This is a genomic window from Facklamia sp. P13069 (assembly GCF_050409405.1).
Taxonomy (GTDB): domain Bacteria; phylum Bacillota; class Bacilli; order Lactobacillales; family Aerococcaceae; genus Facklamia.
Map to the genome: position 1 here is coordinate 1 of NZ_JBNUPN010000014.1, position 51,271 is coordinate 51,271.

Genomic DNA, 51,271 nt, shown 5'->3' on the forward strand with positions numbered 1-51,271 from the left:
ACGAATGCCTTTCGAATCAAACTTAAGACAATGCATGGGCACATATTTGATATCGATTTGTACCTTTTCGCCTGGATAAGTTACTTGGGTCGGTTTCCATCTAGACTTGGGATATTTTTTCTTAGCATCCGCTACGCTCTTATTCCAACCCTGCTCACGAATCTGTTTGCACATACTATCATAACTACGTGAATAACCTTCACGCTGACATTGAACATAAACTTCCGCGAGCCCTTCATGACCATAGCGTTGATATTTTGCTTTAATTATTTGTAGTTCGTTATCGGTATGCTGATTAGGGTGTGAGTGAGGACGTCGTGATTGATTTCTTATACTCTCCCAACTTCCGTCATATCGATCACGCCAACGTTTTACATTTTGTCGAGACGTATGATAACGCCGAGCTGCTGCTGCATTATTATCATGTTCGATGGCATACTCTACAATTCTTTTTCTTAATCGCATTTCTTCTGTTATAATATTTTTCATGGGAGCTTCCTTTCGCTAAGTTGTTTGTATATCTTTAGTGTAACAGAAGCTCCCTATTTTTATTTGTTTTATGTCACATATGTATTATCGTCTAACATTTTCTCACACTGCTTCAAATTTATTTTGCTTTCGATCAACAGTCATTTGCCTTCGTGGTATAATCATTTCAAAGGAAGTGAAATTTATGAAAGCTCAAGAAAGACGCCAAGCCATTTTAGCATTCTTAAAAGAACAAAGCGAAGCGATAACGGCCAATGAGTTAGCTAGTCGTTATCAAGTCAGTCGTCAGGTAATTGTTGGAGATATTGCTTTATTACGGGCCCATCATAAAGTAGAAATTTTAGCCACTAATCAGGGATATTTAATTCCTTCTTCCCCGATTAACAATACTGCTACTAAGGGGTATACGGGGGTGATTGTTTGTCGTCATGATGATAGTCAAATGCGGCTAGAGTTAGAAACAATATTAGCCTATCAGGGTAAAGTGCTTGATGTGCAAATAGAGCATCCGGTTTATGGTTTATTGTCTGCTGCCCTTCATATTCATTCGCAAGCTGATCTTGAAGCCTTTCTAGAACGTATGGCAACTTATGAAGGTGAAATGTTAGCATCCTTAACGGATGGTATTCATTCACATACCATACAGGTGCCTAGTCTAAAAGAATTTAAGCTAATCGAAAATGCTTTGTCACAAGAAAAAATCCTCTATGTATAGACAGGTGTCTTGACACCATTATAGATTGTTGTTAAACTGCTTTTATAGTAAATTTTTTGGAGGTTCTTATGTCTCAAACTACTCGCTTATCTAAAACACGCCAATTGACGTTCGCTAGCTTACTCACAGCAATTGGTATTATCATACCAATGGTTATGCCACTTAAAATTGTGATTCCTCCTGCTTCTTATACTTTGGCTAGTCATGTGGCAATTTTTATGGCCATGTTTATTTCGCCTTTTACAGCTGTTTTAGTAAGTTTAGGTACTAGTCTGGGATTTCAATTAGCTGGCTTTCCTATGATTATTGTTGCAAGAGCTGCTTCGCACGTTGTATTTGCTTTTGTTGGCGCTAAAATGCTTCAACAAAAACCGCAATGGTTAGCAACAAGTCGCAATAAATGGACGTTTTCTTTCATCATCAACTTAATTCATGCGGTTGCTGAAGTATTCGTCGTCTATGTGATCACCCAAGCTGGTTTTAGCCAAGCCAGTGAAAACTTCTTATATGTTTTAATTGTTCTAGTGGGTGGAGGAACTCTTATCCACGGCATGGTTGATTATTTCTTAAGTGATTATTTCGCTAAACAATTAGCAACACGAGCTAAAATTCCTGTCTATCCAATGGTATAGTAAATTCTATATACTAAAAGGCAAGTGGAAACACTTTGCCTTTTATTTTTTTCCTATGATACAATCAAAACAAATGCCTAGCGAGGAGGAAAATGATGAATCGCCCTGATGTTATTGTTATTGGTGGAGGCACTAGCGGAATGATGGCAGCAATCCACGCTGGCATGAATGGCGCGCGTGTGCTGTTACTTGAAAAAAATTATAAATTAGGACGCAAATTAATTCTTACCGGAGGTGGCCGCTGTAATGTCACCAATCGTTCACCTCGTGAAGTATTCATTGACCATATTCCAGGTAATGGTAAGTTTCTTTATTCTGTATTAGAACAATTTGATTCACAAGATATAATCGATTTTTTTCAAACACGAGGTGTTCGCTTAAAAGAAGAAGATCATGGGCGGATGTTTCCCATTTCGGACTCTGCGCGCACCATTCGCGACTGTTTAATTAATGAGATGAAACATTATGCCATTGAAGTAATTGCTGGTGAACCTGTTGAAGAAGTTCTGTATAATCAAGAAACAGCTTCTGTTAGAGGTGTTCAAACCAGCAAAGCGACATATACTGCCAAAGCTGTCATCTTAGCCTCAGGCGGCAAGGCCTATCCTCGCACCGGTTCGACAGGAGATGGCTATCGATGGGCCAAAGACGCTGGTCACAGTTTGACGGATTTTTATGCCACTGAAGTCCCCTTATTATCCAACGATTCCTTTGTTCAAGACAAGTCATTACAAGGTATTTCATTGAGGGACGTTAATGTCAAAGTACTAGATAAAAAAGGGAAAACAATTGTTTCCCATCAAATGGATATGATTTTTACCCACTTTGGTTATTCAGGACCAGCTATTTTAAGATGCTCCGGCCATGTCAATTTATACCTTAAAGAAAGCCAAGAAAAAATTGCGAATCTAACCATTGATCTTATCCCATATATTTCATATGAAGAGCTCAAGAAACTGGCAGAAGAACAAAGAGAAAAGCAAGTTGATAACATTCTGCGCCAATGGTTACCTGACAAACTAAATGGCTTGATTCAAAAACAAGTAGGAATCCAAGAAAAGTCAGCTTATAAGCAAGTCAACCATTCTATTCAAGAAGCGCTGTGGAAACGAGTCAAAGCTTTTCCACTCACTGTTTATGGCAGTCAACCACTTGAAAAAGGTTTTGTAACGGGTGGAGGGGTTAACTTAAAAGAAATCACCCCTCAAACCATGGCGTCTAAATTAATGAAAGGCCTCTATTTCTGTGGTGAAATCATTGACATTAATGGTTATACAGGTGGCTATAACATTACAGCTGCTTTTGCAACAGGTGCTGTTTCTGGACAACACGCAGCTTGGTTCAGTCTTTCTTCGTAAAGAGTTTATATTTTTCATTGCAATAAAAAACATCGCAGCCAAGGCTTGCGATGTTTTTGTCTTTATCTTTTTTTATTCAGCACTTGTTTCTTCAGTACTCTCAGCGTCGCTATCCTTATCTTTATCTTCTAATTCAAAAGCTTTCGGATTCGATACAATTAACACGCCATTTACAACCATTGATTCAGCTGGTAAATCGTTCCATTGTCTCAATTGGTCAATACTTACTTCATACTTGTCTGCTAAAACTTCGAGTGTCTCGCCAGGAGCTACTTGATGGTAGTCTACCCATGGATTAGTGACAGCAATTTCTTCACCAATATAGACCACGTTGTCAAGTAAACCGTTCCATCCACGAAGCGCTTCAACCGAAACTTCGAATTGATTCGCTATACTTTCTAAGGAATCTTCTTCAGTCACCTTATAAATACTCGGTGCCTTTTCAGGATGGGAAAGGGTTAATTCTGTTCCTTGCTCAATTTCTTTACCTTCTTCTAATTCGCTCCATTCAATAATTTGAGCTTCTGTTACTGGGTAAACCTCTAATAAGTCTTGAATTCTTTCGTCTTCCATTAAAGTATGCTTAATTGGATAAATTTCTTCTAATGGGCGAGCTTGTTTAAAGACTGTAATCGCTTGGCTTGGATCCTTCAAGTAAAGAATATCTCCTACTTCAATCGCATCATTTAAGAGGCCGTTCCATTGGCGTAAATCATTTTCATTAATGTCATTAGCCTTTGCAATATCAGCCAATTTTTCCCCTTCAGTCACTTCATGAGTCGGCAAGTCAATACTTTCAGGATCTAGCGCCTTGGTTCTCGGATCAGTGAGTTTATCTTCATCTTTTTGTAAAGTTTTAGGTTTGCGAATATTCACTTCGCGCGGCTCCTTTTTAAGAGTCTTTGGTTTTTCATTATTAATACCTAGCCCATCGCTTTGTGGTTGAGAATCACTGGATGTATCTGGCGTGGTGGTTAATTGATTACCTGTTGAGTTATTAGAAGTTGTGTTAGTTTGACTTGGTACATAATTGGAGCCTGAGCTTGGTAAATAAATCACTTCACCAGGGTAGATCATGGTATCTGTTCGACCATTAAAAGCCATCAGTTGACGGCCAGTCATACCATAGGCTTGAGCAATAGTATCAAAGTTGTCCCCCGCCACAACCGTGTAAGCATTGGATGAGTAAGACGGTTGACTTGGACGGTTGGGATTTGTAAGATCAGTTGATCCGTTAGATGTTACTGCTAGTTTATCTCCCGGATAGATTAAATCTGAAACTAAGCCGTTCCATGCCACTAACTGATTAACAGTCACACCATATCTTAAAGCAATGGTATAAAGGCTATCACCTTTATTAACAACATACGAACCTTGATTGTTGGATCCTTGATTAGCCCCCCCAGGTGTTACAGAAGTAGTTCCTCCATCAGCTACTGCTAATAAGTCCCCTACATCAATAAAGTCGGAGGACAGCCCGTTCATAGCCTTTAACTGACTAACCGTTAAGCCGTAGGCATTAGCAATTTTATAAAGACTGTCGCCTTTTTGAACCACATAAGTGGCTGGATCTTCTTTCACTACCGGTGGCTGACTTGGTTGATCTGTTGTATTTGAACCATTTAAAGCTAAACGATCACCTACATCTATATAGTTACCTGTGAGACCATTAAAAGATCGTAATTGATCGACGGATAAACCGAATTTATTTGCAATGGAATAGAGGGTATCCCCTTTTTTTACGACATAATAACCTGCCTCCTCTTGATTACTACTTTTGTCTCCTCCATCCATACTCACAATCAATTGAGCACCTATATCGATAGTTGTACTTGATAAGCCATTTAAAGCCATTAAGTCTTGTTCAGACAAACCATATTTACGAGCTATGCTATAAATCGTATCGCCTTTTTCGACCACATGGGTGGTATTGGCTGATGCTTGAGTCAAGCCCATTAAAGTGATAACAGACAAGCAAATAGCCGATTTATTGATCAGCTGTTGAATTGTTTTCTTCATCTATGAGAACCCCCTTTTTTAATAGTTTTGTTTAGTAACTATAGTATAACATGACCCAATAAGCAGGCAAAGTTATTCTAGCGGAAATCATTTTAGATTCATACTTTTGTCATTAATTATTAACACGACAGTAAGATTATCTATTCAATTTATTATTTTTTTATATGAATCCTTATGCTATATAAAATTTTATATAAGTGGCTATTTTGGTTCGCCTTTCTATTGAAATAAGAATTACTATATGGTATTTTCAACTTGTTTGATAAATATTTTTTGGTGGTGATATTCTTGTCGTTAAATTTTAAGATAAGTATTAAAGTTGCTCCGTGTCATCGTCATTATTTTGCATTTCTTCATCAAGCGCTAAGCAAAGCTCATTACCTCCCATCTCATTATTCAATTATCCCCATACTCTTATGCGACTTAAGTTCAGCCCATATCAATGTTAATACTCTAATCATTGATAGCAACGGAGATTTTTGGTACTCCAACCAATCCTTAGAACAAATTTCACACAATATACTCCAAGACCAACACCTCTTCATACCTTTTAATAGTTGTTTAGATAGCCTTCTTTGGCTCAATTTACGCTATTGCTCCTATTTTAATACACTCGAAGATCATACTAATCGACAAACGGTTATCAAATACGGCTTCTTCTACTATCAATTAAATACTGACCGTAACTTATCTTTTATCTATCCCTTATCCATTCGATACCAAGCTTTATCTTTTAATAGCAATCGCCCTCATAACCCTCCTTCTATCTACTCTTTTAATCGCTTTGTAGATTTCAGCCTATAAATAGGCATAAACTTTTTAGTTAGAAAATAAAAAAACTTGATTGTCGCTACTAAACGACAATCAAGTTTTTTAAAAGAGTCCAAAGAATCTTTTTTTCTTTTTTCTTATTGATTTTGAGTGTTTAGCTTCTAACTTATGAATGGGATCTCCGTTAAAGATATCCCGAGCATTTTGTAAGAAGTAGTCGACCTTTGCCTGACCAAAATCTTGTTCTAGTTGATTAAATGCAGCCTTCATATTAAATGGTCGAAAATCCACATGGTGGACGTCAGAAGCAATAACATGTGCTAAATTAAGTTCAATCATTTCTCTTGCTGTTTTTTGAAGTTTTTCACCATATAAGCCCACATAAGAAGAAGAAGTGATTTGTGATAAACATCCCATCTGAATTAAGTCATATAAATCCTCATAATTTTCAGCTAATTGATGATTTCTTTCTGGATGCGCAATTAAAGGTGTTATTCCCATATCAATTAACTGCAATAACATTTTAGGCGCAAATTCTGGGACTTTAGCAGTTGGAAATTCAATCAAATAATATTTGTCCGATCCATCTAGAGATAATAAATCACCATTATAATAATCTTCCATAAATTGCTTGGTTAAGCGTATTTCTTGACCGGGATACACTTTAACTTGTAGGCCAGCTCTTTCGTAATCAGCAGATAATTTGTCCGTAAATTTTATAACATCCTCTTTATGATTAATAAATTGACCATTACGATGGTGGGGGGTTAAAACAATATGTTGGACCCCTTCTTCTTGACCCATTTTAGCTAGGTAAATAGAATCTTCTAGCGTTTGCGCCCCATCGTCTACTCCGGGTATGAGATGTGAATGTAAATCAACAATCATTTTTATTACTCATCCTTGCTATCTTTTTCGGAATCATGACCGTAACCATAACCATAATATGAATAATAGCCTGATCCTTCTTCACGCGGAACACCATTCATAACATATCCTAAAATATTCGCATTGACATTATCTAAGATTTCTTTCGCTTGGCGTACTTCCTCACGACGAACATAGCCATAACGTAATACCATCAAAATACCATCCACACGTGTTGCTAAAATTTGTGGATCAGCCACAGCAGTAATAGGTGGCGTATCATAGATTATCAAATCAAAATATTGATTCAACTCATGCATAATGGATGTCATACGAGCTGAACCGAGTAATTCTGAAGGGTTCGGCGGAATAGGTCCACACGGCAATAAGTAAAGACCTGTTTCGGGATTATGTTGAACTACCTGATTAAATTTGACCTCAGGATTGGCAATTAAGGTTGACAGTCCTTCTTTATTATCGATTCTAAAAGTTCGATGAAGGGTTGGCTTACGCATATCCGCATCAACAATCAAAACCTTTTTCTCTGTTTGAGCCATAACAACCGCTAAGTTTGCTGAAACGGTCGACTTGCCTTCAGCCGGAATACAAGAAGAAATTAGTAAACTCTTAAGCTTCCGATCGACTTGAGCAAATTCAATATTCGTACGGATGGCACGGAATTGCTCCGCATTAATAGATTGAGGAGATGTATAAGTAATTAAAGAGGTTCCAAATTCTTGATCTTTTAATAATTTACTTTCTTTTTTCTTTCGAGTATTAAACATGCTAAACCTTCTTTCTAGTCCGTTTTTGTGATTTACTACTTGCTATACGAGAACTTTTCACTTCTTTACTTGAAAGTTGATAAATATGTCCTAAATCATTCATTCCTAGACTTGCCATAAATTCATCATCTTTGACGGTTGTGTCAGAAATTTCGGATAATAAAATAATTAAGATGGCAATCGCCAGACCCATTAGGGCCCCAATAATTGAATAAATTGGCAAACTAGGAGAAACTCGGTTTGGGTTAAAGGAAGCTGGAGAAAGAATAAAAATGTTGGTATCTTCTCCCCCATAAATATCGCTGACTGTTTCTTCAAAAACTGTAATCACATTATAAAGAACATTTTGAGCAGCTTGAGGGGACTCAAGCTGAACGGAAACATAAAAAGCTTGTGAGTTTGGTGATTGTTCCACCGTAATAGCATCTTTTAAATCTCCTACCGAATAAGCCTTATTGGCATCATCGCTCACTCGATTAAGAACACTGTCACCCGTGATAATATCGCGGTAAGTATTAATCAACTGTGAGTTAGCTTGTAATTCACTGTATTGGATAGGCGATTGTCCCATTCGCTCTTCTGATTGATTCACTAAAAGCTGAGCCGTTGAGCGGTAATTAGGTGTTACAAATAAAATCATAAAAGCAATCGCCAAAATGATCCCTAAGAGAGTTAAACTAAATATTTTAAAAGCATGCTTAGTAAATAATTTCCATAAATCTTTTAAGCTAATTTCTTCTTGTTGCATGTTAACCTCCGTATTGTGTGCTATCATTAGCAAATTTTATTATCTTTTCTTTCATAATTTTAGGCTGATGAACCGCCTCTTTCAAACTTTCGACAAATTCCAAAGTCTCTTGTAGTGGAATTGGTACAACTTTTCCAACAAATATTTGATCATTTAATTGATTTTCAACAAGTTCTGATCCGGTCAATAATTCTTCATAAAGCTTCTCACCTGGTCGAATACCTGACTCTCGAATACCGATTTCTTCAACTGTATGCCCGGAAAGGAGAATCATTTTCTTGGCTAAATCAAGAATTTTAACAGGTTCCCCCATGTCAAGGATAAAAACTTCACCATCTTGGGCAAAAGTTCCAGCAAAAACAACTAATTGGCTGGCTTCTGGAATAGTCATAAAATAGCGAATCATTCTAAAATCTGTAACTAACACAGGACCTCCAGCGGCTATTTGCTTTTTAAAAGCAGGAACAACACTGCCTCGACTGCCCAGTACATTTCCAAAACGAACTGCACAATAAAGGGATGCTGACTGCTTGTTCATGCCAGTGATAATTAACTCAGCTACTCGTTTAGTCGCTCCCATAATATTAGGGGGATTGACCGCTTTATCCGTAGATATCATTACCATTTTAGACACTCTAGCTTGATCGACAGCTCGTGCGACATTGTATGTGCCCAAAATATTATTTTTATAAGCTTCGACCGGGTTAGCTTCCATTAAAGGTACGTGTTTGTGAGCAGCCGCGTGATAGATAATATCAGGTTGATATTCTTTAAATATTTCTAATAGACGGTCATAGTCTTGGATATCCGCAATAACCGGAATATATTGAATCATACGTTCGTTATAAGTTTTAATCATCTCATGATAGATAAGATAGATAGAGTTCTCCCCATGCCCTAATAAAATAACTTTTGCTGGATTATGTTTAGAAATTTGACGGGTTATTTCAGATCCGATAGACCCTCCTGCTCCCGTTATTAGAATGGTTTTCCCTTCTAATTCCTTTCTCATAGCAGTTTCGTCTAGTTCGATTTCCTGACGGCCCAAAAGGTCTGAAATCTTAATTTCACGCATGGATTCTTTTGGTTGATGGATTCCTAATAAAACGTCTTCAACTTTTGGCATATTATAGACGCGCACACCTAATTCGTTACAATAACGAAGTATTTCTTCATATTTTTCTGGTTTCAGGGAAGGAATAGCAATGACAGCTTTTACGATATTGTACTGCTTAGTTAATTCCGTAAGTTGTTCTAAGCCCCCTACTACCTCGACGCCTCCTATATTCATACCAATTTTAGAGTGGTCTTCATCTAGGATAGCAACCACTTTTTCGTTTCTTGGATGACGTTGGTAAGCATTCATAAAAAGTGATCCACCGTCTCCTGCTCCAATTAATACAATATTTTCTCTGTTTTTGTTATCGATATTAGTGACTCTGTTTTTAGTGTGATAAATATATTGCCATAATATTCGTAAAGCACTGATTGCAACCCCTGCTAGACCTGCTACTATAATTAAATAGCGAAAAGAGAGCCATTTAAGCACTATAGATAAAACCAACCCAGAAATTAAATTGGCAAAAATAACAATTAAAAATAAAAGCGAAAAGTCGACCATAGTCGCATAGCGCTTTATACGTGAATCGACTTTAAAATGCTTAGAGACTGCATAATATAAACCAAAGGACAATAATAAATGTCCCACATAAAACTGCATTGGGACTTTGAATATACCTAAAAAAATGACTAAAGCAACAATTGTTGCTAGACAAAAAGCTAAAAGGTCACTGACTGCCCATATCAATCGTTTGTGGGCAAAAGGTAGGTTTTCTACCCATTGAACGAAACGAAGTGATAACGTCTCTTGGTTTCTTAACATGCTTTCATTCCTCACTATAATCTATTAGCTATATAGAACATTATCTTTCTCTAGTACGTCCTAATTTTGATAGCCATATTATCTCTATCATTTTACCTATATTATTAGGCACTTTCAATGTGTTTAAGGACAAATTTCATTAAAACTATCTAATTATAGTCAGGAAAATAAAAAGAGCAAACGATTTAAGGTTAAAACCACCTTAAATCGTTTGCCTAATCAATTTATTTAATTGACTTACATCATACCCATACCTGGTTGGGCAGGCATTTCAGGTTCGTCTTTAGGAATTTCAGCTACGACAGCTTCAGTTGTTAATAATAAAGCGGCTACCGATGCAGCATTTTGTAAGGCTGAACGAGTTACCTTAGTTGGATCAACAATACCAGATTGAATCATATCTTCAAACTGATCCGTTGTTGCATTATAGCCTGTTCCTTCTTTTGAAGAAATAATTTTATTGACGATCACTGAGCCTTCACGACCTGCATTTTCAGCAATTTGACGAACAGGTTCTTCTAAAGCACGAACCACAATCTTCACCCCAGTTGCTTCATCATCAGTTTCTGTTTCTGTGGCAGCTACTTGATCTTTAATGATTAAGTAAGCTGCTCCTCCACCCGCTACGATTCCTTCTTCAACAGCAGCGCGAGTGGCATTTAATGCGTCTTCAATACGTAATTTAACTTCTTTTTGTTCGGTTTCAGTTGCTGCTCCGACTTTAATGACTGCTACACCACCAGCTAATTTCGCTAAACGTTCTTGTAATTTTTCTTTGTCATAGCTTGAAGTAGTTTCTTCTGCTTGGTGACGAATTAAAGCTACACGTTCTTTAATAGCTTCGGATGAACCAGCACCTTCAACAATCGTTGTGTCATCTTTAGTCACAGTCACTTTTCCAGCTGAACCTAAGTGGTCGATGGTTGCATCTTTTAATTCAAAGCCTAATTCTTCAGAAATTACAGTAGCTCCAGTAAGAATCGCAACATCTTCTAACATCGCTTTACGACGGTCTCCAAATCCTGGTGCTTTAACTGCAGCTACATTTAAAGTTCCGCGTAATTTATTTAAAACTAAAGTTGGTAAAGCTTCCCCTTCAACATCTTCAGCAATAATCAATAACGGACGGCCAGATTGCATTACTGCTTCTAATACTGGAAGCGCATCTTGAATGTTAGAAATCTTGCGGTCTGTAATTAAGATATATGGATTTTCTAAATCTGAAATCATTTTTTCATTATCGGTTACCATATATTGTGATAAGTAACCACGATCGAATTGCATACCTTCTACAACTGATAATTCAGTCTCAATGGTTTGAGAATCTTCAATAGTGATTACACCATCGTTGCCGACTTTTTCCATAGCATCAGCAATCAATTCGCCAACCTTTTGGTCTCCTGATGATACAGCTGCTACTTGTGCAATCGCTTCTTTAGAAGATACAGGTTGTGATAATTCTTCTAAAGCTGCTACAGCTGTCCTAGTTGCTTTATCAATTCCACGACGAATACCAACTGGGTTAGCACCTGCTGTAACGTTCTTCATTCCTTCACGTGCAATTGCTTGAGTTAAAACAGTGGCAGTCGTTGTTCCGTCTCCAGCTATATCATTGGTTTTTGAAGCTACTTCTTGCACTAATTGAGCACCCATATTTTCATAACGGTCTTCCAATTCTATTTCACGCGCAATGGTTACGCCGTCGTTTGTAATAAGTGGAGAACCGTAAGTCTTATCTAAGACAACGTTACGTCCCTTAGGGCCCATTGTTGTTTTAACCGTATCTGCTAATAAGTCTACCCCGCGCAATAAAGCTGCACGTGCGTCTTCTGAGAATTTCAATTCTTTTGCCATTTATACCGCTCCTTTATATCTTTTTCTATTGAGTTCTTTATTAAATATCTTTTATTCAATAATTGCTAAAGCTTCTTTTAATTCGATAATAATAAATTTTTCACCTTGGTCTTCAATCTCGGTCGCTGAATAAGATTTATAGATAACTTGATCGCCAACTTTAATTCCGTCTTCTGATTCTATTTCAGGACCAACCGATACTACTTCACCAATTTGTTGTTTTTCTTGAGCAGAGCTAGGTAACACAAAGCCGCTTGCTGTTGTTTCTTCGACTTCCTTTGGTTTTAGAACAATACGTTTTGCTAAAGGTTTCAACATGAAAATCCCTCCAAATTTTATTATTTAGCACTCTGTTGATATAAGTGCTAATCACAATTAATATATTAGACCATCTTTGATTAAAAAGCAAGAAATAGATATAAAAATCTCATTATTTTTTCCTAAAACCATAAAAAAACTTCTCACTATAAATAGTAAGAAGTCCAATCATTTTCTATTCTCTTGCTAACTGATCAGCAATTTCTTCTTGGTTAATGAAATAAATCAAGGTCTGCAGTTCATTGGTTAAATCAACATTTTGTACGCGAACACTTTCAGGTACTTCAAAACGTAATGGGGTAAAGTTCAAAACTCCCTTTATACCAGCAGCTATTAATCGTTCCATTATTTCGTCTGCATATTCTTGAGGAACAGTTAAGATAGCCACATCGATTGCTTGGATTTCTAATTGCTCTTCTAACTCATCAATCGAATAGATAGGAATGCCCGAATGGACAGTTCCAATCAAATCAGGATTGACATCAAAACCGGCACCAATTCTGACATTATTAGATTTTCTAAAGTTATAGTTTAATAAGGCATTCCCTAATGATCCAACTCCGATCAAGGCAGTGGTTGTTAGACGATCTTGATTGAGTGTCTTCCCAAAAAACTGAAGCAAATATTCCACATCATAACCATAGCCTCTTTTCCCAAGGGCTCCAAAATAAGAAAAATCACGCCGAATGGTCGCACTGTCAACTTTAACAGCATCACTGAGTTCGGTTGATGAAATGCGCGTCTTACCAGCATTGTATAAGTATCGCAAATAACGATGATAAATTGGCAAACGCTTGGCCGTCGCTCGTGGGATTTCTTTCACCATTCTACTTCCTCCGTTCATCCTAACTTTCACTTGTTTGTGTGTTTTCTCACAATTTGATAAGTCTAGTATATCATCAAACGAAGATAATGCCAATCAGTAGAGAGTCTTTTTTAAAAAAAATTCACAAACTTTTTAAAAAGCCAGTTGAATCGAAACTAGTGAGAGTTTAATAAGCGTGCTATAATGGGAGAGATTGAACAAAGGGGGATGGCCCGTGATTTTACTACAAGCAAACAATATCAGTCGTCGTTTTGCCGATGTGACTTTATACGAAGACGTTAACTTTTCGATTCAAGAACGTGACCGAATTGCATTGGTCGGACGTAATGGAACGGGTAAGTCGACTCTAATTAAACAAATCATTGGTGATGAACCCATCAATGATGGTCAATTTAGTCGTGCTAAAAAGCTAAACATCGGTTACTTAGAACAACATATAGCAGTAGATTCTCTTTTAACTGTTTGGGATGAAATGCTGTCTCTTTTTTCTAAAAAATTAGTTATGAGAGACCAAGCCCAAGAAATTGCTGACAAACTAGCGAATCTAGCTGATCAAGGTGATACTCAATCTATTTTATATCAAGAGACCTTGGCCCAATATGATCAAATTCAAATGGAATTACAAGCAAAAAATGTCTATCAAATCGAATCTACTATTCGAACTGTTCTTCATGGGTTTGGTTTTTATCCGGAGGATTATGATCAACCTATTCAAAGTCTATCTGGAGGCCAAAAGACTCGTATCGCCTTAGCCAGACTCTTATTACAAGACTATGACTTATTAATTCTGGATGAGCCTACCAACCATTTAGACATGCAGACTTTAAGCTGGTTAGAAAAGTTTTTAACCACCTATCAAGGCGCACTTTTAATCGTTTCTCACGATCGCTATTTTTTAGATAAAGTCGCAACTCAAATCTATGAAATTCGCGACCACCATCTACATCATTATCAAGGTAATTATTCTTTTTATGTCCAAGAAAAAGCAGCTCGCATGGAACACGCTCAAAAACAATATCTCAAACAGCAAGCTGAGATTAATCGTTTAGAAGAATTTGTCCAAAAAAACATTGCCCGTGCTTCCACTACTAAAAGAGCCCAAAGCCGACGCAAACAGTTAGAAAAGATGGACCGCATTGAAGCACCTAAACAAGATGCTAAGGCTCCTCGTATTCAATTTTCAATTGCCAAAGAATCGGGTGAAAAAGTTATTCAGGCAGAAAATTTGAGTATTGGTTATTCTCCTACAGATGTTCTTTGTCAAAACATCAACCTTGACCTGACCAAGCAAAATGCCATCGCTATTGTTGGTCCTAATGGAATTGGGAAAACGACTCTTCTAAAAACTCTTTTAGGTTATCTTCCAGTTATCGATGGTACAATTAAGAAGGGAACCAATGTCCAAATTGGCTACTACGACCAAAACGTCAACCATCTGTCTGGCGACGTTACCGTACTCGAGACCCTTTGGCGTGCTCATGATACAACAGATGAGTGGAAAATCCGTTCCATTTTAGGCTCTTTTCTTTTTAGTGGAGAAACGGTGGAAAAGAAAGTCAGTCTGCTCAGTGGTGGTGAAAAAGCTCGTTTAGCCTTAGCTCTTTTAGCGGCTGATCACGATAATACCCTATTGTTGGATGAGCCAACCAACCACTTAGATATTGATTCGAAAGAAGTCTTAGAAGAAGCACTCATTAACTTTAACGGAACGCTGCTATTTGTTTCTCATGATCGTTACTTTATTAATCGGATTGCTACTCATGTTTTAGAAATAGCTGCTGACAAGAGCCAGCTTTATCTTGGCGATTATGATTACTATTTAGCTAAAAAAGAAGAATTTGAAGCCTTTGAAGCAGCTGAGGAAAATAAGAATGGGCAAAAAGAAGAACTTATCTCTGCTGGTCAGCTGTCTTATGAAGAAAATAAAAAAATAAAAAGTGAACTAAGAAGACTACAGAAATTAGCAGACGAAGCTTGGACTGATAACGAAGCTCTTGAAGAAATGATCGAAAAAGATAAAGAAATGATGCTTGAAGCAGCAAATGCTAACGATCATCAAGCATTAATTGCTATTGATCAGAAAATAAAAGAAAAGCAAGAAACTAGTAATCAGTTAGTTACACAATGGGAAGAATACAGTCTGGCTATTGAAGACTATCTTGAAAAATACCCCGATTTAAAATAAATTTAAAAACACACACTGAAAATTTCAGTGTGTGTGTTCTTTATAGAGTCATACCTGGTCTGGCATTGGCTGCTAAATCCGTATATTCTTCCTTTAATAACTTTGGATAGGCAGCTGCTCCAATCATGGCTGCATTATCTCCACATAATGCTAAAGGTGGAATTAAAAGTTCTACATTAGGGTAGTGAGCTTCGAACAGGCTTTGTATGCTTGCTCTCAATTCACTATTGGCGGCTACTCCGCCGGCTAAAACAAATTGCTTAATCTCTGGACGATTTTCCAAAGCCTTGCTAACTTTTCCCGTTAAAACATCCACACAGGCACGTTGAAAACTCGCTGCTAAATCAACTGGCTGGATGCTTTCTCCTCTTTGGTTAGCGTTGTGAACCAGGTTCATCACCGCACTCTTCATACCTGAAAATGAAAAATCTAAGTTATTCTCATTTAACATGGCACGAGGGATTGAATAAATTTCTGGGTTTCCTTCTTTAGCCATTTGATCAAGATACTTACCTGCTGGATAAGGTAAGTCTAGCAAGCGGCCTACCTTATCATAAGCCTCTCCTACCGCATCATCTTGCGTTTCACCAATGACTTGATAATTATTCGCCGACTTCATAACCACCAACTCAGTATGTCCACCACTGACAATTAAAGCCATTAATGGAAACTCTAAGTTTTTAATAAAGCGGCTGGCATAAATATGTCCAGCTAAATGGTTGACAGCAATTAAAGGCTTTTTATATAAATAGGACAATGTCTTAGCTGCAGTAACTCCAATTAATAGAGGGCCAACTAGCCCAGGACCTTGGGTCACTGCGATCGCATCTACCTGATCAATCGATTCTAGTTGGGCTTCTTCTAATGCTAACTTCAAAACTTGACTGATTTGTTCGACATGGTGACGACTAGCTACCTCAGGGACAACACCGCCAAATCGCATATGACTCTTTACCTGGGAGGCAACAATATTCGCTTTAATATGACAGCCATTTTCTATCAAGGCTACACTCGTCTCATCACAAGACGATTCAATGGCTAATATTAAATTTTCTTCTTGCATTGGCTATTCCTCCTACTCAAATGTTAACTGCATAACCCAGCCATCTTCAACCGGATCATGATAATAGTTAGGCCGTTCATCAATTATCTTAAATCCCACTGCTTGATATACGGCAATAGCCACCTGATTACTGACTCGAACTTCCAAGTTAACTTTTTCTACTTTATTTTCTTGAAATTGATCTAGAAGAGCTCTTAAAAAAGCTTTTCCCCTCCCTTTGCCTCTGTATAGAGGACCAACCCAAAAATAATGTATGTTTGCTTCTTCAAAAAGGACTTGTCCGCCACAACAAGCCACTAACTCTTGGGCGTCGGTCCAAATCCATAATCTAGCATAAGGACTCTGCCATTCTTGAATGGTGGCATCCGCTGACCAATTAAAACTTTGAGCAATGGCTAAGATTTGCTGAAGTAAAGCAGGTTCTTTATCTGCTTTTGCGATTTCTTTAAGCATCATTTCTTTATCTCCTTACAAATGACAGCGGAGAAAGAGAGCCGTTTCGCCATTATCTTCATAGTAGAAAGGTTTTTTGTTCTCAAGGACAAAGCCTTGTTGATAATAGATTTTTTGGGCATGCGTATTGCTTTCTCTTACTTCTAAAGTTACCGACTTTCTATCCAATTCACGACTGATTTGAAGCCAAATCTTTAATAAATAAGAACCCAAACCGTGTGATTGCCACTCAGGATCAATGACTAATTGGCTAATATGGGTATTATTAATTAAACACCTACCCGTAATCATTCCAATAATTTTTGACTTATCAGTTGCTAAGTCTTTTGCTTCAATAACTAAGTATAAAATCTGTGGATTTTTATGCCAATCCCTTTCAAAATCAGATAAATCCCAAGCAATATAACCTGCGTAACCTTTTTGCTCTAACTGCACTAAAGCTTGTAAGTCAGTCTTTTTGGCTAATCTTACTCTGCATTGGATGTTTTTTTGTTTTTTTTGCCTTATTAGCGCTAAAGAATCAATATAAGGGCTAATTTGAGTCATTGCTTTATGTCTTACTTTAGTTTCCTCTTTAAAAGGATTAAATACTCGTTTCATTAGTTTGCTCAACATAACTTTCATTCTTTTCTTGGATTTGATTAGTTTGTTTGGCTGCCCATTCTTGTTCTGCTAAAGTCAAATGTGCATAGAAAGGCTCAAAAATATCTACATCTTCAACATGCTTTCGTTCAATGTAAGGCACTTTACCAACCTTTGGCCAAGCATATTGACCTGTTACAAATCGATGCTGAATACTTTGCTGAGAAAGACTTTCTTTAACAAAATTAGTAAGATTATTTTCATGGGCACTCAGGAATATTAACTGCTTAAGGTCTGTCTCGTTAAATTGTGGCAAGAGTTTCTCTTGAATCCAATCTTGCCAGTCAACATGATCATCTTTAATTTTATTTTTCAATAAACCATCTTGCCAGTGATAGGCCGCTGTGTAGGCTGTCCCTCTTCGCGCATCCATAATAGGAATAATCCAAGATTTCCCACCATCATCGGCCACTTGACCTGCCATAATCGCTAGACTGGAAAAACTCTCTAAATGACTTTTTTTGGTGGAAGTCCAAACCTTCGCCATTGTTGCTCCAATCCTCAAGCCTGTATATGAACCAGGACCTCTCCCTAACCAAATTTGGTCAATAGTTTCCCTCTCCCACTTAACAGCAAGTAATAGCTGTTCCACCAAGGGTAGAAGGAAGGCCCCGTGTTGCTTGGAGACATTCGAATTGACTTCGATGATCAATTGATCCTCTTCAAAAAGAGCTAGAGATAAAACATCGGATGAGGTATCTAATGCTAAACTTCTCATCATGGTCTCCTTTCAACCTATTGGTTATTTTTTAATACGCTCTTGCAATCCAAACGGTTTCTTTAGCTGGCTTCCCAGATACAAGGCATTTATCTTTCTTAACCAGAGCATTTTCACCTGCAAAATAATTTTCAAACGGTAAATTACGTGTTGTAAAGCCTGTTAATTCCTTAATCTTAGCTTCTGATTCCTCACTACCATCCCAGCCAACTAATACCCAACCTGGGGTTTCATTGGCTGCCTTTTTATTTTCAATATGGTCAATCAATTCATCTAGAGTATCAATATGAGTATACATATTGGCCTGATTGCGTTGGCGAGCTTTTTCTAAAAGACGATTTTGCATTAAGGCTAAAGCTTGATGAACTTGTTCAGCCAAGCCATCCATTGTGATGGCATTTTTTTCATCTTCATCTCTGGCTTTCATAATCACTTGATTATTTTCAATGTCTCTTGGACCCACTTCTATACGAATAGCCGCTCCACGCAACTCCCACTCATTAAACTTATAACCTGCTGAGTTATCTGAATCATCAATATAAGTTCTAACACCTGCTGCTTTTAATTGAGCGTCTAAGTCTTTTACTTTTTCAAGCACTTGGTCTAATTTTTTCTTAGGTCCAACGGGAATGAAAACAACCTGCTGAGGAGCTATGGCTGGTGGTAGAACCAATCCTTGATCATCTGAATGGGTCATAATCATTGAACCGATTAAGCGGGTCGAAACACCCCAAGAAGTGGTATGGGCATAAACGTGCTCATTATCTTTATTTAAATAACGAATATTAAAAGCTTCTGCAAATTTAGTTCCCATATAATGAGAAGTTCCTGCTTGCACAGCTTTACCATCTTGCATCATGGCTTCAACTGAAAATGTTTGCACCGCTCCGGCAAAGCGCTCCGAAGGAGTCTTCTCACCTTTGAAGACCGGTACTGCTAATAATTCTTCTAATAATTCAGCATAGATTTCTAGCATACGCATGGTTCTATGACGAGCATCTTCCTCATCAGCATGAGCAGTATGTCCTTCCTGCCATAAAAACTCAGAAGTTCTTAAAAAAGGCAAAGTGCGTTTTTCCCAACGGAAAACATTGGCCCACTGATTAATTTCATAAGGTAAATCACGGTAGGAATTAATCCAATTAGAAAACGCATCGCCTATCATGGTTTCTGAAGTCGGTCTTAAGGCCAATCTTTCTTCCAAAACTTCACCAGCTGCTTCAGTTACCCATGGCAGTTCTGGACTAAATCCTTCAATATGATCTTTTTCACGAGTAAAGAAAGACTCAGGAATAAGCATTGGGAAGTAGGCATTGCGAATACCTTCTTCTTTTAAACGCTTATTAAAATATTCTTGAATATGTTCCCAGATTTCATAACCATTTGGTTTAAAGATTATACAGCCTCTGACTGGTGAATAATCCATTAAATCTGCTTGTTGAATTGTTTGTAAATACCATTTCGAAAAATCTTCTTTACGAGTAACCATTATTTTCCTCCTATAAATAAAAAATAACTGCCTTCATCCTATCAAGGACGAAGCACAGTCAGTCTCCGCGGTACCACCTTATTTGCATCTTAAAAATGCCCACTCAAGGCGATAAAGGAGCCACCTGATTTCAATAAGATAGTAGGTTCATTTGCTGAGTGGGGAGACACTTCCATCCTCTGCCTCTTGCTGGGGACCATCTACAAATTACTAGTCTATTTTTACTTCTTATTATAAAGAATCAAGGAATAAAAACAAGCCTAAGTTATTCTAAAACAATAGCATCACCTTGAGAATTGAGATCGTAATCAGGCAATTTACCAAAATTCTTTAGTGGCCAATAAATAAAAGTAGCTTTACCAATTACCGAATCAGAGTCTATCAAGCCAAAAGTTCGTCCATCAACAGAATTTTGCCGATTATCCCCCATTACAAAAAACTTGCCTTCAGGAACTACATCTTCACCTGTATATTTATACATTTCAAAATCTTCGGTAAAGTTTCCACCACCATTCGCTTGATACTCTTGCGCCTTTTCATCTAAGTAAAACTCATCCACCCTCTGTCCATTAATTATCAGCTGATCATCTTGATAAGCAATTTTATCGCCAGGAACTCCAATCACACGCTTCACATAAAGCTTGGGTTCTTTACCGGGTAGTGGATTAGGTTGAGGGAAAATCACAACATCAAAACGCTCGATATCTGATAGTTTCCACATCCAAACCTTTTCGCCATCTTCCAAAGTATGTTCCATTGAGGAACCATCTACCGAAAAGGGTTGTGCAACATAATGATAAAAGGTAAATAATACAGCTAACCAAATAGCCATATACATTAACCAAGAAAAAATCTCTTTAAAAAATCGTTTTGTCTTCTCCATAAGTCACCTCTAAACTTTCTGTTTCTTATTTTATAACTTTTCCACCAAAAATGCATCTTGTATTGGTATTCTTGTAAAAAAATATGCTATTATGATTTTAATTCGAAAATTATGAATTAAGTGTGTTATTTGAGCTGTTTTATTTTATTTGACATTCAAAAATGTTAAAATAAGTTTAATTACTTTGTTGATAGTATTGGAGGAATAAATAATGAATCGTAAACCTAACCCTGGCCCTTCGCGTAGCCGGATGCACCAAAAAAGAAAACGTCGTTTTTCTTTTTCAACTCTTATCGGTGTTCTATTAATTATTGTGGCACTAGGGCTTTTATTAGTGAACCCCTTAAAGAACTACCTCATTCAAAATAAAACCAATGATATTCAAATTTCTAATATGACTCGTGATCAAATTCTAGCTAACCAACAAAAAGATGTCACTTTTGACTTCGAGGATATTCAACAAGTAGATCCTTTTACCGTTATTTCTAGTAGTGTGAATCCTAAGGACCTACCCGTTATTGGCGGAATTTCAATCCCTGAATTAAAGATTAACTTACCAATTAATAAAGGAACATCTAATGAAGGCATGTTCTTCGGAGCAGGAACGCTCTCGGCTGATCAAAAAATGGGTGAATCCAATTATGCCCTAGCTAGCCATCACATGTATGATCAATCTTTACTTTTTTCTCCACTTAAAGACGCAAAAAAAGGACAGAAAATTTATATGACTGATTTAGATAATATCTATGTTTATGAAATTTCTTCCATTTTAGTAGTAGACCCTTCAGCCGTTGAAGTGCTAAACCCTTCATCTGAACCAATTGTTACCTTGGTTACTTGTACTCAGGATTTTGTTAACCGAATCATCGTGCAAGGAAAACTAAAGGAAAAAGTTCCAATTGACGATGCAAGTAATGAAATGATGAACGCTTTTAAAATTGAAAGAAAAATAGCTAACAATACTTAAGCAATAATTAAACTGCCTATTCACTTTATAAATGGAGTGAGCAGGCAGTTTTTATTAATTAGAATCTAAGTCCATTGCTAAATCGATGGCTAAAATAGTTGCTAAAACCAAAACTGTATCTACACTTTCAGCTAGAATGTCCATTTCAAAGGTATCTGACCAAGAAAGAATCTTTTTCTTTATACGAGCTATTGGCTGTCTTTTAGAGTCTTTAATCATGTAATCATGTTGAAAAATACTGCCATCAACTACCCAATCTACCCCTTTTACCACATACTGAGGCTTAAAGAAGGTAAATTTTTTATGAATTCGACAAAAGAATTTACCCTCTTGGATGACATCGACTGTCGGTAAAAGTGATAAAACTTTTTGATTAACTTCACATAAAATTTTTCCTGATTGAACATCAAGAATTTTTGTTTTTCGACCGATTGAAATTAATTTACTATCTACTCGATATATTGGGCTTTTATTTTGATCATAAATATCAAAATCTTGTTTAAATGACCACATTTTTTGTTTCATATAGAGCTTCATAAAATCCCTCCTCCTATTCTTATTTTATCACACGGACCTAGTTCTGCTCACCTAATTAGACATAATCAAAAAAACAGTAGGTCTTTTAAGACCTACTGAATCTTTCTGCTCTAAGTAAAAATAATTAATTTAAGTATACAGTTGAACCGGTTTCTAAATATAAAACATGTTCACAGATATTGGTAATATAATCACCTATACGTTCTAAACTAGATACTAAATCAATCGTAAAGATTCCTGCTGGAATACAATCTTCGTTGGTAGCCATTCTTAAAGTAACTTCTTCAAAAACAAGATCATACTGTTTGTCAATTTGGCTATCCATAAGGGCAATCTGACTAGCCTCTTGAATATCACCATTTTCGATGATACCTGCTAATGGTTCAAACATTAACTGTAAACGTTCTACCATTTGATTCACAATAATCATCACGTCTTGATAATTTGAAAAATCAGGCTTATTTCGCTTGATACGTTTAGCAATTGTAGTAGTATGTTCTGCAATACGCTTCAGTTCAACACTAGTATTTAGCAATGCAAATATGTAACGAAGATCTGCTGCAACGGGTTGCTGTAAAGCGACTATAAGATAGGCATCTTTTTCTAATTCAACAGATAATTCATTAATTTTCTCATTCATTTCAAGCGTTGAAACTGCAAGCTCATTATCTGAGGCAATAACTGCTTGATGGGTGTTATCAAAAATACTTTGCGTTAAATCAAACATTTGGTTAATTTTTTTAAACAAACCTTGTAATTCTTGTATATAAATTTTCCGCATATTTTGTCCTCCCTTCTAGAATTTATTTTATCATCTACTTATTATAACAACATTGTAAGCGCTTGTCAAACTGCCTAAATTGTTTTTAAAATAAAAAGTTCTCACCATTAATTATAGCGAGAACTTTAATTATCAATTAGTTATTAAATGAGACATGTACGTGGTCATAATGGTTTTGTGTCACACTACCACGATCTTCCATTTGTTGCCATTGGCCGCCTGTCCAATGGCCATAGATTTGTTGTTTCCAGATAACATAAGCGATATTACTATTACCCATATTAGCTACTGCATCTGCAGCGATTTGGTCGCCTAATGCTGAACCTACGGGCACCATAAAGTCAACAGCTAATCCTTTACCATGGTCTCCGCTATCTCCAGGTCTTAGCCCGTATGCAGCAACTCCATATTGATTAGCAATTCGACTACCATAATTAGCCGCTGATTGTGATACACCAGCTAAGGTCGATGGTGTCGTATAATCATTACTTACTTCTTCAATGACTTCCTCTACAACTTTCTCAGTAACAGGCACTTCTTCTACTATTACTACTTCTTCAGTGACCTCTTGAATAGCTGTTGTTGTTTTTGTCAACTCTTCTGACGCTAGTGGTTGTTCAACTTCCTCAATAACACTTTCTATTTCAACAGCACTAGATTGTGTTGTCTCAACTTCAAGCTCTTCAGCTTCAATAACTTCCTCTTCACTTACAGGGTTTACTGTAATTTCTCCAGTAGTTGAAACTTCCTCAATAGTCCTGTCCACGACTTCGTCAGTTAAGACTTCTTCTACTAGAGGGAGCTCGTTTAATAACTCTTCAGATGATTCAGCAACTTCTTCTAATTGGACTGTTTCTTCAGCTATTGCTAACTCTTCTTCCACTTCAAAATCATCTGCTTCATTGACATTTAAAATGATCTCTTCAACTACAACTTCTTCTTCAAGAACAACTGCTTGATCTTCAGTTTCAACTTCTGGAGTTAGACTGACTGGAATGTCCATTTCAAATGTTTCCCCAGCGGATGTTTCAACGTTTAACTTTTCAGCTTTATGATTAATATCATATTGAGCGACTAGTTTTGTTTTTGGGTAAATAAGGTTAACATTTTCAATTTGGTTAGCTTCAGCAAGAAAAGCTAAATCAATATCCATCGCTTCAGCAATTGCTCCAAGGGTGTCTCCATATTTAACAATGTAAGTCATTTGATTATCTTCATCTGCCATTAGTTCAGCACTTATTTCTTCAACCGTGCGCGCATTCCAATTCTGAGCAGATGTAATCGCCACAGGCGTAAGCATCAGCATTAGAGAAGCACCTAAACTCACTTTCTTATTAAATTTCATTTATATACACCTCAATAGTTTGTTTTCTTAAGTAATTGTAGTTTAAATCAACTGCTTTTCTTAAACAAGCTTTGAACAGTCAAATCAAAGAATTGATTTGGATCTGTAACCTCTCAAACATATTAGGCCGTTTTATGTAATCTGTTTGTAAAATTTCACCTTTCTTTCAAATTTTTATGCTAGAATTATTTCAACAAATCAATAAAGGAGGGTTATTATGGCTAGAATTAAATCGTTTGATGGTATTAAAGGAATTGCAATTCTTTTTATTATTCTCTATCATTTATGGCCAACTATTTTCCCCGGTGGATTTTTGGCAGTCAATCTTTTTCTCGTTTTAGGAGGTTATTTTTTAACTATAAAACTTTACCAAGATAAAAGGGTAGAGTCTTGGCAATCATTATTCTTTCTTTTCAAAAAAACAGTCCAACGCTTGTTCTTTCCGATGATGTGGTTAATTATATTAATTTTATTTTTCCTTCAAATTTTTAACCCTCTCATACTTAAGTCTATGCGCAACGAACTGTTTGCTAGTCTCCTTTTTGCCAATAATTACTTTCAAATTCTAAACGGTCGCTCTTACTTTACGGATATGGCTGTAACTTCTTATTTAACACACTTATGGTATGTAGCCGTTTATCTCCAATCCTTTTTAATAACTGGACTCTTAGTCTTCTTAAGCAAAAAAATAAAAGTACCTGCTATCTATTTAGGCCTATTTTGGCTCTTTATCTTTAGTCTATGTACTTTCTTAACTGCAAATGGTTATTCCTATCAAAAGGATCCCTCAAACATTTATTATAGTTTTCAAACGCGGTATGCTTCTTTTGCGATAGGGATAGCGACTTATTACCTTATTCTAGTAATCCAAGAAACAGTTGAAGAACTTCAAAGACGACAATTAAGGATCCATTACTTCTTTATCGTGATAATAGCTCTAATTCTATTGCTTATTCAGTTTCTTTCTCAATCCGATCAAGAAGCAGCAGGCTATTTATTAGGACTTCCTTATTCTAATTTACTTACTGCCCTATTTATTTTAGGTGCTGGGCAGAAATTCATCGTTTTTGAAAAGTTATTAGGTAACAAAATTTTCACTTGGTTAGGTAGAAGATCTTATAGTATATATCTTTGCTATTATCCTTTATTAGTTGTCACTTTTAGTTTTCAACGTTTATTTGCTAATCACATGAATATTTTAAAATTAATCGGCCTATGCTCAATTATCCTTTTTTCTTCTATTTTTTATTATATTTTTGAGTCTAATCGTTTCCATATACTCTTCTCAAACAAAATCAGCCTAAGAAGGAAGCTCTACTGGGTTAAAAGATATTTATATTTCCCAAATAGCAACAAAAAAGATTTTGCCTTTGCAACAAGCTATCTTTTTTTAATAATTTCTAGTTTGATTGGCCTGCTTCGAAGTGATAATCATATACCACTAGCTTTATTTGATCTCCAATATGGAATCTACGCTACCAATCCCAATCCATTTAGTCCTTATTATAAAGTGGATCAGTCATTTAAAAAATCTCAAAAACGTTTAAATGATTTTGATCAACTAGCAGCTAGTAATTTTTCATATTCCATCAACCAAACAACACTAGCGGATAAAGTCATACAATCTATCCAAAAAGACTCTATCTTAAATCAGATTGCCAGTCTTTCTCAAGAAAAAAGACAAAGATTCGAAGAAATTCAACAGCAATTTCCTAAGCTGGCAACTATCCTCAGCCCGCAAGAAATACTCTATGCTAATGACCTTCCAGTCACATTATTCGGTGATTCAGTGGCTCAATTTATTGGAGCTAATATTAACACATTTTTTGATCAGGCTAATGCATTTGGTTATGTTAGTTTAAACATTTGGACATCTTACGATAAATTCCAAGCGCTTATAGACCAGGGTTTAGTGAAGGAAAACTTAGTCGTTAACTTAGGAACTAACGGGGGGTTGGATGTTCCGGCCGTTGAAAAATTGATAAAGATGGCTGGTGAGCGAGAAATATACTTAGTTAACTCAAACTCTGACATCGAATTTTTAGATCAAATTGATCAAGTGATTCAAACACTTACTCAAAAATACTCTAATGTTCATTTAGTTGATTGGCGAGCTATCTCAACAGGTCATCCGGAATATTTTCGAGAAGACGCTATTCACCCAAGTGTGGAAGGTGCGGAGTTTTATCTTTTAGAATTGGCTAAAACAGTCTATCAAAATCGGCTTTAATACATTCAACCTCAGATGGAAACTAGCCATCTGAGGTTTTTTGTACTTATTTATGATAGGCATGATTGTTTAAAATGCGGAAAGCTCGATAGATTTGTTCAATTAAAACTAGTCGTATCAACTGATGAGGAAGCGTTATTCTACCAAATGAGATAGCTTTATCACTTGTTTTTTTTAATCGTTCAGCCAATCCTAAAGACCCGCCAATAATAAAACTAATGTGCGAGTGTCCATAAGTAGCAAATTGATTGATTGATTCAGCTAAATCCTCTGATGATATTAAGTCTCCCTCAATAGCTAAAACAAAAACTTTACTTTGTTTATTTAATTTCTTCTCTATGCGCTCAGCCTCTTGTTCTAAAAGCTGTTCAACCTCCGTGTCAGTCATTTGCTCTTTAGTTGATTCATCGGCTACTTCATGAATTGAAACCTTTGCATAAGCTGACAATCTTTTGAGATATTCAGACATTCCTGCTTTAATGTACTTTTCTTTGACTTTGCCCACACAGATTATATCAACACGTATCATTCCTTACTCCTTTCATTAGGTGGATAACTGTTAATAAAACAAAGACTTATCCACAGTTTATTTTAAATGCTGTGGATAAGCCTGTATGTTTGTGGATAAACTAGTAAGGAACTGCACTATTCGATTCTTCAGACTCTTCTTCGGATGGGAAAGGCTGAATTTCTGTCGGGTTTTCAACCGCTGCTTCTAAAGTGATTTCTATCTCCATGTCTTCTTTAGCACGGCGGATAGATAATTTCACTTTATCGCCAACTTTATATTCATAAAGGAATTTTTTCAAGTCATTAATCGTCTCTATTTCCTTGCCATCAATAGCACGTATCAAGTCGTACTCTTTAAGACCAGCTTTAGCAGCAGACCCTTCAGGTTCTACTTCACGGATAAAGGCCCCCTTTACATCTTCATCATTCAAGCCCATTACTTGGGTGCGATAATCTGGATGGACTAATCTCAAGCTAGTATAACGGATGCCCAATACAGGTCTAACGACTTCGCCGTTTTTCTCAAGTTGGCCAATAATATCCACTACATCTGAAGATGGAATGGCAAAGCCCATTCCTTCGACATCGGTCGCTGATAGTTTGCTTGAATTAATTCCAATTAATTGGCCGGCAGAATTTAAAAGGGCTCCTCCTGAATTACCAGGGTTGATGGCCGCATCCGTTTGCAGTAAACTCATATCCCAGTCTGGTACACCATCGCCATTTAAATCCACTGGCACAGATCGATCTAAACCAGAAACAATCCCTTTAGTTACTGATGTTGCAAACTCACTACCTAAGGGTGAACCAATTGCAATAGCGACTTGTCCAACTTGAACATTATCAGAATCAGCAAATTCTAAGGATTTACTTGCTGCAGAAGCATCAATTGTTATTACAGCTAAATCACTTAAGGCATCACTTCCAATAATTTCTGCTTTGACAGTTTCACCATTTTTTAAACGAACTTCTAAAGCATCTGCTCCTTCAATTACATGATGATTGGTAACAATGTATGCTTTATCGCCATCTATGCGATAGACAACTCCTGACCCTTCTCCAATCACTTGCAAATCTTGATCTTCTTCATCTGGTATGAAGTATTGGTTATATTGATATTCCCAAAAAGGATCTAATCCTTGATAACTTTTTTGCATGTTTGCAATGGACACCACTGCCTCACTTGCCTGATCCACTGTGTCTACCATATTCTGTTCATTTTCTGGTAGTTGAACAGAGTCGGCAGTTTTAATGGTGCTTTCCACCTGAGAGGGTTCTTGTGAAAAGGCCGAAAAATCATTATTAAAACTCAAACTACCTGCCAATAATAATGATAGAGTCATGCCTGAAAGACCCACAAATATTTTACGCCAACGTTTTGTGCCATCATTTTGATTATATTCTTCTCTCATTTTACTATACGTCCTTTCTATTATACTTACAGAATGAACTATAACACTGTTTTTTTAAGAAAGTATGAATTATCATCGTTAATTTTAAAGTGAATTGTAGAAATTTGAGATCTGTTTATATTTTTTTAATAGGTGTGGCCTTAATTGGATCTGTCATATGAAGTTTTAAATCCCTTACAGTATCCACATCATAAGCTTGTAAAGTGTCTTCCATCGTTAACATGGCTAATTCTTTGGTATTATTATCCTGACTTAAATGTCCGAGGTAGATATCTTTGGTTTTGGATCCCATTAAGTCTCGGATAGCTAGTGCTCCATCTTGATTAGATAAATGACCTTTATCACTAAGAATACGTTGTTTTACAGACCAAGGATAAGGACCATATCTCAAAAGTTCAATTTCATGATTAGCCTCTATTAAATAGGCATCCGCATTCCTAAGTTGACTGCGCAATCGATCGGAAACATAACCTGTATCCGTCAACATTACAAATTGTTTATTGCCTTTTTGAAAGGCATAAAACTGTGGTTGGGCTGCATCGTGACTCACATTATAACTCACAATATCAATATCACCCAATTGTAACATGGTCTCCGGTTCAATATATTGTTTGTTTTCTGGAGCAATCTCACCAATCATTCGATCCATGGCCTTCCAAGTTTCTCTATTAGCATATATAGGAAGATTGTACCGTCGAGAAAGAACTCCCACCCCATGAATATGATCTTTGTGCTCATGAGTGACGAAGATAGCATCGATTAGATTAAGGTCTCGATCGATTTGTTTAAATAAAGCCTCAATTTTTTTCCCACTTAAGCCTGCATCAACTAGAAATCTTTTTTGGCCCGATTCAATATAAGTGCAATTGCCAGTTGAGCCACTTGCTAAAATTGAGAAGCTTAAATCAGTCCGTTGAGCTGAAATATCTTCTATCTTTTCTTTAGCCGTTTGACTTTGATAGTTGGTATATAATTGTTGCTCAAATTTTAACTTTGCTTCTTTCATTTGCGTTCACTCCTGTTCCGTTCTACACACTTACCTAAAATCCTCCAGAGAAAGTTCCACCGCCGGAGCCACCCATCGATCCACCAGAGAAACCACCTCCGAATCCACCCTTATTATTCCCTGCAAAACCACCTTGAGCTGTTGTTTGAGGGGAAACAGAATGAATAGTTTGAGTCACTTGATTGCGGAATAAAGACCCATAGAGGTATGGGTGCGCCAATGTATAGGGCCTGTGCTCTTGGGCATGAATTTCACTCGGCTTAAACTCCATTTCAATCGCTTTAACAACCCTGTCCGCTACTCCTAAACTAGTTGCAAAGACCAAATATTCTTCCCAAAGAGGTAAAGAGGCAATTTCTCTAACATTAAAACGCCCAATATCTTTTAACATCTTGCTGAAAGCACGCCATTTATCCCTCATTTCTTGTTGTTCGGTGGTCATAAGTGGTCGTTTTTTCATGATTATTCGCATATAGATGTATAGTCCAACTGATAAGACTGTTCCAATTCCGATAATCACCCCGATAAGTTTCATTGGTAATAACCGAGCGATATCCAAACTATATAGAAAGAGTAAATTAATAATAATTCCACCAATTATTAAAATAAGAGCTGTATTATTGGCCATTTCAATCTTTCGTGTTTCAGCTAAGGCTTGGCCTAAAAATTGTTCACCTTCTACTGCTAATTTATTTTTAAATCGTAACCAATAACGATATTGTTTCTTACGAAATGAAGGATTATCTTCAGCTAACTGGTCTAATTGTGCTAAAGTAACACCCGCTCCTTCATTTGCTTGAGTAAAGTAATCCCAAACAAATTTCTCATGCTCTAATATACCCTCAGGATAATCCGGACCCCAGTAAAGAGGAATAATCTTTACAGTCTCAGCAGACTGTTTCTTACCTGGTAGGGCCTCTATTTTCAACCAACCTTTTTGAACTAAGTGTAAAAGGGTCGCAACAAAGTCATCTTCATTTGGCCATTCACGAAGATATTTAGTTGCCATCTGACCAGGTGTGGTAGCTTCAGGTAGATCATAAAAATAATCTGGTACATAAACGGGGTGAGGATTTAACTGCTTCGATTGATGACGATATTTCATTAAACTAATTAAAAGCAATAAAGGCGGTCCGACTGACCCAAGTATAGCCATTATATAGGCAATCATTTTCATTTGATTTACATTTTGAGCATCTTTTTCGACTTGAGCTTGGGCAGCTGCTAAGAGTTGGTCTAATCGCTTTTCATCGATCTTATTCGAGTTAAGGGAGGTCCACTCCTTAGGAAACACAATCTGTCCTTCAACAAACTGACTGGCAGTGCGCTGAGGAACGTCTAGATAGACAACTGTTTTTTGGTCTTCTTCAACAATTTTCACTTCCCCTTGAGGAGCCCCATAACCCCATGCACGAACCTCTTCTTTAGTTTCAGCTTTTTGTGGCAGTTCAATGCGAATTTGAACATCTGTTGTAAAATCTGAGCGCCCAAATTTTCTAAGGAACTCTGCAGTGTCCTGATAATTGGTGACTAATTGTTCGAGGGTATATTGAAAAACAAAATACCTGCCTTCTTTTTCTAAGGGATAAAAGATCTTACTTGTAAGTCTACCGTTTTCTTCATGCATTTGATAGGTCCCTTTATTTTCATTGTCTGCTATGTCTAAAATCTCAATAGAGCTTTCTCTATCCTCACTAACGCCAACCGAAAAGTTTGAAAGTTGATAGCCCTCATGATCTAAATCAAATAAGACACCGTTCATAAAATTTGCATCATAATATTGATAATCTGTAAATTCAACGCTTCCATCTTCCATTACCTTGGCATTAATGAATTGCTCAGTAATTGAAAAATCAACTTCTTGTGCACTTATTATTGGGTTTAATGGACAAGCGAAAATACAAAGCGGTGTGACTACAAAAACCAAGATTTTTTGAAGGAAATGCTTAAACATTAAAATACCTCCCCTTTTACTAGTCACCTTCTGAAAAGCGACGTAACCAGTTGCCTTTAGGATCAATTAATTCAATCCATTCTTTAATAGCTGGTTGTAATATATTCGCAACGGACCCTCGGACACGATAAAAATCAGCATTTTGACTTCTACTAACTTTCTCTAAGTCTGCCATATCAAAGTGATGGGTAAAGGCTTGTTGAATGGTTGTTGTTTCATCTAAACAGACAGCATAGATCACTATTTTCTCCCACTGATCAATAGTTGAAAATCGCCTTAAATCAATTTGATTGATGTTACGTAAGTCTTGCTTAAATAAATTCCAAACGAGTCTTTGTTGATTATTTGATTTTTGATGTTTTTTTTGCTTGCTTAATAAGAAAAGAAAGACCAATTGAATAATGAGCATACTTGCAAGCGCTAATAAAATCCAAACTAACCATTGACTTCTTTGCTGATTAAACATGTCGTAAGAAATTCCTATAGCAAAGAGGACTGTCAAAACATTACTGGCAATGGCTAAAAGAGGTGAAAAATTTTTGTGTTTATTTTTTAAATGATCCGCTGAAACACTTTTCACTTCAATGGCATCAGTATATTTTTTCCACAAATCTTGATATTTCTTCTTTATTTGTTTTTGTTGGCGAATTTTTACAATAATTTCTTCTAAAGTTATGACTGCTCCTTCCTTCATACTTAAGCTAATTAACTCTAATGCATAGCGTTCATGGCTCGGAAGGTGGGTGTATCTTGATCGGTCTTCTAACAATTGAAAAGCCAGAGTGTAACCGCTTCTTATTCGACTGTGACTCCTATTTTTCATTCTAACCGGAAGAATCTTCAAATACCCTTTTCTTCCTAATTCTAACAGACTAGCCGCTAACTCATTAGACCCAGGGGCTTGATCATAAACAACCGCATTAATCAAACAAACATCCATCGGTTCAGGTATCATTCCTAATCTAGTCTTCTCAACCATGGGAATTGTGTCGTTCTTTTTATTTAATTGGTAGCTACGATAAAGAAAGAGGGTCGCAATAAGAGGAATAAGAATGGCTAAGAAGGTTCTTAATAATAATTGATACTCCTTTTGTTTAACTTGATCAGCGATATCTTTTTGAATTTGAGCTTCTCTAATTTCAATCGATTGTTTCCCTTTAATATCGATTATATTGGTATTATTGGGAGTAACCGATTTAGGGAAAAACATATGAAGAGAAAGAAGGTCATTATTCTCTGTAGGGTGATTGATGAAAAGATTCAAAGTAAAAGTGGTTTGACCTTCTTGATTAAGCATTTCGCTGTTTTCTTCTTTTCCTCCTTGTAACCAATAAGAAAGTGCTTCCTCCTCAATCAAGCCAGCAAAAGACATCATCAACTTCAGTTGGCTTTTTCTTTCTTTGGCTGTATCGACTAAAGGAATCCAGCTTCCTTCAAAATAAGCACCATCTTGGTAGTTAGTCACTGATTGCTCCAAATCATATTCAATAATATACTCCACTGTATCATTGACAACCGGATAGCTTATAATCAGCCTTGCTTCTTGTGGGGTTTGAGTCATTTGATAGCTTCCTGCTACTCCACTAGAAGTTTCAGCAAGATAATTAATGGATTGATCTTTTTCGATCATTCCCATTCGATAAGACGATAAATTCTGATTTTCAGTAGGAATACTTAATTCTAATTGATTCAGATACTCAGCCTGGATTTGATAATATAGACGTACTTGGGTCCTACCTTTAGCATCTATTGTCGCTTCAATGCTTTGTTCTTTGACTTCATAGGCATTTTCTTGAGCAATTACTGTATGATGCAAAACTCCTCCAATTAGAAAAACAGAAAGAATGATGCTATAAATTATGTGTTTTCGTAATGTCTGCAAACAAAAATAAGTCTTCATATCTCACACCTTTACTCTTTCACTACTAATTTTTAAAAAGTTATCTTTTAATTTTTGGGTTTTTTGTTAACAACATTACCCTTAATAGCATCCACTAATACTGAGATCGTCTGACCACTCTCTTTACGATAGTAGATTAATTCCCAAGCGGGTAAATATAAATTAAATTGCTTGGTTTCAACTGAACGAAAATAGCCTAAAGTCATTGAAACTATTTCAGCATCGTTGGGCAAGGTGGTATCAATTCGGTTTTCTACAACAGCAATTACCTCATTGGTTGAGATTAATTGTCTTTGATCTTCTAAACGTACAAAAGGCTCTTGATAGGTCTGCATATAAGAAATCATGTCATAATTTTCATCTAATAAAATACGAATCTCTGCTGTTCCATCAGAAATTGGTACTGCCGATTTCATGGAAGAATCTTCTAAACTTCCCCCTTTTTTAGTCACCATCCGAATGATAATCATTCGCTCTTGCGGAGAATACCAATGATTTAAATAAAATTCTCCATTAATAAAGTAAGTAGGGTCTTTTAAGATATTTTCATGAATCCATGCAAAATCTTCATTAGTTAAACTGTATGTTTCCTCTCCAAGAGAAATGTCTAATTCGACCGGACTTGAGAATTCACTAACCAAGACGCCATCTGGATCAAGTGAAACAATTTGATTTTGTAATTGTTGTCTTTTACTCCACAATTCATTGTTAGGGGTGTTTTTTAACACTGCCAATTCAGGAGCATTATCGTTCAATTCAACAGCATCCTTGAATTTAATTCCCCGATCTTTCATTTCCTGAACGGGATTAATTTGAGCTGTCGGGTCTTGAAAGTTGAGACCAAATGCTCCGCGCTCTACTAGGAGATAGGCTAAAAACATATCAAAAATTACAAAGAAAACAAGCAATATAATTTGTATCCTTTTGAAATCCATTTTTTCTCCCTTCTATCCTCAGTCAGCTAAGCATTGGTCCTGGCGTCTCTTTGCTGCAGCATAATGCGTAGACTGCCATCTTTTAATTGATCAATCGAATAGACTTGAGTCCCTACTACAAAAAACCACTTTGGTACCAAATTCACTTTCTTGAAGTTTTCCATATCTTTTTGCCATTCGAAGCCTAAAATAATTTGATTAAATTTTGAGAATTTGAGATTCTGTTCTTCTAAAAGCTCAGCAATTTCTGCTCCTGATTCAACAAGCTGAGGTGAAGATAAATCTGAAATGTTTACACCTAAAATCACTAAAGACATTTGTAACTTTTCTAATTTTAATTGACTGCGTTGCGAAGTGAATCTCAATTTGCTTGCTCCATAATCCGGTAAAGTAGGATCTGAAAAGATAGGCATCCCTGCTAAAAAGCGACGCAAAATCAACTGGTTATTTTGCTCAGAAAAGACTCTTACATCTTCCCCCCAATAATTAAACCGCTCAGCTAATTCTAAGCTTTTTTGCAATAAATCCTTTTGCGTTACTAAATCCTTTTGCGTTACTAAATCCTCTTCACTCCTTAAAAGACCGTTAATTTGATTATTATGATGGTTTACAGTCATAATATTGGTGTCATCATCAATCATCAAACTACTATTATAAGTATGATAAGAACGCACATTATTTAAGTCGGGTTGAGTAATATCAAAGTTAGCTCCTTCAAATACTGGATCAATAAAATAATTTTCAGGTACTTTTTCAAGAGAATACACTTGACTTGGAGAAGCTAAGGATTCTTTAGGCAGATACACTGTGTCTCGATTAATCTCATATTCAGCCATTTCAATTCGATCAGCAGATCCTGTAGCAATAGCGGCAAACAATTGCTCAATATCTATCGATCGTCTAATTCTCCCTTCCAAGAAGGATTTATTGACAGAATCTACAAAATAAACTTTTCCTGGCTTTTCAACGGGAAGGATGACACGGTTGACCTTGAATTGAGTAGATGCACCCTCTGGTATTTCGACCATATCTTCTAATAAAAGTAGCGAAATTTTTGTCAAATAGATAAATTGGATATGATCTTCGCCCATGATCTCATCCAATTGAATCGGATCAATTTGTGGTTGATTATCCACTAGCACAGTGATGGGCTCATCAGTTAATTTATGAACTTCTTGAAGAACTTGAGATTGATAAGCATGATAGTACTTACCTTCATTTTTAATAATAAGTTGGTAAGGGGCGACCAAGTCGGTAAGTTCTAACTGATGCGTTTGAAAATAGGGTTGATCAATCGTTACCTCACCTATCTGCATATCTGACTTAGGTAAATCAGCATATTTTTGATAAAGCATTTTAAAAGCTTGATTATTAATTAGAAAATAAGAAAAAACAATATTTATGAGAATAGCCACTATTAAAGAAACTGAAATCCAAATTCGTTTTTTCATTAGGCATCCTCCCAATCATCTTCGAACTCAAGCTCAGTATATGGAAGAGAGAAAAGGAATATTGAACCTTTATTCTCTTCACTTTTAACCCAAATTTTACCGCCATGAAGTTCAATTACTTCTTTAGAAATGGCTAACCCCAATCCAGTACCTCCCTGTTGGCGCGAACGTGCTTTGTCTACTCGGTAAAAACGATCAAACAGATAGGGAAGATCTTTTTGCGGAATTCCTAGGCCTGAGTCTTTCACACTAAATACAACATGGTCACGATAATCCGCCAAGGTTACAATTATCTTACTACCATCAGGGGAGTATTTCATCGCATTATTCATTAAGTTATCAATCACTTGAGTAATACGGTCTTGATCTATTTCTACATAAATTTCTTTTGAGGTTAAATGACGAACAATTTGGTACTTAGGTTTATCTTCACTTTCTAAGGTAAACTCTGCCCGGTCTAGGATATAGTTAACTAAACGCTTAAAATCAATATATTCAAAGTTTGGCTTCACTTGACCGCCATCTAGCTTAGACAAATCTAGCAAATTACCAATCATCCGAATCATGCGATTAGATTCTGATTGTATAACCTCAAGAAACTCCGGAGCAAGCATTTCATCTTTCCAAGCTCCATCCACTAGGGCTTCCGAATAAGACTTGATACTTGTCAGCGGGGTCCTTAATTCATGAGAAACATTGGAAACAAAGTCACGACGTTCTTGTTCATTTTTCTCTTGTTCAGTAACGTCTTGAATCACACAAACTAGGCCCGTTACAAAGCCTGTTTCTCGCCTGATCACTGAAAACTCACATTTTAAAACCGTCTTCATCCCATCGACGAAGCGATTAACTAAAACCTCATGATCCCCTTTTAAAAACTTAGCTAAGGTATAATTTTCATTAATGCCTAGAGTTTCTAAAATCGGCTGACCTACAGCTTCGTTTTGATACATATCTAATAAGAGTAAGGCTCGATCATTTACTAAGAGAATATTTCCTCGACGATCGGTACCAATTACGCCATCAGTCATATGTCTTAAAACACCATCTAAGCGTTGCTTTTCCGATTCAGTCGATTCTTGCGCATCTCTAACTTTTACAGCCAGGTCATTAATGGTTACAGCAAGGTCTCCTATTTCATCATGTCCAAAGACTTCAGCCGGAAAATCATATATTCCTTCCGAAATGCGTAAAGCTTGTTGCCGCATATTTTCAATCGGGGTAGTAATCCCTTGCGAAAGCACAAAGGCTAAAATAAAACCAGCTAAAATGGCAATTAAAATGGCTCTTAAAAAGAGATCTGTTACCTTCTCTCTTTGTTCATTTATCCGGTCCATTTCTGTTTGCACAGCAATAGCCCCTAGCATGACGGTTCGATCTCCCTTGTTCGAAAGAATCGGCTTCACCACATGATAAGGTTGTTGAAAACGAATGAAATAATCATCCTCTAAGGGACGTTGGTTAATTAAAACATTACGGACTAATTCATCATTCGTGCGAGTTCCAATCGAAGAACGCTCAGCCAAGTCATTAGTAGCTAATAGATAGTCTTGTGAATTAACAATTTGAATTTTAGTGGAATAGGTTGAACTGAAAGAATCCAGCGCCTGTTCTAGGCGCTGGTTACGGTCTTCAGTCGTCAATTGTTGATCTTCTAAAATGGGGACAACATTATTGGTAAGAAAATCGATTTGCGTATTTATCTGTTCCTTCATTGCAGTAACGGTCTGTGTTTCCAACTGATCAATAAAATAGATACTGACAAACTGAAAAACGATTACTAAAATCACTACAAATAGCAAGGGAATTTTCACATAAATCGATTGTATCCATAAAAACGAACGATTCATTAAACTGCTCCCTACTCTTGATCTGGGTTCTTAAGAAAATAGCCAACCCCTCTTCTGGTGATAATATAGGTCGGATGACTTGGTAAATCTTCAATTTTTTCACGTAAACGTCTTACAGTAACATCCACTGTTCGAACATCACCAAAGTAATCATAGCCCCAAACAGTTTCTAATAAATGTTCACGCGTCATCACTTGGCCAATATGTAAAGAAAGGTAATGTAACAATTCAAATTCTCGGTGAGTTAGCTCGATTTCAACTCCATTTTTTGAAACAATATAGGCATCTTGATGAATAATCAAGTCTCCCACTTCGATGTCATTATTTTGAGCAGCTTCTAGTTCTTCTTCTCTTACAGTATTTCGACGTAAATTAGCTTTAACACGAGCAACCAACTCACGGTTTGAAAAAGGTTTTGTCACATAATCATCTGCACCTAACTCTAGGCCTAAAACCTTATCGATTTCAGAGTCTTTAGCGGTTAACATAATAATTGGCACAGAACTGGTTTTTCGAATCTCACGGCACACCTCGAGTCCCTCAATTTTAGGGAGCATTAGATCTAACAAAATGAGATCAGGTGATTTTTCAGCAAACTTTTCAAGAGCTTCTTCACCATCATAAGCTGTCTCTACTTCAAATCCTTCATTTTTTAAATTAAATGTAATGATGTCTGAGATTGGTTTCTCATCGTCCACAACAAGAATTAATTTCACGCTGTTTCACTCCTTATCTCCTTCTCATAAAATAATTAACGAGGAAGGGTTTATTATTGAGCTTGCGACTCCTTTTTTCTTCTATGCATATTATACCTTTATCATGTAAATAGTCAAAATACGACACTTTTAATTGCTTTGTTTTTGGCTTTAAAAATCAATCTTATCTGATTCTTTACGAATCATTAGCAAACCATCTCCTAAAGGAATTAAACAAGAACGGTGTTCTTTGGAAGTTAAAACTACTTGATGCAACTCATTGAGTTTACGATGAATTTTACGAACCCGTTTGGGAATCTCTTTTTCGTCGTGTAAAATGGTTCCTCCTTGAAAAACATCGTCAATAATCAAGATCCCTCCAAGTCGCAAAAGACGCATACACTCAGGTAAAAATTCGATATATTTTGCCTTGGCGGAATCCATAAATATAAGATCATAAGCCTCATCTAGCTGGGGCAATAAGTCTGCTGCATCTCCTTCAAGAAGTTCAATACGATTATTTAGCCCTTGTTTAGCAAAATTTTCTTTTGCCCTTTCATACATATCAGGGTAGCGGTCAATGGTGGTTAAGTGTCCATCATTTCGTAAGTGCTGAGCCATTAAACTAGCAGAAAAACCAATAGCTGTTCCGATTTCTAAAATGCGCTGGGGTTGAAGACTTGCACATAAAAAATCAATAAACTTTGCTGTTTCATGAGGAATGACGGGTATTCCTCTCTCGTTAGCATAGGCTTCTATCTCTGCAACTTGTCCTTCAAAAGGCAATTGACCCTCTCGCATAAATTGAACGATGGATTCCATCACTACCGGTCGATGCATCATTTCATTTAACATACTTTCATCTCCTAATAAATAAAGAGTGAACGAGAAGGTCTTTTGACTCACTCGTTCACTGCGGTTTGTTTTATTTTTTTTCAGTATCTAAACCATAGTCATTATCCCGACGATCGCTATCGTGCTCAAATTCATAGAGACTATAATCTGTTTCTAAAGCATAGGCTGAATCATGAGTGACTTGAATACCACGGATTCTTCCATTTTCAACATTACTGGTCGTTAAGACATAGTCATTCATTCTGACTGATGTACGCTCGTCATCATCTGGTACATAGCCAATCACTTGAATCATCAAACCAGCGATAGTATCTACTTCCTCTGAGTCTAAGTGCTCATCAAAATAATGATTGAACTTTTCTAAGGTCATAACGCCATTAATGTAATAATTCATATCATCGATCTTGCGAACGACAGAAGCGGTAATATCGGACTCATCATTGATATCACCTACTATTTCTTCAATTAAATCTTCAAGAGTAACGATTCCCTCGACACCACCATACTCATCTCGTAAGATAGCCATATGGGTCTCTTCTCGACGGAATTCCAACAGCAAGTCATCAATATAGGCCGTAGAAGGGACAAATAGAGGATCGTTAGCAATTTCTAAAAAATCAATCTGATCAAAGCCTTGTTGACTGGCCGTTTTTAATAATTGCTTAACATGGAGCACACCAATGACATTATCTTTACTTTCTTCATAAATAGGCAAACGTGAAAAAGGACTATTTAAAATAGTTGTGAGAATTTCATCGTACTCATCTTCTATATCAACCATTTGTGTGTCGGTCCGTGGAACCATGACCTCTCTTGCAAGCTTAGAGTCAAGCGACAGGACTCCTTCAAGCATTGAATACTCCGCTAAATCGATTGTTCCTTCTTGTTGGCTTTGGGTTAGAATAGCCACCATTTCTTCACGGGTAAACTGGTCATTATCAGCATTGAAATCAATAGGTGTTAACCGTTTTAAAAAGCCAGTAGAAACCGATAATAAGGCAACAAATGGAGTGAATAGTTTTTGAACCCATTCAACAATGGCGCTAGTAGCCATAGCTACTTTGTCAGGCATTTGTAAAGCGATTTGTTTAGGGTAAAGCTCACCCAAGACCAAGGTCACATAAGAAAGCAAGACCGTTACTATCACTATTGAAAGTGACTTCGCACCCGGAAAAAATGGTATCCATCTTACTATATAATCTGCAAAACTTGTTGCAGCTGACGCAGATGAAAGGAAACCTGCCAAAGTAATTGCTACTTGGATGGTCGCTAAAAAATCATCTGCATTATCGATTAATCTCAGCACTCGTTGTGCTTTTTTGTTCTGCTCTTCTTCCGCTAACGTTCTCATTCTCGATTGGTTAATTGAAACAAAAGCAATTTCTGCTGCAGCGAAAAAAGCGTTAATTGCGGTTAAACATAAAATTAAGACTAATTGCGCTATCAGTGAATTCTCCGAAGAGTCCATAGTTAAGTTCATTTCTCCTTTATGCATCTAAAAATTTCGACTACTTTTATAATAGGTAATTTCAATATAAAAAGCAACACTTTATCTGGATAGAAACTAGCAAATTATTAAAAAACTATGAGAGAACGATTGCGCATTTTGATTACTATGATAAAATAGGAGAGTAGATGCCAACTTTTACCTAAATAATTAGTAAAGAATTGGAGAAACTAATGATTGAAGACTTAATGACACCCAAAAATGCCCTTCTCACTCTACCGGAAACATGCACTTGTCTAGAAGCTATTGAATTATTAGAAAAAAATAATCTTCGTTGCGCCCCGGTGGTAGATGATAGCCAATCCATTTTCCGTGGTAACATTTACCGCTTCCATATTTATCAATATAAATTTCATCATCCTGACGCTGATCTTAGTTCTTTACCCGTGACCCGCTTTTTAAAAAACACCACCAAAATTATCCGTATTCACCATTCAATTTTGGAATTGTTTTTTGCTATAAAAGACCTACCCTATGTTGCTGTCTTAAGTAAGGAACATACCTTTTTAGGGATTGTGGAACACACAAACTTTCTGAGCTTTTTAAATCAAGCTTGGGATATGCCGGTCGTAGGCTATATATTAAAAGTAGAAGCCCTCGGTAAAAAGGGCAATCTCACTAAGATTGCCCGTCTAGTTAACCGTTATTGCGATATTTCTTCCTCAATGACCATTGATAAGACCGATTTTAACAACCGTTCCTATATCCTCTTTCAAATCCACCAAGATACTAGCCGTCTTACCTTTCAAAACCTCGTTCAAGATTTGCAACGCCGTAAATACACGGTTGAATTCTGGTACATTTAAAATATTTATCCCCGCTAACCTCTAATCGAAGAAGAGTTAACGGGGATTTTATAATTATTTAGGAAAATAAGGATTGTTCTGGCGCTCTTGGGCTACAAACGTTGGGTTGCCATGTCCAGGGTACAACTGATAATTATCACTCAAAGGTAAAATTTCGCGTTGAATACTTTCCATTAATTGTTGATGACTAGCATTCGGTAAATCCGTACGTCCAACACTGCCTGCAAAAACAAGGTCACCAGATATCACAAATTCATCCTCATCAAATAGATAAATCACATGACCTGGACTGTGTCCGGGTGTATGCTTCACTTCAAACTTAAAAGAAGCGATTGAAACTTCCCCCATACTTTCCCAAAGATGATCAGCTTTACGCTGAATAATCGGTTGAGTAAGCATTGTAGACAAGTTTAAGGCTGGATCACCGAGGAAATCAGCTTCTAATGTATGTACATAGACTGGAACGTGATAATAATCTCTCAATTGGTCTAAACCACCAATATGATCAAAATGGCAATGGGTTTGAAGAATAGCTTTCGGTTTCCAGCCTTGACCATCAATCCATTCAATCAATTTATCCGCTTCTGCACCCGGATCAAAAAGGATGACCTCTTGATTGGGATGAATCACTACATAAGTATTTTCCTGCATAGGACCCACTGTTTTCATAGCTACTTCTAACATATTATCCTCCTATATATAAATTCGAGGAACTCTTTCACTAATACATGATAATATTTCATAGGAAATAGTTCCTGCCATATGTGCCAACAAAGAGGGGTGATTATAATATTTACCATCTTGACCGATTATTGTCACTTCCGTTCCCACAGGGAATTCCTTGGGTAAACGAATCATTAATTGATCCATATTAATCACACCTAAAACAGGGCATGCATATCCTTCTACCAAAATAGGAATTTTAGCATAAGCGCGAAGCCAACCATCGGCATAGCCAATCGGAATAGTACCAATCCATTCATCCTCTGGACTTTCATAGCTTGCTCCATAAGAAATACGCGTTCCTTTTTCAACTTTCTTCACATAGGACAATTCAGACAACAATTGAAATGCTGGCTTCAAATTAAGTTCATTTGTAGAATTTTTACTGCGTAAACCCTCTTTATCTAAATGATAATCAGTAATTTGCTGGTCCGTCACTAAATCTTCAGGGACACAGTCTCTACTATTGAGACCATACATGGAAATACCTAAGCGTATAATATCTGATCGGTCGCCAATTGCAGGATAAAGTCCCATGGCTGAATTATCAAAGTGTCTTAAAGACACAAAATCAGGAATATAAGAAATTAAAGCTTGCCAACGCTCCCATTGATAGTCAATATAACTTAAGGGGCCACCACCAGCCGTTGCAAAATGAGTGAAAACCCCTTGCCAATTTAGCCACGAATAAGCTTTAACGCCTTCAACAAAGGCTAGTACTTCTTCTTTGGTCCTTAACCCCACTCGTGACATCCCCGTATCCAGCTTCAAATGAAATTTTAATGGATTCTCTTTCAACAGATTCTCTTGCTGATTCTTTTTAAGCTGGTGGAAAGACTGGTCAAAAAAGCTTAAATCTGAAACAGTAATCGTTAAATCATAATATAAAATCTCGGCTATTCCATAGGGTAATGTTAAGCCCATTACTAAAATTGGTATTTTAGTCAGACCCAGCTTGCGGAGTTGGATGGCTTCATCTACTGTGGCAACGCACAATCCATTCACACCTGCTTCAATGGCTGCCTTAGCAATTGGAATTGCTCCATGTCCATAAGCGTTGGCTTTAACTACTGCATATATTTGTTGATGTGAAGCTTTCTTATCTTGGTATAGCTTGATATTATGTTTAATGTTTTCTAAACTAATGACTGCTTGCGTTGGGCGGTGCTCACTTGCTCGATACATTTTTTGACTCCTTACGACTTGTTTATAAATTTTTGATAGGCTTGGTCAATCGTTTGCTGATCACAGTCCATTACAACCATAGCCGTTGCGTAATCTTGACCATGACTAATCGATACTTTGGCATGTTTTATTATTGGACCTGCTGTAATCTTAGGTCGTCCTCTCTCGTCATTGATAATTGAAATATCAGAAAACTTCAAGTGTCCAATCCCTGTACCCATAGCTTTAACATAAGCCTCTTTAGCACAAAAGCGGCCAGCCAAATAAATGAGCTGCCGCTGAGAGGAATATTTATCAAATACTCGTAGTTCTTGATCTGATAATATTTTATTTGGAAAAGCTTTGTGTCTAGCTAGGGCCTTAGCAATCCGATCAATTTCTACAATATCAATTCCTATCTCCATTATAATACCTCAAATATTAACGCTCTTTTTTCTTCATCTTAAAATTTTTCTTGTTAGACTTTGAATAGTTGCCTTTATTACCACCGGAATATTTATTGCGGTTTGATTTGCCAGACTTTTTGCGATAGTTGTCACGATTATTCCGTTTTTTGCGGTCTGCATTTGGTAATGGTTTTTGCGGTGAAATCGAAACGGCAATTTCACGGCTTTCTGAAACAATTTGTCCTAAAAGGGCTGCTACTAAATCTTCCGCTTCATAGTTAGCTAAAAGTAGTTTAGCATTTTGCCGACTATGATTAACCTGGTCGCCTTCTAATTGCTCATTAATCTGTTCGATAATTTGGTGGATTTGTCCTTGTTGTGCTTCTTGAATGGTTGGTGGTTTCATCGGTTGCATTTGTTTACCGACTAATTTTTCGATGGTTCTTAAATAAGGCATTTCAGTCGGTAAGACAAAGGTTAATGACAAACCTTCATTGCCTGCACGCCCTGTACGCCCGATACGGTGAACATAAGACTCAGGATCTTGCGTAATATCATAGTTATAGACGTGAGTAACGCCTGTAATATCTAATCCTCTGGCGGCAACATCAGTTGCGACTAAGAGTTCTACATTGCCTTTTTTGAAGGCGTTAATCACGCTAGACCGTTTCTGTTGAGTAATATCACCATGGATCACTTCTGCATTGTAACCTCTTAGGTTTAGACCACGGCCGACTTCATCGACACGCTTTTTAGTCCGACAGAAGATAATCGCTTGCTTAGGCATTTGAACGTCAAGAAAACGTGATAAGGCATCAAATTTCTCATCGTCACGGCACTTAGCATAAAATTGCTCAATCAAGTCTGCTGTTACATGTTTTGTTTCAATATGTACATGAGCTGGTGATTTAAGAAATTGATCTGCTAAGTTTCGAATTGCTGGTGGCATAGTCGCTGAGAAGAGTAACGTTTGTCTTGCTTGAGGTGTTTTAGAAACAATTGACTTAATATCTTCAATAAAACCCATATTTAGCATTTCGTCGGCTTCATCTAAAACCAAAGTTTGTACATGCTCTAATTTCAAAACTTTTCGATTGATTAAGTCTAGTAGTCGTCCTGGAGTCCCCACAATAACTTGTGGTTTATTACGTTTAATACGCTCAATTTGCTTACCGATTGGTGAGCCACCATAGACCACATAAATACGCGAACGAACGCCTTTTCCTAAACGAAATAACTCTTCCTGAACTTGGATAGCGAGTTCTCTTGTTGGAGCTACCACTAAACTTTGAATATTATCATGGTTGGTTTCCAGTTTATTTAATAAAGGCAGACCAAAGGCTGCTGTTTTTCCTGTTCCTGTTTGCGCTTGACCGATTAAGTCACGGCCCTCCAGTGCTACAGGTATTGCTTTTTGCTGGATGGGAGTTGGCTCTTCAAAACCTAACTCATCAAGTGTTTTAACTAATCGTTCATCTAATTGTAAATCTTTAAATTTCAAATAATTCTTCCTTTTCTTCTATTGATAAGAATTTCAACAAGGGACTGGGTATTTACCCCAGCCCCACTATCATCTGTTTATAAAGTTTTTAAACCTTATGGTTGATCATTGTGTTTTGATTCCAGTTAACGCCGTCACAACGCTCAGCAAGTCAACACCGAAGCTAGACTTAACTAGGATGACATCTTCATTTGATGTCTCTATACTAAGAGCGTCTATCAAACGTTGATGATCTGCTTTTTCATAAAACAACTGTTCCTTTGCAAAAGTTTTTTGCAATTCATCGTATAAATAAGCCATCTGGTCGCCAAACAAGTATACCTTATCTAGCACGCTTACGTCCAGTGAATCTTTTAAACTACGATGATATTCTTCACTTTTGGCTCCTAACTCCCTAATATCACCCAAAACAGCAATTTTACGGCCCGCACCTTCTACTTCAACATCAGCCAAAGTATTTAAAACAGCTCGCATGGAAGTTGGACTGGCATTGTAAGCATCATTTAAAAGTCTAGCGCCATTTTTAGTGGTTAACCATTGTACCCGATTGGCTGTCAGTTTAAATTGTGATAATTGGAAAATAGCTTGTTCGGTAGGAACTTCTAATAGTTTAGCAATGCTTAGAGCAATTAAAGCATTAGTAACATTATAGGCTCCAATGATTGGGATCGAACATAGCACATTTTCATCAATATTCGTGCGGAAAAAAGTTTTATTATATTCTTGATTAATAGCGTAAGCATAAAAATCATCACTTTTTTCAAAACCAAAGCAGTAACTTTTAATTTTAACCTGTTTTTTTTGCAACTCTGCTTCAATTAAAGGCTCATTGCCAGGGTATAAGAAAATACCATTGGAAGTGAGACCATCTAATATTTCTAATTTTGCTTGTGTAATGCCTTGCCGACTCCCTAAAAATTCTAAGTGGCTCTCTCCGATAATAGTCACTACAGCAATATCAGGCTCAGCGATTTTACTTAATCGACTAATTTCTCCAAAGTCACTCATCCCCATCTCTAAGACACATACCTGCGTATCTTCAGGCATTTGTAATAGTGTATAAGGCATACCAATTTCGTTATTATAATTCCCTTGGGTTTTATGGACACTATATTTTGAAGTTAAACTCATGGCTGTCATGTCTTTAGCAGTTGTTTTACCATTACTCCCTGTGATACCTATCACAATAGGCTGAATAAGATGACGATAATAATTTGCTAATTGATGAAAGGCCGCTAATGTATCTTCAACCTTGATAACAATTAATTGTTCAGAGGGTGCTTCTTCTATAGGACGTGACCAAAAACAAGCGATGGCACCATTATCTATTGCATTTTGAATATAGTCATGACCATCCGTAGTACCCCCTACTAATGGCACAAAAAGACTAGCCTTTTTGACCTTACGTGAGTCAAACTCTACACTAGTAATTTCTTGACCTAAGACTGGCTGATAATTAAACGGATTTAGTTTTAAAGTCTTGATGATTTCGTTAATTTGAATTGCTTTCAAAGACTCGCTCCCTAACTTTTATAACTTTTCATTTGAGACCTTGTTTTATGTCGGCTCAACCCCAATTGAATGAGTTCTTCAATTAAGTCCCGATATTCTAAGCCTGTTGCTTTCCAAAGACTTGGATACATCGAGTATTGGGTGAATCCTGGCATGGTATTTAGCTCATTAATGTAAATATCATGGTTAGCAGTGACAAAAAAGTCGGCCCTTGCTAATCCAGAACCATCAATCACCCGATAAGCTTTTTTCGCATAGTTTTGAATTTCTTCAGATAGACTTTCAGGTAAATCAGCTGGAATTTCCATTTCAACCGTATTATTAATATATTTTTCGGAATAATCGTAGAAATCTTGGGTTTTTACCAATCGTCCCACACAAGACACGTGAATATCTTCATTACCTAAAACGGCTACTTCACACTCATCAGCACTAATTCCTTGCTCAACCACAATGCGACGGTCATACTTCAAAGCTTCATTAACTGCTTCAATTAGCTGATATTTATCTTGAGCCTTAGAAATCCCAACACTCGATCCCATATTAGCTGGCTTGACAAACATTGGGTACAGTAATGTTCCTTCAGCTTTAATAATTAAGTTTTCTTGCTGATTTTTCCACTCTACATCATCAAAGGAAACATAAGGAACTTGAGGAATGCCTGCTTGGGTAAATAAAGATTTAGAAATGATTTTATCCATACCATTTGCTGAAGCGGTAATCCCTGCTCCAACATATGGCATATCTAAAACTTCTACAAAGCCTTGAATAGTGCCATCTTCACCATTAGGACCGTGTAAAACAGGAAAGACTATGGCATCCTCCTCTTGAATCTCTCCCGGTTTTATAACCACTCCTTTTGAAGGTGTATTTGTGGTTGACCACTTTGCATGATCGGATTCATTAAATATTAATTGCTGATCACCTAAAGAAGGTTCATTCATTTCCGGCCCTTGAATCCATTGCCCATCTTTGGTGATATAAATCGGCTGCACTGTATATAAATTGTACATAATTGCTTGCGAAATATTATGAGCTGAAATAATAGAGATCTCATGCTCAGCACTTTGCCCACCATATAGTAATATTATTTTCATTGAGTTCCCTCCGTCTTGTCTTCCAACTGTTGGCTTAAGTCTTCGATGCGCCATTGACTGGTTGATTCTTGGTAAATTATCTGTCCAACAGCATCTTTACGATCGAAATTACGTGTTAAATAAGTTAATTCATCCTCAATTATATATAGAGGGATACTCCAAGTATCATTTTCTTTAATGGCTTGTTTTAAATCAATTTTTAACCCATTCATAAATAGGGGGCTTAATTCCTCTACTAGTCTAACGGGCATTGGTGCTATTACTTTTTTCCGTCTTGTAAACCACCCAACATTTTCATTGATTATGTTAGACAGATGTTCACTTAGAGCCCGAGCAAAGCGCCCATAAAAGTGAGACATATGCCGATAATATGTTTTATTTAGGCCATTTGACATGGTTAAATAAACATAGTTATTTTGCAACTTATAAAAGAAAGGTGATCTCAAGGCTTTATTAGCGTGAAAAAGGTAGAGTAGTTCTGAAATTTCAACGGGGGTTAATTGGTGCATCAATTCCATACTATCGAAATCAATCCAATTAGACATTCGACGCCCTTCTTTTTGACAAAGTTCAAAATAGTCTAAAACTTCTGTCTGATTGCGTAGAATTTTAAAATCCGTTTGAACGTCAAAACGACCGAATTCTTCCGGTGCATTCGCTAAAATAATATTTTGTGGTAAATATTGACGATTGAAATCCATTATTTTTAGACTTATTCCTCGCGTCATAAAATAATTAGTAACGGCATCATAATGCACATAAAGATTAATCCGATTCATTCTCTACCTCCTTTCTTTTAAAGATCGGTAACTCACATTCTACTCTCTTTGATTTCCAATGCAAAGCCTAATTTTAAAGAAGGCATAAAATTATTAGTCAAAAGAGACTTGAGGTGCTTGACGAGCAGCTTCTGGAGCTTCTAAATAAGTTTTCTCGCCAAATCCATGGACTCCCGCTACCACATTGTTAGGAAAAACTTGAACCTTCTCATTATAGGTTTGTACACTTGAATTATAAAGTTGGCGAGAAACTGCAATCTTGTTTTCTGTATCTTCAAGTGATCTTTGTAATTCTTGAAAATTAGCGTTCGCTTTTAGATCAGGATATTGTTCCGCTACGACAAGCAAACGTGATAATGCTGAAGTTAAGCTGTTAGATTTGCTATTGATCATTTCTGGACTTGCATCAGCAGGTAGATTAACTAACTGCTGACGCGCTTTGGTCACATTTTCTAGTGTTTGGCGTTCGTGCTCAGCATATCCTTTAACTGTTTCAACCACATTCGGTATCAGATCGTTTCTTCTTTGAAGTTGAACGTCAATTTGACTAAAAGAACCTTCTACCCCGTTACGAGCTTTAATTAAATTGTTATAAACACCTACCCAAAAAAGAGCGATTATACCTATTACACCTAACAAAATATACATAAACATATCCTTAGCACATCCTTTCATATAAATCTATTATAAGCGATTGCAATAAAAGAGTGAATATAAAGCTATTATCTTTAACACTTAATATCAGCGAAGATGAAGCACCATTATTTATTCTTAGACTTTACCGAGTCAATGAGGATGCCGCTTCTCTATCTAAGAGTACGTAAACATTCCGATGCTTTTGTAAAACACTAGCCGGTAAGTCTGATGTAATAGGGCCTTCAATCATACCTCGTACAGCTTGAGCCTTTTGACTACCAAAGGCCATAATTATTATTTTTTTAGCTTTTATAATAGCTCCCACACCCATCGTAATTGCTTTGGTAGGCGTTTCTTCTTTAGAACCAAAAAAACGTTGATTATCATCAATTGTAGATTGCGTCAGACTCACTAGGGATGTGCCAGCTTCTAAATCGGACCCAGGTTCGTTAAACCCTATGTGGCCATTCGAACCCAAGCCTAATAGTTGCAAATCAACCGGATTGTCTTTAATTACTTGATCGTATCGAGCTAACTCAGCATCGATATCTTTAGCCTGTCCATTCGGAATAAAAGAGCCTTTAAAGGGTTTGTTTTTGAAGAGATGGTCATTCATATAGAAAGCATAACTTTGAGGATTCTCGTCATCTAATCCAACGTATTCATCCAAATTAATTGCAACAGCCTGACTGAAGTCCATATCCGACTGACTTAAAAGCTCATATAATCTTTCCGGGGTCGATCCAGTCGCCATACCATATACATCAGCCCCCTCTTGCTGACTAAGCTTGAATATTTCTAAAGCTCTTAATGATGCCTCTTCTGAACTGTTATAGATTTCAACTCTCATAATAAATCCTCCTTAAGTATTAGGCTTTTTTCTTTTAAATAGTTTATCATTAAATATATATTTAACAAAGCAACATTAAATGACATTCTTCTCAAGCTGGCAACATTCAGGTAACAAACCACATAAATTAAATAATTAATGATAAACTAGTATTAACAAATCATTAGGGAGGAGAGCATAAAAGTGTGTGAGAAAAACAAGCTAAAATTAAACCATTCAAAGACTATTCTATGCTTTATAATGTTGATGTGTTTTTTTATCATCAGCATCAAATCTCCCTATATTGAAACGCAAGCTTCAGGCTTCCACAGGCTATCCAGTCCAGTTGAGACTAATCCCGTTAAAAACCCAAGCAACAAACAAACCACCAGCGTTGAAAAACCCGAGGATGAATCAACAACTACCACCCAGGAAGTGATTGCTCCTACTCCACCGATTACTTTCGATCCGAATGAAAGTACTCAAACAAGTCGTCAAGCTAGTAAAGATGAGTCAACAATCACAAGCAATCAATTAACAACCGTCACTAACGATCAAGAAGATAATGATAATCATAATCAAGAAAAAATAACGACAACTCAGGAAAAATCCGAAACCTCTGAGCTGTCCGAGCAAACTACCACTTCTAAAGAAGTGGCCTTCGAAGCTGGTAAATTAACAGTTATTAAAAAAGATACCGTCCCATTGGCGTATATTCTCACTGAATTCGCCACCACTCTTTATGAAAATTCCGATTTTATTCAATCAATCTATTATCAAGGGGCCTTTCTAATTCGCCATCTATTAATTATTCCCGATGCAGACATCTTGACATTATTTGATCATAAAATTATTCGCTGGCTCAATCTTTATGCAGAGTATTTTATGCAAAATAAAACGACTCCATAATCCTTGAAGCGCTACTAAATAAAAGAATATTTTTTCTTTTAACAGTTGATTTTAAAGGATTTTATTAGTATCTTATTTCTATTTTAAATAACCCTTATTGTCCATCTATTCCATTTTTTTGATTATATAAGATTTTCTTATTGTTTTAATAAGTTTTTCAAATGATTTCTCATTAAGTTTAAAAAAATTTATATCACAAAGCTTAATCTTATATGGTTAAGCTCAGACTGTAGACAAAGTCCTCTAAATCACCAACCTATGGTGATTTAGAGGGCT

At 36.7% G+C, this 51,271-nt stretch carries 47 protein-coding genes; 9 read left to right on the plus strand and 38 right to left on the minus strand.

All coding sequences use genetic code 11. The features are described from left to right. Positions 1 to 489 (minus strand): helix-turn-helix domain-containing protein (locus ACQV2T_RS05410; RefSeq protein WP_428893333.1); only part of this gene is annotated, 489 nt, incomplete at its 3' end. A gap of 184 nt (positions 490 to 673) precedes the next feature. Between ACQV2T_RS05410 and ACQV2T_RS05415 the strand changes: the two genes are divergently transcribed. The 3 genes from ACQV2T_RS05415 (at position 674) to ACQV2T_RS05425 (ending at position 3,194) form a co-directional block, all read left to right on the plus strand. Next, entirely contained in the window at positions 674 to 1,204 is a 531-nt protein-coding gene (locus tag ACQV2T_RS05415; protein ID WP_428874017.1) for a 3H domain-containing protein, read from the plus strand. A gap of 68 nt (positions 1,205 to 1,272) precedes the next feature. Beyond that, positions 1,273 to 1,836, plus strand: a complete 564-nt coding sequence (locus ACQV2T_RS05420) for a hypothetical protein (RefSeq protein ID WP_428875142.1) — start codon at positions 1,273 to 1,275, stop codon at positions 1,834 to 1,836. A gap of 95 nt (positions 1,837 to 1,931) precedes the next feature. Continuing rightward, entirely contained in the window at positions 1,932 to 3,194 is a 1,263-nt protein-coding gene (locus tag ACQV2T_RS05425) for an NAD(P)/FAD-dependent oxidoreductase (protein ID WP_428893334.1), read from the plus strand. A gap of 72 nt (positions 3,195 to 3,266) precedes the next feature. Here ACQV2T_RS05425 and ACQV2T_RS05430 read toward each other — a convergent pair whose 3' ends face one another. Next, on the minus strand, positions 3,267 to 5,213 hold the full coding sequence (locus ACQV2T_RS05430; protein ID WP_428893335.1) for a LysM peptidoglycan-binding domain-containing protein: 1,947 nt from the start codon (positions 5,211 to 5,213) through the stop codon (positions 3,267 to 3,269). 288 nt (positions 5,214 to 5,501) lie between these two features. On the opposite strand from ACQV2T_RS05430, the gene ACQV2T_RS05435 reads away from it, so the two are divergent. After that, entirely contained in the window at positions 5,502 to 6,017 is a 516-nt protein-coding gene (locus ACQV2T_RS05435) for a hypothetical protein (protein ID WP_428874012.1), read from the plus strand. Positions 6,018 to 6,086: 69 nt separating this feature from the next. Here the strand turns inward: ACQV2T_RS05435 and ACQV2T_RS05440 are convergent, their stop codons facing one another. The 7 genes from ACQV2T_RS05440 to ACQV2T_RS05470 all read right to left on the minus strand — a co-directional run bounded on the left by ACQV2T_RS05440 (position 6,087) and on the right by ACQV2T_RS05470 (position 13,264). After that, on the minus strand, positions 6,087 to 6,872 hold the full coding sequence (locus ACQV2T_RS05440) for a tyrosine-protein phosphatase (RefSeq protein ID WP_428893336.1): 786 nt from the start codon (positions 6,870 to 6,872) through the stop codon (positions 6,087 to 6,089). Positions 6,873 to 6,877: 5 nt separating this feature from the next. Continuing rightward, complete coding sequence (locus ACQV2T_RS05445; protein WP_428893337.1) at positions 6,878 to 7,636, minus strand: CpsD/CapB family tyrosine-protein kinase; 759 nt, start codon at positions 7,634 to 7,636, stop codon at positions 6,878 to 6,880. 1 nt (position 7,637) lies between these two features. After that, a complete protein-coding gene (locus tag ACQV2T_RS05450; protein WP_428891898.1) occupies positions 7,638 to 8,384 on the minus strand; it encodes a YveK family protein in 747 nt (248 codons plus the stop codon). A 1-nt stretch (position 8,385) separates the two neighbouring features. After that, on the minus strand, positions 8,386 to 10,266 hold the full coding sequence (locus ACQV2T_RS05455) for a polysaccharide biosynthesis protein (protein WP_428891897.1): 1,881 nt from the start codon (positions 10,264 to 10,266) through the stop codon (positions 8,386 to 8,388). A 237-nt stretch (positions 10,267 to 10,503) separates the two neighbouring features. Next, complete coding sequence (gene groL / locus ACQV2T_RS05460; RefSeq protein WP_428893338.1) at positions 10,504 to 12,120, minus strand: chaperonin GroEL; 1,617 nt, start codon at positions 12,118 to 12,120, stop codon at positions 10,504 to 10,506. A 51-nt stretch (positions 12,121 to 12,171) separates the two neighbouring features. Continuing rightward, positions 12,172 to 12,438, minus strand: coding sequence for a co-chaperone GroES (locus ACQV2T_RS05465; protein ID WP_428874005.1), 267 nt, complete (start codon positions 12,436 to 12,438; stop codon positions 12,172 to 12,174). A 175-nt stretch (positions 12,439 to 12,613) separates the two neighbouring features. Next, entirely contained in the window at positions 12,614 to 13,264 is a 651-nt protein-coding gene (locus ACQV2T_RS05470) for a redox-sensing transcriptional repressor Rex (protein ID WP_428874003.1), read from the minus strand. A 214-nt stretch (positions 13,265 to 13,478) separates the two neighbouring features. On the opposite strand from ACQV2T_RS05470, the gene ACQV2T_RS05475 reads away from it, so the two are divergent. Beyond that, positions 13,479 to 15,449, plus strand: coding sequence for an ABC-F family ATP-binding cassette domain-containing protein (locus ACQV2T_RS05475; RefSeq protein ID WP_428874002.1), 1,971 nt, complete (start codon positions 13,479 to 13,481; stop codon positions 15,447 to 15,449). A gap of 40 nt (positions 15,450 to 15,489) precedes the next feature. Here the strand turns inward: ACQV2T_RS05475 and tsaD are convergent, their stop codons facing one another. The 6 genes from tsaD to lepB all read right to left on the minus strand — a co-directional run bounded on the left by tsaD (position 15,490) and on the right by lepB (position 20,697). Then, positions 15,490 to 16,512, minus strand: a complete 1,023-nt coding sequence (gene tsaD, locus ACQV2T_RS05480; protein ID WP_428874001.1) for a tRNA (adenosine(37)-N6)-threonylcarbamoyltransferase complex transferase subunit TsaD — start codon at positions 16,510 to 16,512, stop codon at positions 15,490 to 15,492. 12 nt (positions 16,513 to 16,524) lie between these two features. Further along, positions 16,525 to 16,968: a ribosomal protein S18-alanine N-acetyltransferase gene (gene rimI / locus ACQV2T_RS05485; protein WP_428876472.1), complete on the minus strand. Its 444-nt coding sequence runs from the start codon at positions 16,966 to 16,968 to the stop codon at positions 16,525 to 16,527. Positions 16,969 to 16,980: 12 nt separating this feature from the next. After that, positions 16,981 to 17,565, minus strand: a complete 585-nt coding sequence (locus ACQV2T_RS05490) for a GNAT family N-acetyltransferase (protein WP_428876473.1) — start codon at positions 17,563 to 17,565, stop codon at positions 16,981 to 16,983. Continuing rightward, entirely contained in the window at positions 17,549 to 18,325 is a 777-nt protein-coding gene (gene tsaB / locus ACQV2T_RS05495) for a tRNA (adenosine(37)-N6)-threonylcarbamoyltransferase complex dimerization subunit type 1 TsaB (RefSeq protein ID WP_428876474.1), read from the minus strand. The genes ACQV2T_RS05490 and tsaB overlap by 17 nt, the downstream gene beginning before the upstream one ends. 31 nt (positions 18,326 to 18,356) lie before the next feature. Beyond that, the gene (gene proS / locus ACQV2T_RS05500) at positions 18,357 to 19,814 is read right to left on the minus strand and encodes a proline--tRNA ligase (protein ID WP_428873996.1); all 1,458 of its coding nucleotides are present in this window, start codon (positions 19,812 to 19,814) and stop codon (positions 18,357 to 18,359) included. 265 nt (positions 19,815 to 20,079) lie between these two features. Next, positions 20,080 to 20,697 (minus strand): signal peptidase I, encoded by a 618-nt coding sequence (lepB, locus tag ACQV2T_RS05505; protein WP_428875128.1) that lies wholly within the window; start codon positions 20,695 to 20,697, stop codon positions 20,080 to 20,082. Positions 20,698 to 20,908: 211 nt separating this feature from the next. On the opposite strand from lepB, the gene ACQV2T_RS05510 reads away from it, so the two are divergent. Beyond that, on the plus strand, positions 20,909 to 21,664 hold the full coding sequence (locus ACQV2T_RS05510) for a class A sortase (protein ID WP_428873994.1): 756 nt from the start codon (positions 20,909 to 20,911) through the stop codon (positions 21,662 to 21,664). Between the two features lie 54 nt (positions 21,665 to 21,718). Here the strand turns inward: ACQV2T_RS05510 and ACQV2T_RS05515 are convergent, their stop codons facing one another. The 3 genes from ACQV2T_RS05515 to ACQV2T_RS05525 form a co-directional block, all read right to left on the minus strand. Continuing rightward, positions 21,719 to 22,201: an LURP-one-related/scramblase family protein gene (locus ACQV2T_RS05515; RefSeq protein ID WP_428893340.1), complete on the minus strand. Its 483-nt coding sequence runs from the start codon at positions 22,199 to 22,201 to the stop codon at positions 21,719 to 21,721. A 124-nt stretch (positions 22,202 to 22,325) separates the two neighbouring features. Next, the gene (phoU, locus tag ACQV2T_RS05520) at positions 22,326 to 22,982 is read right to left on the minus strand and encodes a phosphate signaling complex protein PhoU (RefSeq protein ID WP_428873991.1); all 657 of its coding nucleotides are present in this window, start codon (positions 22,980 to 22,982) and stop codon (positions 22,326 to 22,328) included. A gap of 136 nt (positions 22,983 to 23,118) precedes the next feature. Then, a complete protein-coding gene (locus ACQV2T_RS05525; RefSeq protein WP_428893341.1) occupies positions 23,119 to 24,327 on the minus strand; it encodes a LysM peptidoglycan-binding domain-containing protein in 1,209 nt (402 codons plus the stop codon). 217 nt (positions 24,328 to 24,544) lie between these two features. Between ACQV2T_RS05525 and ACQV2T_RS05530 the strand changes: the two genes are divergently transcribed. Beyond that, a complete protein-coding gene (locus tag ACQV2T_RS05530) occupies positions 24,545 to 26,557 on the plus strand; it encodes an acyltransferase family protein (protein ID WP_428893342.1) in 2,013 nt (670 codons plus the stop codon). 46 nt (positions 26,558 to 26,603) lie between these two features. Here ACQV2T_RS05530 and rlmH read toward each other — a convergent pair whose 3' ends face one another. The 11 genes from rlmH to ACQV2T_RS05585 all read right to left on the minus strand — a co-directional run bounded on the left by rlmH (position 26,604) and on the right by ACQV2T_RS05585 (position 40,593). Beyond that, positions 26,604 to 27,083: a 23S rRNA (pseudouridine(1915)-N(3))-methyltransferase RlmH gene (gene rlmH, locus ACQV2T_RS05535; RefSeq protein WP_428874024.1), complete on the minus strand. Its 480-nt coding sequence runs from the start codon at positions 27,081 to 27,083 to the stop codon at positions 26,604 to 26,606. Positions 27,084 to 27,186: 103 nt separating this feature from the next. Further along, a complete protein-coding gene (locus ACQV2T_RS05540; protein WP_428873988.1) occupies positions 27,187 to 28,479 on the minus strand; it encodes a S1C family serine protease in 1,293 nt (430 codons plus the stop codon). Between the two features lie 115 nt (positions 28,480 to 28,594). Then, the gene (locus ACQV2T_RS05545; protein ID WP_428876480.1) at positions 28,595 to 29,485 is read right to left on the minus strand and encodes an MBL fold metallo-hydrolase; all 891 of its coding nucleotides are present in this window, start codon (positions 29,483 to 29,485) and stop codon (positions 28,595 to 28,597) included. Positions 29,486 to 29,519: 34 nt separating this feature from the next. Next, the gene (locus ACQV2T_RS05550; RefSeq protein ID WP_428885218.1) at positions 29,520 to 31,439 is read right to left on the minus strand and encodes a DUF2207 family protein; all 1,920 of its coding nucleotides are present in this window, start codon (positions 31,437 to 31,439) and stop codon (positions 29,520 to 29,522) included. A 19-nt stretch (positions 31,440 to 31,458) separates the two neighbouring features. After that, entirely contained in the window at positions 31,459 to 33,255 is a 1,797-nt protein-coding gene (locus ACQV2T_RS05555) for a DUF2207 family protein (protein ID WP_428893343.1), read from the minus strand. A 131-nt stretch (positions 33,256 to 33,386) separates the two neighbouring features. Then, a complete protein-coding gene (yycI, locus tag ACQV2T_RS05560) occupies positions 33,387 to 34,274 on the minus strand; it encodes a two-component system regulatory protein YycI (RefSeq protein WP_428873984.1) in 888 nt (295 codons plus the stop codon). A 26-nt stretch (positions 34,275 to 34,300) separates the two neighbouring features. Next, entirely contained in the window at positions 34,301 to 35,725 is a 1,425-nt protein-coding gene (locus ACQV2T_RS05565; protein WP_428873982.1) for a two-component system activity regulator YycH, read from the minus strand. Continuing rightward, positions 35,725 to 37,575 (minus strand): ATP-binding protein, encoded by a 1,851-nt coding sequence (locus tag ACQV2T_RS05570; RefSeq protein ID WP_428873981.1) that lies wholly within the window; start codon positions 37,573 to 37,575, stop codon positions 35,725 to 35,727. Before ACQV2T_RS05570 ends, ACQV2T_RS05565 begins: the two co-directional genes overlap by 1 nt. Before the next feature lie 11 nt (positions 37,576 to 37,586). Further along, entirely contained in the window at positions 37,587 to 38,291 is a 705-nt protein-coding gene (yycF, locus tag ACQV2T_RS05575) for a response regulator YycF (protein WP_428873980.1), read from the minus strand. A gap of 150 nt (positions 38,292 to 38,441) precedes the next feature. Continuing rightward, positions 38,442 to 39,125 carry an O-methyltransferase gene (locus tag ACQV2T_RS05580; RefSeq protein ID WP_428873979.1) on the minus strand — a complete coding sequence of 228 codons (684 nt, stop codon included), beginning with the start codon at positions 39,123 to 39,125 and terminating at the stop codon, positions 38,442 to 38,444. A 70-nt stretch (positions 39,126 to 39,195) separates the two neighbouring features. Beyond that, positions 39,196 to 40,593 carry a hemolysin family protein gene (locus ACQV2T_RS05585; protein WP_428874023.1) on the minus strand — a complete coding sequence of 466 codons (1,398 nt, stop codon included), beginning with the start codon at positions 40,591 to 40,593 and terminating at the stop codon, positions 39,196 to 39,198. Between the two features lie 200 nt (positions 40,594 to 40,793). On the opposite strand from ACQV2T_RS05585, the gene cbpA reads away from it, so the two are divergent. Then, positions 40,794 to 41,438 carry a cyclic di-AMP binding protein CbpA gene (gene cbpA / locus ACQV2T_RS05590; RefSeq protein WP_428873978.1) on the plus strand — a complete coding sequence of 215 codons (645 nt, stop codon included), beginning with the start codon at positions 40,794 to 40,796 and terminating at the stop codon, positions 41,436 to 41,438. A 54-nt stretch (positions 41,439 to 41,492) separates the two neighbouring features. On the opposite strand, the gene ACQV2T_RS05595 is transcribed toward cbpA, so the two are convergent. The 9 genes from ACQV2T_RS05595 to ACQV2T_RS05635 form a co-directional block, all read right to left on the minus strand. Then, entirely contained in the window at positions 41,493 to 42,122 is a 630-nt protein-coding gene (locus tag ACQV2T_RS05595) for an MBL fold metallo-hydrolase (protein ID WP_428875120.1), read from the minus strand. 9 nt (positions 42,123 to 42,131) lie between these two features. Next, positions 42,132 to 43,346: an alanine racemase gene (alr, locus tag ACQV2T_RS05600; RefSeq protein ID WP_428873976.1), complete on the minus strand. Its 1,215-nt coding sequence runs from the start codon at positions 43,344 to 43,346 to the stop codon at positions 42,132 to 42,134. Between the two features lie 11 nt (positions 43,347 to 43,357). Beyond that, positions 43,358 to 43,750, minus strand: coding sequence for a holo-ACP synthase (gene acpS / locus ACQV2T_RS05605; RefSeq protein ID WP_428873975.1), 393 nt, complete (start codon positions 43,748 to 43,750; stop codon positions 43,358 to 43,360). A 16-nt stretch (positions 43,751 to 43,766) separates the two neighbouring features. Continuing rightward, positions 43,767 to 45,233, minus strand: a complete 1,467-nt coding sequence (locus ACQV2T_RS05610) for a DEAD/DEAH box helicase (RefSeq protein ID WP_428873974.1) — start codon at positions 45,231 to 45,233, stop codon at positions 43,767 to 43,769. Positions 45,234 to 45,338: 105 nt separating this feature from the next. Continuing rightward, the gene (locus ACQV2T_RS05615; RefSeq protein ID WP_428873972.1) at positions 45,339 to 46,745 is read right to left on the minus strand and encodes a UDP-N-acetylmuramoyl-tripeptide--D-alanyl-D-alanine ligase; all 1,407 of its coding nucleotides are present in this window, start codon (positions 46,743 to 46,745) and stop codon (positions 45,339 to 45,341) included. An 11-nt stretch (positions 46,746 to 46,756) separates the two neighbouring features. Next, the gene (locus ACQV2T_RS05620; protein ID WP_428873971.1) at positions 46,757 to 47,842 is read right to left on the minus strand and encodes a D-alanine--D-alanine ligase; all 1,086 of its coding nucleotides are present in this window, start codon (positions 47,840 to 47,842) and stop codon (positions 46,757 to 46,759) included. Continuing rightward, positions 47,839 to 48,621: a hypothetical protein gene (locus ACQV2T_RS05625; RefSeq protein WP_428873970.1), complete on the minus strand. Its 783-nt coding sequence runs from the start codon at positions 48,619 to 48,621 to the stop codon at positions 47,839 to 47,841. The genes ACQV2T_RS05620 and ACQV2T_RS05625 overlap by 4 nt, the downstream gene beginning before the upstream one ends. A 93-nt stretch (positions 48,622 to 48,714) precedes the next feature. Beyond that, on the minus strand, positions 48,715 to 49,275 hold the full coding sequence (locus tag ACQV2T_RS05630) for a LemA family protein (protein WP_428873969.1): 561 nt from the start codon (positions 49,273 to 49,275) through the stop codon (positions 48,715 to 48,717). Between the two features lie 124 nt (positions 49,276 to 49,399). After that, positions 49,400 to 50,107: a glucosamine-6-phosphate deaminase gene (locus tag ACQV2T_RS05635; RefSeq protein ID WP_428875116.1), complete on the minus strand. Its 708-nt coding sequence runs from the start codon at positions 50,105 to 50,107 to the stop codon at positions 49,400 to 49,402. A 240-nt stretch (positions 50,108 to 50,347) separates the two neighbouring features. Between ACQV2T_RS05635 and ACQV2T_RS05640 the strand changes: the two genes are divergently transcribed. Further along, positions 50,348 to 50,995 (plus strand): hypothetical protein, encoded by a 648-nt coding sequence (locus ACQV2T_RS05640; RefSeq protein ID WP_428893344.1) that lies wholly within the window; start codon positions 50,348 to 50,350, stop codon positions 50,993 to 50,995. The last annotated feature ends 276 nt before the right edge of the window (positions 50,996 to 51,271 follow it).

Coding starts and splice junctions, on each gene's coding strand:
- rimI (WP_428876472.1), bottom strand. CDS start 16,968: ATGATGCTTAAAGAAATCGCAAAAGCAGATAAAGAACCTGCTTTACTT.
- ACQV2T_RS05525 (WP_428893341.1), bottom strand. CDS start 24,327: ATGAAATTTAATAAGAAAGTGAGTTTAGGTGCTTCTCTAATGCTGATG.
- lepB (WP_428875128.1), bottom strand. CDS start 20,697: ATGGAGAAGACAAAACGATTTTTTAAAGAGATTTTTTCTTGGTTAATG.
- ACQV2T_RS05455 (WP_428891897.1), bottom strand. CDS start 10,266: ATGTTAAGAAACCAAGAGACGTTATCACTTCGTTTCGTTCAATGGGTA.
- tsaB (WP_428876474.1), bottom strand. CDS start 18,325: ATGAGAAGTTTAGCATTAGATACCTCATCCGATGTTTTATCTCTAGCT.
- groL (WP_428893338.1), bottom strand. CDS start 12,120: ATGGCAAAAGAATTGAAATTCTCAGAAGACGCACGTGCAGCTTTATTG.
- ACQV2T_RS05470 (WP_428874003.1), bottom strand. CDS start 13,264: ATGGTGAAAGAAATCCCACGAGCGACGGCCAAGCGTTTGCCAATTTAT.
- ACQV2T_RS05640 (WP_428893344.1), top strand. CDS start 50,348: ATGTTGATGTGTTTTTTTATCATCAGCATCAAATCTCCCTATATTGAA.
- ACQV2T_RS05440 (WP_428893336.1), bottom strand. CDS start 6,872: ATGATTGTTGATTTACATTCACATCTCATACCCGGAGTAGACGATGGG.
- ACQV2T_RS05570 (WP_428873981.1), bottom strand. CDS start 37,575: ATGAATCGTTCGTTTTTATGGATACAATCGATTTATGTGAAAATTCCC.
- ACQV2T_RS05530 (WP_428893342.1), top strand. CDS start 24,545: ATGGCTAGAATTAAATCGTTTGATGGTATTAAAGGAATTGCAATTCTT.
- ACQV2T_RS05635 (WP_428875116.1), bottom strand. CDS start 50,107: ATGAGAGTTGAAATCTATAACAGTTCAGAAGAGGCATCATTAAGAGCT.
- proS (WP_428873996.1), bottom strand. CDS start 19,814: ATGGTTACTCGTAAAGAAGATTTTTCGAAATGGTATTTACAAACAATT.
- ACQV2T_RS05515 (WP_428893340.1), bottom strand. CDS start 22,201: ATGAAGCTCTATATGAAACAAAAAATGTGGTCATTTAAACAAGATTTT.
- ACQV2T_RS05420 (WP_428875142.1), top strand. CDS start 1,273: ATGTCTCAAACTACTCGCTTATCTAAAACACGCCAATTGACGTTCGCT.
- ACQV2T_RS05430 (WP_428893335.1), bottom strand. CDS start 5,213: ATGAAGAAAACAATTCAACAGCTGATCAATAAATCGGCTATTTGCTTG.
- ACQV2T_RS05620 (WP_428873971.1), bottom strand. CDS start 47,842: ATGAAAATAATATTACTATATGGTGGGCAAAGTGCTGAGCATGAGATC.
- ACQV2T_RS05550 (WP_428885218.1), bottom strand. CDS start 31,439: ATGTTTAAGCATTTCCTTCAAAAAATCTTGGTTTTTGTAGTCACACCG.
- ACQV2T_RS05545 (WP_428876480.1), bottom strand. CDS start 29,485: ATGAAAGAAGCAAAGTTAAAATTTGAGCAACAATTATATACCAACTAT.
- ACQV2T_RS05580 (WP_428873979.1), bottom strand. CDS start 39,125: ATGTTAAATGAAATGATGCATCGACCGGTAGTGATGGAATCCATCGTT.
- ACQV2T_RS05425 (WP_428893334.1), top strand. CDS start 1,932: ATGAATCGCCCTGATGTTATTGTTATTGGTGGAGGCACTAGCGGAATG.
- tsaD (WP_428874001.1), bottom strand. CDS start 16,512: ATGCAAGAAGAAAATTTAATATTAGCCATTGAATCGTCTTGTGATGAG.
- ACQV2T_RS05465 (WP_428874005.1), bottom strand. CDS start 12,438: ATGTTGAAACCTTTAGCAAAACGTATTGTTCTAAAACCAAAGGAAGTC.
- ACQV2T_RS05595 (WP_428875120.1), bottom strand. CDS start 42,122: ATGTTAGAAGTAGCTATGAAAACAGTGGGTCCTATGCAGGAAAATACT.
- ACQV2T_RS05450 (WP_428891898.1), bottom strand. CDS start 8,384: ATGCAACAAGAAGAAATTAGCTTAAAAGATTTATGGAAATTATTTACT.
- phoU (WP_428873991.1), bottom strand. CDS start 22,982: ATGCGGAAAATTTATATACAAGAATTACAAGGTTTGTTTAAAAAAATT.
- ACQV2T_RS05630 (WP_428873969.1), bottom strand. CDS start 49,275: ATGTTTATGTATATTTTGTTAGGTGTAATAGGTATAATCGCTCTTTTT.
- ACQV2T_RS05625 (WP_428873970.1), bottom strand. CDS start 48,621: ATGAATCGGATTAATCTTTATGTGCATTATGATGCCGTTACTAATTAT.
- ACQV2T_RS05445 (WP_428893337.1), bottom strand. CDS start 7,636: ATGTTTAATACTCGAAAGAAAAAAGAAAGTAAATTATTAAAAGATCAA.
- acpS (WP_428873975.1), bottom strand. CDS start 43,750: ATGGAGATAGGAATTGATATTGTAGAAATTGATCGGATTGCTAAGGCC.
- alr (WP_428873976.1), bottom strand. CDS start 43,346: ATGTATCGAGCAAGTGAGCACCGCCCAACGCAAGCAGTCATTAGTTTA.
- ACQV2T_RS05490 (WP_428876473.1), bottom strand. CDS start 17,565: ATGAAACGAGTATTTAATCCTTTTAAAGAGGAAACTAAAGTAAGACAT.
- yycI (WP_428873984.1), bottom strand. CDS start 34,274: ATGGATTTCAAAAGGATACAAATTATATTGCTTGTTTTCTTTGTAATT.
- ACQV2T_RS05585 (WP_428874023.1), bottom strand. CDS start 40,593: ATGGACTCTTCGGAGAATTCACTGATAGCGCAATTAGTCTTAATTTTA.
- ACQV2T_RS05510 (WP_428873994.1), top strand. CDS start 20,909: ATGAATCGTAAACCTAACCCTGGCCCTTCGCGTAGCCGGATGCACCAA.
- ACQV2T_RS05415 (WP_428874017.1), top strand. CDS start 674: ATGAAAGCTCAAGAAAGACGCCAAGCCATTTTAGCATTCTTAAAAGAA.
- ACQV2T_RS05540 (WP_428873988.1), bottom strand. CDS start 28,479: ATGAGAGAAGAATATAATCAAAATGATGGCACAAAACGTTGGCGTAAA.
- ACQV2T_RS05565 (WP_428873982.1), bottom strand. CDS start 35,725: ATGAAAAAACGAATTTGGATTTCAGTTTCTTTAATAGTGGCTATTCTC.